Annotated in this window: 46 protein-coding genes and 3 pseudogenes (2 of these 49 running past the window's edge); 20 read left to right on the plus strand and 29 right to left on the minus strand. The window is 51.5% G+C overall.

Annotation, left to right across the window (positions count from 1 at the left end; translation table 11 throughout):
* The 7 genes from GSQ62_RS03530 to GSQ62_RS03560 form a co-directional block, all read right to left on the minus strand.
* Window positions 1-467: the 5' portion of a DUF819 family protein gene (locus GSQ62_RS03530; protein WP_161888227.1), read on the minus strand. The gene continues 793 nt to the left of window position 1, outside the view; 467 of the gene's 1260 nt are visible here — the first part of the coding sequence; it begins with the start codon at window positions 465-467; the stop codon falls past the left edge of the window.
* Between the two features lie 79 nt (window positions 468-546).
* Complete coding sequence (locus GSQ62_RS03535) at window positions 547-855, minus strand: PLP-dependent aminotransferase family protein (protein WP_161888228.1); 309 nt, start codon at window positions 853-855, stop codon at window positions 547-549.
* Window positions 856-881: 26 nt separating this feature from the next.
* Complete coding sequence (locus GSQ62_RS03540; protein ID WP_161888229.1) at window positions 882-1847, minus strand: N-acetylmuramoyl-L-alanine amidase; 966 nt, start codon at window positions 1845-1847, stop codon at window positions 882-884.
* 433 nt (window positions 1848-2280) lie between these two features.
* Window positions 2281-3798, minus strand: coding sequence for a calcineurin-like phosphoesterase C-terminal domain-containing protein (locus GSQ62_RS03545; RefSeq protein WP_161888230.1), 1518 nt, complete (start codon window positions 3796-3798; stop codon window positions 2281-2283).
* A 404-nt stretch (window positions 3799-4202) separates the two neighbouring features.
* Window positions 4203-4613 (minus strand): cation diffusion facilitator family transporter, encoded by a 411-nt coding sequence (locus GSQ62_RS03550; protein WP_161888231.1) that lies wholly within the window; start codon window positions 4611-4613, stop codon window positions 4203-4205.
* Window positions 4610-5107, minus strand: a complete 498-nt coding sequence (locus GSQ62_RS03555; RefSeq protein ID WP_161888232.1) for a hypothetical protein — start codon at window positions 5105-5107, stop codon at window positions 4610-4612. Before GSQ62_RS03555 ends, GSQ62_RS03550 begins: the two co-directional genes overlap by 4 nt.
* Window positions 5091-5288: a hypothetical protein gene (locus GSQ62_RS03560; RefSeq protein ID WP_161888233.1), complete on the minus strand. Its 198-nt coding sequence runs from the start codon at window positions 5286-5288 to the stop codon at window positions 5091-5093. Before GSQ62_RS03560 ends, GSQ62_RS03555 begins: the two co-directional genes overlap by 17 nt.
* 340 nt (window positions 5289-5628) lie before the next feature.
* Here GSQ62_RS03560 and GSQ62_RS03565 point away from each other — a divergent pair, with 340 nt between their 5' ends.
* Window positions 5629-5919 (plus strand): hypothetical protein, encoded by a 291-nt coding sequence (locus GSQ62_RS03565; RefSeq protein ID WP_161888234.1) that lies wholly within the window; start codon window positions 5629-5631, stop codon window positions 5917-5919.
* 80 nt (window positions 5920-5999) lie between these two features.
* Here GSQ62_RS03565 and GSQ62_RS03570 read toward each other — a convergent pair whose 3' ends face one another.
* A complete protein-coding gene (locus GSQ62_RS03570; RefSeq protein WP_161888235.1) occupies window positions 6000-6887 on the minus strand; it encodes a 3-keto-disaccharide hydrolase in 888 nt (295 codons plus the stop codon).
* Window positions 6888-7068: 181 nt separating this feature from the next.
* On the opposite strand from GSQ62_RS03570, the gene GSQ62_RS03575 reads away from it, so the two are divergent.
* Both GSQ62_RS03575 and GSQ62_RS03580 read left to right on the plus strand, forming a co-directional pair.
* The gene (locus tag GSQ62_RS03575; RefSeq protein ID WP_161888236.1) at window positions 7069-7932 is read left to right on the plus strand and encodes an AraC family transcriptional regulator; all 864 of its coding nucleotides are present in this window, start codon (window positions 7069-7071) and stop codon (window positions 7930-7932) included.
* Between the two features lie 272 nt (window positions 7933-8204).
* Window positions 8205-9098 carry a Rieske 2Fe-2S domain-containing protein gene (locus tag GSQ62_RS03580; protein ID WP_161888237.1) on the plus strand — a complete coding sequence of 298 codons (894 nt, stop codon included), beginning with the start codon at window positions 8205-8207 and terminating at the stop codon, window positions 9096-9098.
* Window positions 9099-9255: 157 nt separating this feature from the next.
* Here GSQ62_RS03580 and GSQ62_RS03585 read toward each other — a convergent pair whose 3' ends face one another.
* Window positions 9256-10278, minus strand: a complete 1023-nt coding sequence (locus GSQ62_RS03585; RefSeq protein WP_161888238.1) for a rod shape-determining protein — start codon at window positions 10276-10278, stop codon at window positions 9256-9258.
* 84 nt (window positions 10279-10362) lie between these two features.
* A complete protein-coding gene (gene rnk / locus GSQ62_RS03590) occupies window positions 10363-10767 on the minus strand; it encodes a nucleoside diphosphate kinase regulator (RefSeq protein WP_161888239.1) in 405 nt (134 codons plus the stop codon).
* 773 nt (window positions 10768-11540) lie between these two features.
* On the opposite strand from rnk, the gene gdhA reads away from it, so the two are divergent.
* A complete protein-coding gene (gene gdhA / locus GSQ62_RS03595; RefSeq protein ID WP_161888240.1) occupies window positions 11541-12881 on the plus strand; it encodes an NADP-specific glutamate dehydrogenase in 1341 nt (446 codons plus the stop codon).
* 227 nt (window positions 12882-13108) lie between these two features.
* Here gdhA and thrA read toward each other — a convergent pair whose 3' ends face one another.
* The 3 genes from thrA to GSQ62_RS03610 all read right to left on the minus strand — a co-directional run bounded on the left by thrA (window position 13109) and on the right by GSQ62_RS03610 (window position 17359).
* The gene (gene thrA, locus GSQ62_RS03600) at window positions 13109-15511 is read right to left on the minus strand and encodes a bifunctional aspartate kinase/homoserine dehydrogenase I (protein WP_161888241.1); all 2403 of its coding nucleotides are present in this window, start codon (window positions 15509-15511) and stop codon (window positions 13109-13111) included.
* Window positions 15512-15721: 210 nt separating this feature from the next.
* Window positions 15722-16636: a pirin family protein gene (locus GSQ62_RS03605; RefSeq protein WP_161888242.1), complete on the minus strand. Its 915-nt coding sequence runs from the start codon at window positions 16634-16636 to the stop codon at window positions 15722-15724.
* 282 nt (window positions 16637-16918) lie between these two features.
* The gene (locus GSQ62_RS03610; RefSeq protein WP_161888243.1) at window positions 16919-17359 is read right to left on the minus strand and encodes a nucleoside deaminase; all 441 of its coding nucleotides are present in this window, start codon (window positions 17357-17359) and stop codon (window positions 16919-16921) included.
* A 449-nt stretch (window positions 17360-17808) separates the two neighbouring features.
* Here GSQ62_RS03610 and GSQ62_RS03615 point away from each other — a divergent pair, with 449 nt between their 5' ends.
* A complete protein-coding gene (locus GSQ62_RS03615; RefSeq protein ID WP_161888244.1) occupies window positions 17809-18729 on the plus strand; it encodes a DUF808 domain-containing protein in 921 nt (306 codons plus the stop codon).
* 190 nt (window positions 18730-18919) lie between these two features.
* Here the strand turns inward: GSQ62_RS03615 and GSQ62_RS21025 are convergent.
* Window positions 18920-19819: pseudogene (locus tag GSQ62_RS21025) on the minus strand (alpha/beta hydrolase fold domain-containing protein).
* Between the two features lie 554 nt (window positions 19820-20373).
* Between GSQ62_RS21025 and GSQ62_RS03625 the strand changes: the two are divergent.
* The 9 genes and pseudogenes from GSQ62_RS03625 (at window position 20374) to GSQ62_RS03665 (ending at window position 30671) form a co-directional block, all read left to right on the plus strand.
* Window positions 20374-21255: a DUF3078 domain-containing protein gene (locus GSQ62_RS03625; RefSeq protein WP_161888245.1), complete on the plus strand. Its 882-nt coding sequence runs from the start codon at window positions 20374-20376 to the stop codon at window positions 21253-21255.
* Between the two features lie 924 nt (window positions 21256-22179).
* A complete protein-coding gene (locus GSQ62_RS03630) occupies window positions 22180-22536 on the plus strand; it encodes a CsgE family curli-type amyloid fiber assembly protein (RefSeq protein ID WP_161888246.1) in 357 nt (118 codons plus the stop codon).
* A gap of 70 nt (window positions 22537-22606) precedes the next feature.
* A pseudogene (locus tag GSQ62_RS03635) lies at window positions 22607-22993 on the plus strand (curli production assembly/transport component CsgF).
* Between the two features lie 129 nt (window positions 22994-23122).
* Window positions 23123-24427, plus strand: a complete 1305-nt coding sequence (locus tag GSQ62_RS03640) for a CsgG/HfaB family protein (protein ID WP_237586956.1) — start codon at window positions 23123-23125, stop codon at window positions 24425-24427.
* Window positions 24428-24638: 211 nt separating this feature from the next.
* Window positions 24639-25961 (plus strand): hypothetical protein, encoded by a 1323-nt coding sequence (locus GSQ62_RS03645; RefSeq protein ID WP_161888248.1) that lies wholly within the window; start codon window positions 24639-24641, stop codon window positions 25959-25961.
* A gap of 62 nt (window positions 25962-26023) precedes the next feature.
* Window positions 26024-26830: a hypothetical protein gene (locus GSQ62_RS03650; protein ID WP_161891304.1), complete on the plus strand. Its 807-nt coding sequence runs from the start codon at window positions 26024-26026 to the stop codon at window positions 26828-26830.
* Window positions 26831-26925: 95 nt separating this feature from the next.
* Window positions 26926-28371, plus strand: a complete 1446-nt coding sequence (locus tag GSQ62_RS03655; protein ID WP_161888249.1) for a hypothetical protein — start codon at window positions 26926-26928, stop codon at window positions 28369-28371.
* Window positions 28372-28470: 99 nt separating this feature from the next.
* Complete coding sequence (locus tag GSQ62_RS03660) at window positions 28471-29019, plus strand: hypothetical protein (protein ID WP_161888250.1); 549 nt, start codon at window positions 28471-28473, stop codon at window positions 29017-29019.
* Window positions 29020-29171: 152 nt separating this feature from the next.
* Entirely contained in the window at window positions 29172-30671 is a 1500-nt protein-coding gene (locus GSQ62_RS03665) for a carboxypeptidase regulatory-like domain-containing protein (RefSeq protein WP_161888251.1), read from the plus strand.
* A gap of 639 nt (window positions 30672-31310) precedes the next feature.
* On the opposite strand, the gene GSQ62_RS03670 is transcribed toward GSQ62_RS03665, so the two are convergent.
* From GSQ62_RS03670 to GSQ62_RS03725, 13 genes are all read right to left on the minus strand, one after another.
* Window positions 31311-33353 (minus strand): glycogen debranching protein, encoded by a 2043-nt coding sequence (locus GSQ62_RS03670; RefSeq protein WP_161888252.1) that lies wholly within the window; start codon window positions 33351-33353, stop codon window positions 31311-31313.
* 538 nt (window positions 33354-33891) lie between these two features.
* Window positions 33892-36432: a magnesium-translocating P-type ATPase gene (mgtA, locus tag GSQ62_RS03675; RefSeq protein WP_161888253.1), complete on the minus strand. Its 2541-nt coding sequence runs from the start codon at window positions 36430-36432 to the stop codon at window positions 33892-33894.
* Between the two features lie 2 nt (window positions 36433-36434).
* Window positions 36435-37094 carry an ABC transporter ATP-binding protein gene (locus tag GSQ62_RS20615; RefSeq protein ID WP_202621833.1) on the minus strand — a complete coding sequence of 220 codons (660 nt, stop codon included), beginning with the start codon at window positions 37092-37094 and terminating at the stop codon, window positions 36435-36437.
* Entirely contained in the window at window positions 37013-38293 is a 1281-nt protein-coding gene (locus GSQ62_RS03680) for an ABC transporter ATP-binding protein (RefSeq protein ID WP_202621834.1), read from the minus strand. The genes GSQ62_RS20615 and GSQ62_RS03680 overlap by 82 nt, the downstream gene beginning before the upstream one ends.
* Window positions 38294-39053: 760 nt before the next feature.
* Window positions 39054-39449: a L,D-transpeptidase family protein gene (locus GSQ62_RS21120; RefSeq protein WP_161891305.1), complete on the minus strand. Its 396-nt coding sequence runs from the start codon at window positions 39447-39449 to the stop codon at window positions 39054-39056.
* A 41-nt stretch (window positions 39450-39490) separates the two neighbouring features.
* Window positions 39491-40237, minus strand: coding sequence for a peptidoglycan-binding protein (locus GSQ62_RS03690; RefSeq protein WP_161888254.1), 747 nt, complete (start codon window positions 40235-40237; stop codon window positions 39491-39493).
* 131 nt (window positions 40238-40368) lie between these two features.
* A complete protein-coding gene (gene glgP, locus GSQ62_RS03695) occupies window positions 40369-41985 on the minus strand; it encodes an alpha-glucan family phosphorylase (protein ID WP_237586957.1) in 1617 nt (538 codons plus the stop codon).
* 337 nt (window positions 41986-42322) lie between these two features.
* The gene (locus tag GSQ62_RS03700; protein WP_161888256.1) at window positions 42323-42541 is read right to left on the minus strand and encodes a YgaP family membrane protein; all 219 of its coding nucleotides are present in this window, start codon (window positions 42539-42541) and stop codon (window positions 42323-42325) included.
* 452 nt (window positions 42542-42993) lie between these two features.
* Entirely contained in the window at window positions 42994-43878 is an 885-nt protein-coding gene (locus GSQ62_RS03705; RefSeq protein ID WP_161888257.1) for a universal stress protein, read from the minus strand.
* Between the two features lie 281 nt (window positions 43879-44159).
* On the minus strand, window positions 44160-46604 hold the full coding sequence (gene ppsA, locus GSQ62_RS03710) for a phosphoenolpyruvate synthase (protein ID WP_161888258.1): 2445 nt from the start codon (window positions 46602-46604) through the stop codon (window positions 44160-44162).
* 1268 nt (window positions 46605-47872) lie between these two features.
* Entirely contained in the window at window positions 47873-48838 is a 966-nt protein-coding gene (locus GSQ62_RS03715; protein ID WP_161888259.1) for a universal stress protein, read from the minus strand.
* A 172-nt stretch (window positions 48839-49010) separates the two neighbouring features.
* Window positions 49011-49328 (minus strand): hypothetical protein, encoded by a 318-nt coding sequence (locus tag GSQ62_RS03720; RefSeq protein ID WP_161888260.1) that lies wholly within the window; start codon window positions 49326-49328, stop codon window positions 49011-49013.
* Between the two features lie 179 nt (window positions 49329-49507).
* Window positions 49508-50515 (minus strand): universal stress protein, encoded by a 1008-nt coding sequence (locus GSQ62_RS03725; RefSeq protein WP_161888261.1) that lies wholly within the window; start codon window positions 50513-50515, stop codon window positions 49508-49510.
* Between the two features lie 186 nt (window positions 50516-50701).
* Here GSQ62_RS03725 and GSQ62_RS20765 point away from each other — a divergent pair.
* Window positions 50702-50809: pseudogene (locus tag GSQ62_RS20765) on the plus strand (IS3 family transposase); the annotation flags it as partial.
* Window positions 50810-51138: 329 nt separating this feature from the next.
* A complete protein-coding gene (locus GSQ62_RS03735; protein WP_161888263.1) occupies window positions 51139-51405 on the plus strand; it encodes a hypothetical protein in 267 nt (88 codons plus the stop codon).
* Window positions 51406-51549: 144 nt separating this feature from the next.
* Here GSQ62_RS03735 and GSQ62_RS03740 read toward each other — a convergent pair whose 3' ends face one another.
* Complete coding sequence (locus GSQ62_RS03740; RefSeq protein WP_161888264.1) at window positions 51550-52230, minus strand: BON domain-containing protein; 681 nt, start codon at window positions 52228-52230, stop codon at window positions 51550-51552.
* A 332-nt stretch (window positions 52231-52562) separates the two neighbouring features.
* A complete protein-coding gene (locus tag GSQ62_RS03745; protein WP_161888265.1) occupies window positions 52563-53636 on the minus strand; it encodes an AI-2E family transporter in 1074 nt (357 codons plus the stop codon).
* Window positions 53637-54027: 391 nt separating this feature from the next.
* Here GSQ62_RS03745 and GSQ62_RS03750 point away from each other — a divergent pair, with 391 nt between their 5' ends.
* The 4 genes from GSQ62_RS03750 to GSQ62_RS03765 all read left to right on the plus strand — a co-directional run.
* A complete protein-coding gene (locus tag GSQ62_RS03750; protein ID WP_161888266.1) occupies window positions 54028-54471 on the plus strand; it encodes a pyridoxamine 5'-phosphate oxidase family protein in 444 nt (147 codons plus the stop codon).
* Between the two features lie 123 nt (window positions 54472-54594).
* Window positions 54595-54981: a DUF302 domain-containing protein gene (locus tag GSQ62_RS03755; RefSeq protein WP_161888267.1), complete on the plus strand. Its 387-nt coding sequence runs from the start codon at window positions 54595-54597 to the stop codon at window positions 54979-54981.
* Window positions 54982-55197: 216 nt separating this feature from the next.
* A complete protein-coding gene (locus GSQ62_RS03760) occupies window positions 55198-56334 on the plus strand; it encodes a DUF6544 family protein (RefSeq protein ID WP_161888268.1) in 1137 nt (378 codons plus the stop codon).
* Between the two features lie 198 nt (window positions 56335-56532).
* Window positions 56533-57671 carry the 5' portion of an SRPBCC family protein gene (locus tag GSQ62_RS03765; protein WP_161888269.1) on the plus strand. Its footprint extends 13 nt past the window's final position, so 1139 of the gene's 1152 nt are visible here — the first part of the coding sequence; it begins with the start codon at window positions 56533-56535; its stop codon lies beyond the right edge, outside the window.

Consider the following 57671-nt stretch of genomic DNA (forward strand, 5'->3'; position numbering starts at 1 on the left):
CCGCCAATCCAGCTTCCGGCGATGGTGCTCAGGCCCCGCCACACGGCATCGCCCCCCTCGCCGCCTACAATCTCCGGCGCAAAAGAAGACACAATCAGGATGGCCAGCGGCCCGCCCAGCAAGATCCCGATGGTTCCGGTGATAAACATCAACCCCGCTTTGTGGCGCAGCTTCCATATCTCTTTCAGGTCGAGGCTGATGGTGAACAGCACCAAACTGGCGGGAAGCAGGTAGCGCGAGGCCATCTGGTACAGCCCGGACTGCTCGCCGGAGATGACGCCCAGGGAGTTGAGCAGGCTGGGCAGGAGGTAGCACAGGAGCAGCGAGGGCACCACGGCATAAAATTTCCGGAAGAAGGGGCGCTTGCTGGAGGCGGTCTTGAAAATCAGGGCCAGGATAAGGACCAGGATGCCCAGTACAACGGCATCGTTCGTGATGAGAGGGGTGTGTTCAGCGGCTTGCTGCATAGTGTAACGGTATATATAAAATCAAAACGAATGATAAGTGGCTATATATGGATTCGACCGGCGAGAGACGATCTCCAGGCTACACAGGTGCGCAGCTGTTTACCAGGTCCAGGAGGCGGTGCAGGTCTTCGGGGGAGTGCAGGCTGATCAGGACAATGCGCGTAACGGGCTCATTGGCGGGCGTCGGGTACCGGAAGCTGGAAATCAACACCCGCTGCTCCTGCAAGTACGCGCACAGCGCATGCTGAGACGTGCTGAACACCGGGAAATGCCAGCAACTGCGGAACAGCTCCGGCCTGACGAGCCCTTGCTTAAAGCAGGCGATGCTCCGGAACAGCCGTTGCCGGGCCTCTTCATATATAGCCTGGCTGTGGAGGAAGGCGTACATATTAGGACGAGTTTGGCAGCCTTCATCTACAGGTATTTTTTATAGAGGTTGAACAGCACAATTTTATCAGGCTCCGTCAGCACCGCGGTGGTGTCTGTCTGAATGAAGTGCAGCTTAAACGCCCGGATGGCGGCCCCCATGTCCTGCGTATCGTACCCGATGATGCGGAGCGCCTCCTTCGGGTCGAAATGCTCCGGGTAAAACCGCGGCTCCTCCGCCGTGGCGCTGTCAGCGATGGGTATATGGCCTGGTGCGGCGGTGCTGTCTGGGGCAAAAGCTGTCGTGGGCGAAATGGAAGCGGCAGTGCCTCGTGCAGAATCAGCGGTATAGGCTATATAGTCCTCCAGCACGCCCTCGTCGTACCACAGCCCGTAGCCCTCCTCCGCCAGCCGCTTCCAGGGGAAATACGCGCTCGGGTCCACTTTGCGGACGGGCGCGATGTCGGAGTGGCCGATGAAGTTGGCCGCCGGGATTTTGTAGGTTTCCTTCAGCGACGCCAGCACCTGCAGCAGGCTGTTGATCTGCGCCTCCGCGAAAGGCTCGGCGCCATTGTTGTCCAGTTCGATGCCGATGGAGGAGGAATTCAGGTCGGTATCATTCCCCCACTTGCCGGTGCCGGCGTGCCAGGCGCGCATATAGTCGTGCAGCATGTGGTACACCTTGCCGTCTTTCCCGATGACGTAGTGGGCGCTTACCTGGGTTTCTGGTCTGGTGAAGGTCTGTAGGGTCTGGCCGGTGGAGTCCTGCTCAGTGTGGTGGATGATGACGAGGTTGGGCCGCCGCATGCTGAAATTTGTAGTGCCCGCCCAGTAATTGCCCTGCGGTGTTGCCTGCTGCCCGGGGGTAGGTGTGGGATAGGTCTGTAGTTCTTGGGCATAGGCTTTCATCTGCTTCCGGTGCAGCCTGTTGGTGGCCGCATAGGGGTTGGGGCTGCACGAAGCCGCCACACCTGCCAGCAGCAGAAAAAACACTTTGCGGCCATTATATCTCATGGAGGGAAGTCTCATCAAACGAATGTAACAATATGTTCGCATTCCCGCAACCGGAGGGCAGCGCTGCTGACTGGCTTCCTGCTGCGGTCTGGGCAGTTCCCTCCGGAAGGATACCGGCAGAGGTGCCGCCCGCTCTCCCGATATCTGTAGGTATAGGCGCACCGTGTCATTCCGCGCGGCCCAGGCCATATATACCCGTACAGCAGCCCCGGCTATATATACCCGTACAGCAGCCCCGGCTATATATACCCGTACAGCAGCCCCGGCTATATATGGGGCGGCTGTAGGTAGCCTGACGCGCTGGCTATATGGCCGCGCCGGGGTAAGGGAGCATAAACATCGCTGGCTTTGAAACAGGAAGTTACCGGCTTTCCCGTATGGCAGGACAGCCCGAATGCCGCTTTCCCTTACATCACGGTGATTAATATATAACCTACAGGCGGCTGAGTTCTTTTCTGTCCACCTCCTCTTTGTATATGTTGTTGAACCGGTCAGTGACCTGCACCGTGACACGCTCGGCAGCGTCCGACAGCCTGGCGAAGAACATATGGTCGGTGAGTTGTGGCTCCACCCACTTGTGCTTGGCAGGCTTGGCCGCTCCCTGATGCAACTCCACCGAAAGGGGGTCGAGGGCCGCGCCGCGCTGCATCTCTCCCATGCGCCGTCCGTCCTCAAACCACTCCACCTTCCAGGCAGGGTCCCAGTTCCACACGTTCACGGCCATGTGCTCGGGCCTTTCTTTCACGGCGCCCACCGGGTAGAGGCGCATCTGGTGCGTTCTGTCGTGCCCCACCGACTTATGATACCACTGCAGGTCGCCGCCGTTCACCTCATATACCCCATAGCCGCCCGGCGTGCCGTCGAAGCAGATGGGGCCCGTCCACCAGGCGCCGCATACGGTGCCGTGTACGTGCTCTATCCTGTTGTCGCCCGCCACAAGTTTCTCGTTGAAGTGCGTGTGCCCCGACATGATATGGGCCTTGTATGGCTCCAGCAGGCGATAAAGCTCCTCTCTGTTAGACACCACGCCGCCCATCGGCTCCTCTGCCTGTTCACGCTCATGCTGCTTGGTGTAGGCCGGTATATGCAGCGACACAACCACGGTGCTGCCGGGCTTCACATGCGCCAGGTCCTGCTCCAGCCACGCCAGTTGCCGCTCCGTCAGGTAGCCAATGTACTTCTTGGACTGCCCGACGAAGAACACATCGTCCAGCACCACGTAATGCACCTCGCCCCTGTTAAAGGAATAATAGGTCGGCCCGAAAAGCTTTTTGAATGTCTGGCCCGACAAGTCGTCGGTGCGCACTTCCACGTCCATGTCGTGGTTGCCGAGCACCTGGAAGAACGGGATGCCCGTAGTGGCGACCGCCTGCTGGTAGTCTTCGAAGAGCTCAAACTTGTCCCATACCAGGTCCCCGCAGCCTATGCCATGAAACAGGGCCCCATCGCCGTAGCTGCCGACCAGCTGCTTTGTGTCCGGGGCGGAGACGGTTTTCAAAAGTTGGGCGTCCTCCTCCGAGATTATCTGCGGGTCGGCCCACACCACGAAATTATGCCTGGTGTCGTCCTGCGCCAGTTTGCTGAGCTCAAAATCAGCCCTGAATTTACCGCGTGCCGGGGCTATGCTTTGGTAGAACCGGGCAATGCCGTTTTCATTTTCGAAGGCATAGCCGCGCGGCACGGAGATATAGACAAACTCCGCCGTGGCATTGCTTTCCAGCGCATAACTGCCTTTGGCGTCTGTCAGCGTCACGTTCATGCCGTCGGTTACGGCAACGCCCGGAACGCCTCTGCCCTGCGACAGCACTTTCCCGCTGAGGCGTACGGCAGAAACGCCTCCGGCTTTTGCCGCCGCTTCAGGGGCCGCCTGCAGGTCATTTACACTGAAGGTGAAGCCGGCCAGGCCAGCCAGGCCCAGCGATTTCAGGAAAGTTCTTCTTTTCTGTGACATATGGATAACGGATGTATGATTGCTGCTTTCCGGTTATGGCATGCAAGGCGCATTAAGAAGCCTGCACGGCTATAATACAAATTTTATCGCAAAATGCAGCCTACTGCTCCCACCACACTTTGGTATTGATGTCGCCATCGCCCATATGTCACACGCAGCTTGCCTGGGCTCCATCGCCCGTAGTGAATTTATAAGTGTGCCTGTTGCTATAGAGACTAAAACAGGCAACTGCTACAGCAGCAGCTCAGCAGGAAAGAGACGCCGGTATGACATTTATATTCATGTATAATGCCCTTTGGAATATTCCTACGACGCTGCAAAGCACATTTCACCAGCTACAGCCGTGTGTTGCGGCCCGACCCGTACTTGTTTCTGCCCGGTCAGACTTTCTCCTTCTGAGGCAACTATTTAACGGGCATGATGATGAACTCCTGTATCCGCCAGTCCAGCTTTTGCACCTCGCGCGAGGCATCTTCTATGAGCTGCGTCAGGTTCTCCTCCTGCGCCGGGACAACGAAGCCCTCCCCCAGGTAGAGGTGCCCGTTCTCGCGCATGAGCAGGGCGAAGCCGCTGATCCAGGCATGGCTGCAGAGCATCTTCTTTATCTCCTCCAGCAGCGGGTCCGTCTCCTGGTTGTTCACGGCCTTGGGCACCTGGTCCATCACATCAAAGGCTGCCTGCCGCAGGTTGGTGTAGCCGTCGTGTACGATGTCCAGTGATATGACAAGCGCGGCTACGGCATCTGCCCACCACCAGCCGATGCCGAGCACGCCGAAAACGGCCGCGGCGGCAGTCATCCAGTCGGCCTTGTTCATCTTGGCATCCGTATAGAGGTTCTTCTCGTGGAGTTTGGTGGCGAGCTGGAGCTTTTTGCGCCCAAGGACAATCGCCGGGAAAGTGCCCACAGCAGCGCCGCGATCATCAGGTAGCCCAGCCATATCTGCTGCACGAAAACGACCACCGTCCCGATGGTGGCATGCTCTGCGCTGACAAGGGACATGGCGGAGTCGAACACCAGGAAAGCGCCGACGGAGAAAAGCGCCAGCGCGCTGCACAGGTAGGCAATGCTCACGACCCTGTGGTAGCCCTGTTCGGGGGCTTGTGGAAAACCCCGGAGGCAATCAGAGACGAAACGGACGGGGTAAGGCTGAGGATGTCTTCGAACCAGGCGGTCTTCATGGCCTGTGATCAGGTGCATGGCAAGGGCGGTCGAGATCAGGTAGGCGATGGGAAGCCACTCCAGGCTCCTGGCTTTCTCAAATTCCGGCTGGAGCTCCCTCGGGTACTCGAAGTCATTCAGTTCCTTCATGCGTTATCTGGTCTGCAAGCTGCTGCTCTCTTTTGTAGAGGAATTCTTCCAGGCGCACGATGAATGCGTTCCCGCCCCGCATGGCCGCCATCACGTATTTCTTCTTCCCCTGCTTCACGTAGGGCCTGGTCAGGGCCACCCGCTTTTTCCAGGGAGTGCCGTTGGTGATGCCTGCCACCACAAGGTGGATGGGCGTGCAAGCACCCGGCGTGCTCCCCTGGCCGACAGTGCTGCCTCACGCAGCATCACAGGGTTTTCGCGCCTGGGCTGCCGACGCATCCGTTTTTAAGGCTTATCGCGTACCTTTCCTGTCTTTGTTTCAAATGGCGGCACACCGGAGCTGCTCTCTTAATTGGGCCATATATCTGCTGTAGCCCCCTGCTACTCTGCCGGCAGCAGTTTCAGCCTTACCTCGCAGATTAATACTGATTTAAAATTCAGTGTTTTTCTATAAATGTTCCTGAAATCGAAATAATTATCTTCCCTGAAATTGCTTTTGGTAAGAAACACCGGACTTATATATGGCAGACAGGATTACGCAAACTCTGGAGGAGTTCGAGACCCTGGTGAGAGATGGCAAAACAGCGACTTTCTGGGTGGCCGTTCGCAAGGATGGGCTCTGGTTTGAGGTCCCCGAGAAAGAGCTGAATCAGAAGGTGCCCCTGGCGGCGGACATGTTCGACTCGCTTGCCACGTTTTTTTATGGGGTAAGTAGAATCGAGTACAACTCTCACGACTACGACAACCTGAAAAGCTTCATCAACGCGCGGGCAATGCTAGACAGATTGCTGAATAATAAGGAAGCGAGATAAGGCAGCACCGGGCAAGCTGCCCACTCTTGCTCGGTGCTGCCCCATTACTGCATCATCGCCCCCTATCCAATCACTTCCTATCAGTTGAAATAAGCAGTGTATTTGCCCGGCAGCGCCTCCAGGCTTTTGATTCTGATGTCTTTGTAATACACTTCGGCAGCCTCGCTCTGCAGCTGCAACCTTCCTTTCGTGAGGGGTTTGGACTCTCCGTTTTCTACGTAGCGGGAGTTCCGGAGCACCATCACGACTTGCCCGTTCACAATGTGGAGGCTCTTGTCTTCAAAACATATCAGCTCTATCTCTGTCCACTCCCCGTCCGGGCTTTCGTGGTCCGCGCTGCGCAGGCAGAAACCGCTGAGGTCTGTGCCCGCGCCAAGCGGCAGGAACGGCTGCCGGGTGCTGGCCACCGTGTTCATATCCCCTTCCGGTATATAGGCGCGCACATCCATGGCTGAGTTGGCAATTGTCCAGTAGTCGCCCATATGCCCCTCCATTATCTGGAACTCCTGCGAGAGCATCCATGCCCGCCAGTAGTCCACCCCGCTCTCCCCGATGGAGTGGTACAGCACGCCGGAGTCCTTTAGCTTGTCCATCCGCGGCACCCACTTCTTGTCGCCCCACCGCACCTTCAGCTTCAGGTGGTAATTCTCAAACTCCTGCTTCGTGAAGACGCAGCCATATACCTCGCCGCTGACTTTCAGCACCGGCTCGCCGTTCTCCTGTACCATAGAGAAAACTCCGGCCGTATCCCGGTTATACCCGATGGGTTTAATCAGACTTCCGTCCTCGTTTTTGGGCAAATCCCCGTTATAGCTATTCTGGTGGCGGTAGCTCAGGTACACCTCCCACTGCGACATCTCGCCGTCAAGCAGGGGCACCCACTCCTCTTTCGTCAAAAAGGAACTCAGGCTATACCAGGCAAAGGCGCAGGCCGCCAGGGCCGCCAAAACTTTAAATGCGTTTTTCATATATGAGTATGGTTGTGTTTAAGCACCGGGAGGGCCTGCCTCTGCAAGCCGCGACACCCGCTCTCTTTCTTCAGAATTCAGGCGGGGGAGTCATGCAAAAGTAGCGTGGCGGTTGGGCGGGCGCGTTGTAAATATCTATTGATCTGTGGTAGATGCACCCTGTACTTTGTACTTTCATGTGATGAAGCGCTATATACAGTACGAACCCTTCAATATATACCTGTTCGACACGGATGCCTGGCAGCACCCCGTACACAGGCACAGCTACTTCGAGATTATCTTTATCAGGAGCGGGTGCGGCCTGCACGTCATTAACGGCAGCGTCCTGCTGTACACGGCGGGCGACGTGTTCCTGCTAGGCCCCGAAGACTACCACTATTTCGAGATCCGGGAGCACACCACTTTCTGCTATATCCGCTTCACGGAGGTATATATAAAAGAGCCAGCCATGCCCCGGGTGCCGGAGTGGCAGCGCACCATCGAGTTTATCCTGAGCTCGCCCTACCAGCGCAACGGCACCATCGTGACGGAGGCCGGCGAGAAAGAGCAGCTCGACCGGCTGCTTACCGTGCTGCTGTATGAGTACGGCAACCGGCAGGGGAACTCAAATGAGATCATCATGAACGGCTTGATGAAGGCAATGCTCGGCATACTGGCCCGGAACATGGTGCGCCAGAACCTGGATGAAAAAGCGAAAACAAAGCGATCGAGGCTGGTGGAGGATATCATGCTCTATATAGGCCAGCACATTTTTGAACCCGACGCCCTGCGCAAAGAACGGCTGGTGGAGCGGTTTCACCTTTCACTTAACTACCTGGGCATTTACTTCAAGAAAGAGACCGGCGAAACGTTGCAGCACTATATACAGCGCTACAGGCTGAAGATGATAGAAAGCCGCCTGCTGACAAGTGAGATGAGCATCTCTCAGATCACCCACGAATTCGGCTTTACCGACGGAAGCCACCTGAACAAGCTGTTCAAGAAGCACTACGGCGTCTCGCCCGGCGAGTACAGAGCAAGGCAGGCTGCGGGCAAGGCTACCTAAGCCCGGCTGCAAGGTTCGCTTCTTCGATTCTCAAAGCCAGGCTTGGCTATATCCCTGCTTGAGGAAACAAGTGGAGCGTTTCCGGGAGACGGGGCTGGATTGTGTTAGGGCCGTTGGTGCTCCTCGCCTGCCCTGCGAAACCCGCCGCACGTTAACGCGTTGAGAACTGCAGGGGCAGTGGTGCCCTCCGGCAGCTTTTCAACAATGTCTTCTTGCTGAAACACATGCCTTATTTACCTGCTTAATCATCATGCCAACAATAAGGAAAGAAAATGGACCAGAACACAACAATTGACCGCATTGCGCAGCAAAGCTGGCTTGGGGAGGCTGCCGATGCCATACGCCCCGCCGTTTTAGAGGCATTTGAGGCGGGCGGCGAGGCAGGCCGTGAAATCAAGAACTTCCTGCACGGGACCTGGCTCGGCCACCCGCTGCACCCGGTTATCACGGATATCCCGATTGGAGCCTGGACAACTGCCGCCGTGCTGGACGGCCTGGAGTTGCTTGGGGAGGAAAAGTACGCCCCTGGTGCGGATGCCGCCGTCAGCGTTGGGCTCGCAGGGGCCATGGGTGCGGCGGTCACCGGCCTCACCGACTGGTCCGGAACGACCGGTGTACGAAGTAAAATAGGCTTGATGCACGCGTTGCTGAACGTGGGCGCCACTGCGCTTTACGCCACCTCGCTGGTTTTGCGCAGGCGCAAGGCTACCCGCGGAACGGCCATCGGCCTCTCGATGCTCGGCTACGGTGTGGTCAGCGCCTCCGCGTACCTTGGGGGGCACCTGGTATATGGCAAACAGGTTGGGGTGGACCATACCGCCACAGCCGACACGTACCCGAAAGAATTTGTGGCGGTGTTGCCGGAGAATGAGTTGGCCGAGAACACGATGCGCCGCGTAGAAGCGGGTGAAGTGCCGGTATTGCTGGCCCGTAAGAATGGGGAGATTTTTGCCATAGCGCATACCTGTTCCCATCTGGGCGGGCCACTCTCCGAAGGCAGGCTGCTGGACGACGGCAGCGTGCAATGCCCCTGGCACGGCTCCGTTTTCTCTTTAAAAGACGGCAGTGTTCAGAGCGGTCCGGCTACTGAGCCGCAACCCAGTTTTGACGTGCGGGTAAATGCCGGACAGATCGAGGTAAGGCTGCACAAACCGGAGGGCAGGTAAAAACCCTGGAAATACTGCCTTAGCTTCCTGTTGCGCGTCAGGGCGCTTTGGCTGGAAGTGCGCCCTGCATGTATGCTATATATAGGCCATGTATAGGTGTTAGCCGGAGAGAGCGCCCGAACGTGCAGCGGCTCCCCCCGCAAACCAGAGCCAGCGGTCAGCGCATCAGGAACCTGAAGTGCCCGATGTTCTTCAGTGCAATGCCGGTGCCCCGCACCACCGCCCGAAGCGGGTCCTCCACCACATGAGTCGGAAGCTTGGTTTTGGAGGCAATTCTTCTGTCAAGGCCCCGAAGCAGTGCGCCGCCGCCGGTGAGGTATATGCCTTCCTGGTGGATGTCTGCCGAGAGCTCCGGAGGCGTGATCTCGAGCGTCTTCAGGATGGCATCCTCTATCTTGGCGAGCGATCTGTCCAGGCAGTGCGCCACCTCGGTGTAAGACACCTTCACCTGCTTGGGAAGCCCGGTCATCAGGTCGCGGCCCCTGATGGAGAAATCAGCTGGCGGATCCCTCAGTTCCGGCAAAGCAGCGCCCACCTCCATTTTTATTCTCTCAGCGGTCTGCTGACCTATCAGGATGTTGTGCTTCCGGCGCATATAGTGTACAATCTCCGCGTCGAAGCTGTCGCCCGCCACCCGGATGGACTGGTCGCAGACAATGCCGCTCAGGGCTATCACGGCGATCTCGGTGGTGCCGCCGCCAATGTCGATGATCATATGCCCGGTGGGCTCCTGCACGTCCAGGCCAATGCCCACGGCAGCGGCCACGGGCTCGTGTATCAGGTACACCTCCTTGGCACCGGCTATCACCGCTGAGTCGCGGATGGCCCGCTTCTCCACTTCCGTGATGCCGGAAGGAACGCAGACCACCATCCTGTAAGAGGGCGCAATGCGTCTTTTGCCGTTGTCGAAGAGTTGGAGCATGCCTTTGATCATATGCTCGGCAGCGTAGAAGTCAGCAATCACCCCGTCTTTCAGGGGCCGCACGATCCGGATGTTCTCATGCGTCTTCCCTTCCATCTGCATGGCTTTCCGGCCAACAGCCAGCACTTTCCCTGATCTCCTGTCGAAGGCCACGATCGAGGGTTCGTCTACAACAATTCTGTCTTCGTGAATGACAAGGAAGTTCGCCGTACCCAAGTCTATCGCGATTCCCTGCGTAAAGAAATTAAAGATGCCCATTTATCGGTGTTAGAATATGATACTTTGTCCCTGCCTCTTACTTAAGCAGACAGCATTTTGGCACGACCAGAAGCGGGACCGGGTTTAGAGATACTGGTCGCCTGCCGCCTCCGGCTGGTAGATGATCTCCTCCACCTTGTACTTCACCGTGCCTTGCGGCGCAGGCCACTCTACTTCGTCGCCTACCCGGCAGCCCAGCACAGCCGTGGCGACAGGCGCCAGGATAGAAACCTTGCGGTTTGCCAAATCCGCGTCTTTGGGGTATACGATGGTAATCTCCATCACAGCAGAAGTTTTCAGATCCTTCAGCTTCACCAGCGAATTCATCGTGACCACATCCACAGGAATCTCCTCTGAAGGCACCACGCGCGCGCGCTTCAATTCCCTGCTGAGCCCTTCCACAGCCTGTGGACCGCTTATCTCACGCTGCGCCAGCACCAGACTGTGCAGCCGCTGGTAATCTCTCTGTGTTAAATAAATCGTGTTCATCTTCTTCAATGTATGTTTAATTAATCATTTTTCAAGGTGTTACCCTTCCAAAGTGTCATACGCACCCTGACCACTCTCTATACAGCATAGATTGGAAAGTACCGGCTGTTGTTTCGTTTCTGTAGATGGCGGATAACTCTGAGCGGTGCCCTGCCTGGCAGCTATATATAAAACGGGCAGCAGGAATAGCAAAAAGTCGGAGCGGTTGGGCACCATGTAGCGCGCGCCCTCAGCTTGATACCGGTGAAAGCCGGAGAAGCAAACCTTTGGCTCCAGTCTTACCGGATGTAGTCCTTTGGGGAAGTATAAAAATAAAGCCGGTAACCGTTCAGCACATCACTTAACGTGACGTGATGCGACGCTGCCACAAAGCCACTGAGCGGCTTTGGAAGAGAGCTTCGATATTTGAGTTTGGGCAGCACGGTTTTTTTAAAAGTATTCCAAAGTAAAGCATTGCCCGGCGCAAAAGCAACACAGCCAGTAAGGATTGTGACGGCTGACACAGATTCAATCACTGATTGTTATCCAAATTGGCGCCGCGCTGCCACAGCGGCAGGAAAGCAGCCCGGGCGGTAATCCGGACGGCAGGATCAAAGGGCAGCTTTCGGCACTCAACAACGCTTCAGCAAACATTTTTGCTACATAAGGAGCTAAAATTTAAGAATTACAGATTCTGCTTCGTAAATTTCAGCGTTTTTAGTAGGCGAAACGACGTTTCGTTTATAAATTCGTTTTTTTCAACCCGGATTTTAAATAATTCATAACTGCATTATATGAATAGACAAGTAAAAGAGTTTCTGGAAAAGGTAGAGTTGAGAAATTCCAATGAACCGGAGTTCCTGCAATCGGTGCAGGAGGTGGCGGAAACCATCATACCTTTTTTAGAGCAGGCACCGAGATACAAAAAGGCGAAAATACTGGAGCGCATGGTGGAACCGGAGCGTGTGATTATGTTCCGGGTACCCTGGCTGGACGATGCCGGTGAAGTACAGGTGAACAGAGGGTTCCGCGTTCAGATGAACAGCGCCATCGGCCCCTACAAGGGCGGTCTTCGCTTCCACCCCTCCGTCAACCTGAGCATCCTCAAGTTCCTGGCGTTTGAGCAGGTGCTCAAGAACAGCCTGACCGGCCTGCCGATGGGCGGCGGCAAGGGAGGCTCCGACTTCGACCCCAAGGGAAAATCAGACAACGAGATCATGAAGTTCTGCCAGAGTTTCATGACGGAGCTATACCGCCACGTGGGTGCCGATATAGACGTGCCTGCCGGCGACATCGGCGTTGGCGGAAGGGAAGTCGGCTACCTGTTCGGGCAATATAAGCGCATCAAGGGCGAGTTTACAGGGGTGCTGACCGGCAAAGGCCCGGGTTGGGGCGGAAGCGTGATACGCCCGGAGGCCACCGGCTACGGGGTGGTGTATTTTGCGGAAGACATGCTGGAAACCCGCGGGGAAACCATGAAAGGGAAGACGGTGCTCATTTCAGGCTCAGGCAACGTTGCCCAATACACCGTGGAGCGGTGCCTGCAGGCAGGCGCGAAGGTGGTGACGATGTCTGACTCCGAAGGATTCATATATGACCCGGAGGGCATTGATGAAGCGAAACTGGCGTACGTGATGGATTTGAAGAACGAGCAGCGCGGACGAATTAGGGAATATACCAAGAAATTCGGCGGCGAGTTTTTTGAGGGCGAGCGACCCTGGAAAATCAAGTGCGATGTCGCATTCCCCAACGCCACCCAAAACGAACTGAACGAGGAGGATGCCCGCCTTCTGGTGAAAAACGGATGCTTCTGTGTGGCGGAAGGCGCAAACATGCCTTGTACGCCGGAAGCCATCCACGTCTTCACAGAAGCCAAAATTCTATATGCGCCCGGCAAGGCCTCAAACGCTGGCGGTGTGGCAGTGTCCGGCCTCGAAATGTCTCAGAACTCCCTGCGCATTTCCTGGACCAGAGAAGAAGTGAACAGCAGGCTCTGGCAAATCATGAAGGACATCCACCGCATTTGCGTGAAATACGGAAAAGAGGAAGACGGCTATATCAACTACGAAAAAGGAGCGAACATTGGGGGCTTCGTGAAAGTAGCCGAGGCCATGATTGCCCAGGGAATCGTTTAAATAGACAGCGAATATACAGCAGCAAAAAGCGCCTGCGGATGAATATTCCGCAGGCGCTTTTTGCCTTAGCCCGAGTTTGCGGCTCTATATAAGTCAATTCGTTTCCTGCAGGTGTTCCCCTCTCCCCCTGCTCATCTTATTGGGACAGAAATGTAGCCTATATAGCAGGTTCAATGTCCTACTATATAGCCACGGTGGCAGAATACAAAACGGGGAAAGGCAACTCCTCAGTACTGCTCACCCATCCGCAGCAGGTCTGAGTAAACGCCCCTTGCCGTGACCTCGGCTCCTGCACCGGCCCCCTGGATGATGATGGGCTGAGCGCCGTAACTCTCGGTATATAGCTCGAAGATAGAGTCGGCGTTCCTGATGTTGCCCAGAGGAGAGTTTTTGCTTGCCTTCACCAGCGAGACCGTCAGTTTGTTTTTGCCCACTTCCAGGTCACCGACGTAGCGCAGCACCTCGTCCTCCCCGAGCCGGCTCTTGATCTGCCCAAAGTAATCGTCCAGCGCATCTTTCCTGGCATATAGCTCCGCATAGTCCTTTGCGTCGGAGACGCTTTCCGGCACCAGGTTCTCGACCGAGACATCGTCCAATTCAGACTGCAGGCCAACCTCTCTGGCGAGGATGATCAGCTTCCGGGCCACGTCCATGCCGCTCAAATCCTCTCGCGGGTCCGGCTCGGTCAGGCCCAGTTCCCTGGCCTCCGACAGTATGGCCGAGAAAGGCTTGTCCTGTATAGAGAAGTTGTTGAACATATAACTCAGCGAGCCGCTGAACACGCCCCGTATCCTTTCTATCCTGTCGGAGGAGTTGTGCAGGTGCTTGATGGTGTCGATGAGCGGCAACCCCGCGCCGACATTGGTTTCGTAGTAAAAAAGCTTGCCCCTGCGCTTCAGGAGGTTCCGCAGGTTCTGGTAAAACTCGTAGGAGATTGAATTGGCTTTCTTGTTGGACGCCACGATGTCGAACCCGCTGCTCACCAGCACCGGATACTGCTCCGCGAGCTCCTGGGAGGAGGTATTGTCCGCCACCACGATGTTCTCGAGCCCCGACTCCCGCAGGTGGTCGATGATGTCGCCCAGGTTGCGCTGTTCGCTGCTTTCCGCCAGTTCTTCCCGCCAGTTGCTGTTCAGGCCATCCTCCCTGAAAATCATCCGCATGGTGTCAGCCACCCCCACGATGTTGATTTTCAGGTTTCTGCGCCGCACAACCTCCTCTCCCGTTTCCATGATTTGGTCCAGCAGCCTGCCCCCGACGTTGCCCTTGCCGAAGGCAAACAGGTTGATGGTCTTGATGGCTCCGAACACCTGGTTGTGTACCACGTTCACGGCCTTCTTCAGCGACTTGTTCTCAATCACCAGCGATATATGCTCTCCGTTGATGCTGTTGCTGATCAGGTGCATCCACACCTTGTTTCTCCTCAGGCCCTGTATGGCCTTCTCCAGGGCATAGTTGTGGCGGCCCACGATGGCGATGATGGCCATATCGCTGTTTACCCGGATATGGGAGATGGCCCCGTCCTGCAATTCTGCGCTGAACTCTGCGCTCAGCGCCTGCTCTGCCGCCGCCGCATCCTCTTTGTTGACCACAAACCCTATCCCCCGTTCGGAGGATGCCTGCGAGATGAGCCGCACGCTGATATTCCTGCGACCCAGGGCGTTGAAGATGCGGGCGTCAATCCCCACCTTCCCCAGCAGGCCGCGGCCCTCTATGCTCACCAGCGACACATCCTCGACGGTAGACACAGCTTTGATTCCTTTTCCGGCTCCCTCCCCGTCAATCAGCGTGCCCTGGCGGCCGGGGGCGAAGCTGCTGTATATCTTCAGGGGTATGCCGCTTTCCACCAGCGGCAGAATCGTCTTGGCGTGCAGCACGTTCGCGCCGAAGTTTGCCAGTTCGTTGGCCTCCCGGTAGCTCAGGTGGGGGATCCGCTGCGCGCTCTTCACATATTTCGGGCTGGCCGTGTAGACACCTTCCACGTCTGTCCAGTTCTGCACTTCCGATGCCCTGATGAAACTGGCGATCAGGGTGGCTGTGTAGTTGCTCCCGTTGCGCCCAAGGGTCACGGTTCTGCCTTCCGGGTCGGAGGCTATAAAACCGGTGATGACGGGTATCTGGCGTGGGCCCAGTCTATTGAAAAATGCCTGGGTGCTGCGCTTTGAGCGGGGAAAATCGACGCTTGTTTCACCTGTGCCGGCGTGGGTGTATATTAAGGCCCGCGCATCCACGAACACGGCCTCCAGTCCCTCTCTTCTCAAAAGGGCGGCCACCGTGCGGGCGCTGATCACTTCTCCATAGGCGAGAATCCTGTCCCTGGCCCTGTCGCTCTGCAAACCGATTAACTGAAGCGCCTGCAGTACCTCCCCCACCTCCCGGAGGTGAGCATCCATATCCGACTCCAGCCCCTGCACGTGCTGCAAAGCCATAAAGTGCTCCAGCCCCTCTCTAAAATCCTTCCCTCCCACTGCCCTGTGGTAGAGGTCCAGCAGCAGGTCGGTGCTTTGGCCCCTGGCAGACACGACCACGGCGATGGCCTCTGTGCCAGCCTCTTCTTTGATGATGTCAATGGCTCTCTCAAGCGGCCCGCCATTGCTCAGGGACTTGCCCCCAAATTTCAGAACTTTCATTCGTTATCCAGTTTCTTGATGCTGTTGCCCGTCCTGCTGGCCCAAAAGCGCCTGCAGCCATAGCAACCAAGGCAAATTTCCATTGTTTTCCCGGTAAAGCAAGGAGAAAACTCGTTAAATAAGCCGACTGCTACCGGCAGGCAGACTTCACAGCGTGGCGCCTTTTAGAAACAGAGCATGGGCGGCGGCTGAGGCCCAGATCCGCACTGCTCAGGAGAGAGCCTGGGGAGCGGGGCCACCTGCGGGTTTGGAACGGTCTTCGGGAAGCGGCACATATTCCAGGTTGTCGGAGGGGGGCAACAGGATACGGCCTTCCTTCCAGTCTGCTTTGGCCTGTTCAATGCGCTCCTTTCTGGAGGAGACAAAATTCCACCAGATAAACCGCTCCCCCAGCGGCTCGCCGCCCAGCAGCATCAGGGTGGCGGCCTGTTTGGCAAGTATCACCGGATCCGCGCCCTTGCCAAAGACAAGCATCTGCCCCGCAGAATAGGATCTCCCGGAAACTTCGATGCTACCTTTGGCTATATAAATGCCCCGCTCAGAGTGCTCCATAGGAAGTCCGAAACGCGCTCCCGTATCCAGCTGGACATGCAGATAAAATAATGGGGAGTGGGTCCTGACGTTATTTTTCAACCCGAACGCGTCCCCTGCTATCAGCCGCATCCACACCCCGGTGTCGGTGAAGATAGGGAGTTGCTCGGGCTTGTAGTTGTCGAATGACGGCGTGGCTTCCTCATCTTTCTCCGGGAGGGCCACCCAGGTCTGTATCATCTCCAGGGCCCCGCCTGCCAGTGCGGCCGGGTCCTCGAAACGTTCCGAATGGGCAATCCCGCTGCCGGCCGTCATCCAGTTCACCTCACCCGGCCGAATCACCTGCTGCACGCCCAGGCTGTCGCGGTGCGTAACCTGCCCGCCGAACAGATAACTGACGGTGGACAGGCCTATGTGCGGGTGGGGCAGCACATCCATGGATGGCCCCAGGTCAGGGCGCAACTCTACGGGGCCTGCATGGTCCATGAAAATGAAGGGGCCCACCATCCTCCGAAGGCGGAAAGGAAGAATCCTTCGCACATCCATCCCCGGCCCCAGGGATGCTTTGCGGGCTTCTATGACAATATCCAGCATTTTGTTATTTTATATATGCTCTCTTTGAACGGAAAAGAAAGACCGATGGGCAAAAATTTCAGGAGACAGCAACAAAGGCCCCCCGCCGGATTTTCCTTTTTTAACTTCATGTTTATTAGGCGAAGTATAAAGACATAATTACCCTATTCTATATTTTCATCCTGAAAGGATCTTGTGGGCGAACAATAATAGCATTGATGGAGCGCAGTTCCCGCACGCAACCAAGATCCTCCCAGGATGACAACAAAAAAATAGGCCAAGCTAATTTAGTCTCCATACTTCTCAACCTTCCTCGTGTAGTATCCGGCACTCGCTTTCTAAAACCCCGGCTGTTAATTTGGGTGGGCTGCCCCATCTTCTAACGGAGGTCTCTGACAGGACCGGCAGCTTTGAGCTAATGCCTCCTATTTCGCCTGTTGCAAGCCCGAAAAAGACATGGCTGATTTTATGATGCCGGATAACATATGAGCACATGATGCAGGGTTCATGGGTGGTATACAGTTCACAATCAGAGAGGTCTGCTGCCTGGAGAAATTCAGTCGCTTGTCTTATTGCTTCAATCTCGGAATGATACGTTATATCCCTGAACGTCTTTCCACCTTCTATGCCCTCCGCAATTATTTTTCCTTTCCGCACAATCAGCGCTCCTCCAGGACTGTCTCCGCGTTTTTTTGCAATAAGTGCCAGCTCAATACACTTCCGCATATATAATTCCTCGTTCATCCCGTCATTTCTTTTGTTGTTACCTGTTGGACTACCCGCATATATGATTTCATAACATATATAAAATTTTTTCTCTATTCTGCCTATATATGATATATGGCAGGGGTGTCAAATAAAGAACCCCTGCAACTTTACGTCCTGGCCCCTCACCTGCCTATGCTGAACGGGGAAAGCGAGACCCGACCTTTTGCCTTACTTTCCTGCACTTTCTTATTTCTGATGCGAATTTGTGCCAACCTATTTCGGGGAGAGCCAGTATCATGCTATCTTATGGGAGCACATCCGCCGCTGAACTAAAAATTATTTCGTAATATCGCCTGTGCATCCTGGCAGGTATGCCCAATTTGCCTTTCAGGAACAAATCCGCCTCCTGGGGGCCCGGACTGCCAGCGGTCAGGTAGCCTCAGGAAAAAAACAAAAATGCGTCTTCTTAAAATTTTTAACATATAATGGCTACAGGACTTCTCGCTTTACTGGATGATGTGTCTGCCCTGGTAAAGGTTAGTGCAGCAAGTCTGGACGACGTGCCCACGCAGGTGGCAAAAACAACGGGTAAGGTTTCGGGCATCGTCATCGACGACACCGCCGTGACACCAAAGTATGTGGTGGGGCTCAATCCCTCACGCGAGTTGTCCATCATCTATCGGATCGCGAAGAAGTCACTGATCAACAAACTCATCTTCTTGAGTCCGGCTGCGCTGCTCCTGGGTTTCTTCGCGCCATGGGCCATCACGCCCATCCTGATGATGGGCGGAGCCTACCTCTGCTACGAGGGGTATGAAAAAGTCCACTCTATGTTTAGCAAGCATCACGACGAGGATGCCGGTCACGGCCCGTCAGGTGACGCAGAGGTCATCACGCCCGCAGAACTGGAGAAGACACGGGTGAGCAGCGCGGTCCGCACGGATCTGATTCTTTCCGCTGAGATCGTAGCCATTACGTACGCCACCGTGGCGGAAAAAGTGCTGTTGACTCAGATTGCCGTGATGCTGGCGGTGGCTGTTTTCATCACAATCGCAGTCTACGGCTTTGTGGGGCTGATTGTAAAAGCCGATGATATCGGGCTGCACATGGCCAAAGAAACCCAACACCCGCAGGTCCGGAAGTTTGGGCGCGGCATCGTGACCTTCATGCCACACTTCCTGAAAATTCTCGGCTATGTCGGCACGGCGGCTATGCTGTGGGTAGGGGCGGAAATCATTGCCCACGGCATCCCGTTCACGAGCCATGCGCTGGATGACTTGCAGCATTCGCTGGCCCACCTTCCCGCCCTTGCCTGGTTCGTTAAGGCGACAGCCTGCGGCCTGGCCGGTCTGGCGTTAGGTGCTGTCATCGATAAGCTAGTGAAGTTGATACGCAAGGCTTTCTAAGGCTCTGGTGAAAAGGGCTCTAATATGATGAATTGCGCTTGCGAATAACCTTTTGATATATAGGTAGATGATGGTGCGGCAAACCCATATCCCGAGCCAAAGGCCACCTTTAGAACCTGCGGACATTAAAACCGCCTCTCCTGGATATATGCCTTCATTTCAGAAGCCTAAGGCGCATCAGGTTTTAGAATCATCTCAAATGCTTTTCCAGAAACCCCATCACTTTTGTTTGTAGCGCGTCCACATCGAACATATTGCCATAGTGTGGGGCGTTGGGCACAATGATGAATTCATTCTCAACCCCTGCTACCGTCAACCAAGCGCTCAATAGCTTTGACTGCCTGTTCCAGACAATGGTATCTTTCTCACCATGTATGATTAAAAAAGGGGGATCGTTTTTGTCGATATAGGTGACGGGGCTTGCAATTTTGGCTAAATCCGGACGAGATATCGGCGTTGCTCCCAATAAAATAGCTTCGGGTGCTTTGGGGTCATCACTGCTTTTCAAAGACGTTAATTCAGAAGGTCCTTAAAAATATACAACGGCTTTAAAAGAGAACTTTTGGGAGGATTTAGGCATATAGAATGCCTTGGTATTGTTGTTGTTTGATAGCCCCTGCAGCGAAGCCAGATGCCCCCCTGCTGAGAAACCCATCAAAGCGAACCGTTTTTTATCGAGTCCATATTTCTCCACGTTGTCATATAGGTAAGAAACCGCCCTGTTGCAATCCTGAATTTGCGATGGAAAAATTGCTTGTGTGGCAAAGCGGTAATCTATCGAGGCTATGGCAAAACCACTGTTGATTATCGCAGCCAGCGTATTTTTCATATACCCGATGTCAGCATATTTGTCGTTGACCAACCACCCCCCACCGTGAATAAACACCACTAGCGGAACATTTCCATTGGCGTTAGGAGGCAGGTAAATATCTAACAGGTGCTTTTCTAAAGTGTCGGTGTTGTAAGGGATATTAGCATGCAAGACCGTTCCTTCCGGGAAGAGAGAGATAACCGGGTTAGACGATTGGCCAAAAGCAAACCTTGAGGCTTGCAAAGCCAATAAGAGGAAAAGCAGGCGGGTTGTCATCATGTTATGGATATATGGGACCTGAAAAATTGTGATGGTCCTACCGCCTTATCATATCAGTAGAATACATCGTTGAAGCAAGCCTTCCCCATTGCCGCAAATGGCGGGTAATTTAAAAATCTATACTACGGCAGCTAGTGTTCCAGATGCCTGTCCGATTGCTCAAAATTTCGGGTAATCAGATTCGCTCACCTTTTCCATCCAGAGCGGCAGCATTCTGATAAATAAATCGAGGTAAAGCTTTGTTGCTTCACCAACTCCGGGAAGAGGAGCGCGAAGACAAACCCTTTAGCTGCACCTGGCAACGAGCGCCAACGATGGCAGGGCAACGATTTTCAATGGACTGGCAGTAGGAGGCAAAATCTACAGATGGGTTTGTAAAATACAAGCAGCGTGATACAACAAGATCTATTCCTAATCAACAGGACAACCCCTAATTCTCTTCTCTTTTATAAAATTATAACAAATATTTGCAAATATTATCCATTTACGTATAATACAAAATACGCAAAAAATTGTATTTAGTCTTTTGATCCTATAACCATACCCCCAATCTGATGAAGAAAACTTTAATATTCTTGGCAATTCTATTATCAAATTCTGCCATGGTTATTGCCCAGTCAGAAGCCGATACAACCTGGCGGAGAACATTTGATGCGGGTTTGAACTTAAACCAGGCGGCTTTCAGCGATAACTGGAAAGCAGGCGGTATCAGCTCTATGGGCCTAAACACATACCTCAACGCCCGGGCCGACTATGTCAATGGCAAAATTTCCTGGGACAACGAGGCACAACTGCAATATGGGTTTATTAAAAACAAAGGTGAAGACCAGCGCAAAAGCATCGATCGCCTATACCTGGATACAAAGTATGGTTATGCTATCTCTTCTGACTGGAACGCATTTTTTTCTGTCAATTTCCTCTCGCAGTTCACGAAGGGGTATGAGTATGATATAGATGCCGACGGCAACGACCGACTGATTTCTAATTTCCTCTCACCTGGCTTTCTGACTTTTGCAATAGGCGCAGAGTACAAGCCTAATCCTTATTTCTCGCTGCGCCTGAGTCCTTTCGCACCGCGCTTCACTTTTTTGACTGATGATGCAGTAGCTGAAAACGAGCGGTATGGCGTACCGGAAGGAAAGACTGTCAGATCAGAGTGGTTGGCTGCGATGATACAAGCCAGCTATGCCCGTGACATAATGACCAATGTTAATCTTAAGCTCAATTACATGGCTTACATTAACTACCAGGAGCTGTCTGCCAAGCAAATTGACCACCTATTCAACGCTGCGCTAACCGCCAAAGTAAACGACTACATTAACGTGAGCCTGATGGCTAACGCCATATATGACAACGACCAGGATTCTGACATTCAGTACAACCAATCATTAGGACTGGGCATCCTCTATACCATGAAAGGGTTCACATTGCGGTAATGCTGGACACATTACCGGAGGCCTAGGCTGGCTCCAAAATTCGAATAGCTTTATACTTTTCAAAAACTCGCGGCTTTCACACAGTACATTAATTTTTCAGTTTGAATCCATGGGCATGATAAAACACCTCTGACCACTAAGCTGACATATCAGCCAGCTTTTCGCTCTAACTGCCATGACCCGTATAGCTTTCGGAAATAGCTCGGTCCAAAGGCAGAGGCCCAGCGGTGGCTCACGCAATATGCCCTTTCTCATCTAACCCCTACACTACAGTTCCGCTGGACCATTTCGGCAGTCCCGGCTGTTACTATAGCCCCCTTTCTCCCTGCGGTCTTCAGCCTATATCCACGGCTATGGTTACTTCTTCAGGGAAGGCATCATGACGTATGCCACCCATATGAGCAACAGGGGCTGTCGCCGAGGCATCCTCCGCTGCTGTCCCGTCAGAAGGTGTCGCTGGACAGATGTATCCACTCTGACGCCTCCCGGTAAGTTTTGATTTTAGTCTATTTCGATGGAAGTGTTGGGTTCCACCAGCGGGCATTCTTGATCCAGCAGGTGATTCCTTTGGTTTAGATCTTTTAAAGTTTATGACTGTTGTCGCGGAAAAGGCTGGACCTGTGCCGGGCTGCCAGTATCTCATGGTTTGTTAATTCAAATGGGATGGCATTACAAAAAACCAACCAATAAATTAAACTTATTTAATAAATTATAACATCTATTTAGCAGGCATAGAAGCATGATGGTTCATTTGCAGGAGTATTTGGGGAAGATTTGCTTTCTGCGGCTGTGCCTGCTACCAGTTATTTTTTGTGGGGTGGTGTGGCTGTGGCCCAAGATCTACCCTATAAAAAGGAGTCAAACCTAAAAGCAGAAACACCGCAAGACACTACACCTGTGGAAGCCAGGAAGCTTGAAATGCCCTTGGAACAGCATCCTGCAAGTTCTGCCGCTCTGGAGATCGACGGCCTGATTGTAGATGAAACCATCACGAAAATAGGCCGCGACTTCTATGAAACTTTCCACCGCCAGTGGGAGCCGCCTCCGATGGCAAAGGATTATATAATCCTAATAAAAGAAAGGCCCATGATGGGGAACGGCGCCTTTGTTAAAGTCATTGTGAATGAGGAAGAAGTCATAGAATACCAACTGCAGCCCCGGCATGACCTGATAGAGGAGGCGTCTGGTTATACCGTATCGGTTGTCTATGAATTCTTGGTTAATGACCAACTAAACAGGCAACTGGAGGCGGAGGGGAGAAAAGAGAAAGAAGTGTACTGATCACGATTCATACTCCGGTGAACGCATGAAAACAAACCTATACGCTTTAGTTGGTGCTTTTCTTACCTATATGGCTGTCTCGGGGAGTGCCCTGGCACAGGATATGGTATATGAGCCTAAGAATCCGGCCTTTGGCGGCAACACCTTTAATTATCTGTGGCTGCAGAGTTCGGCCACAGCCCAGGACAAGCTAAAAGACCCGGATGCGGAGTCACCTTCCTCAGGATTTGACAGAGACCCGTTGCAGGATTTCACAGACAATCTCAACAGGTAAATCCTAAGCCAGTTGTCCAGAGAACTCATTTCGTCACAGTTCGGGGAGGATGGCCTGGAGCCTGGAAATTATACCATCGGCAACTACCAGATAGATGTTACGGAGGGTTCTGACGGCGTAAACATCGTTATAGTTGACGCCAGTACCGGGAACCAGACAACTGTAACTATCCCTTTCTTCTGATCGGTTCACAGAGTCTTCGTCTTTCCCACCGCCCTGCATATGTATAAATTTATATATGGATATCTGATAGTTGTAGCAATCCTTTTGCTTTTATATGTACCTGGTTGCGCTCCCTATTTCCACCAGCCTATGCAAACATCGGGTGCAAGGTTGGGTGTGCCGACGACAGGCAACTTAAATTTGGTGAGCCTCCCACCGCCACAGCACAAGGTGGTGGCGGCTGTTTACAAGTTCCGGGACCAGACAGGGCAATACAAACCATCTGTTACCGGCGCAAACTGGTCTACAGCCGTAACACAGGGGGCAACCACTATTCTGATAAAGTCCCTGGAGGACTCTGGCTGGTTCACGCCCATTGAGCGCGAAAACCTGGGCAACCTGCTAAACGAGCGGAAAATCATCCGGTCTACGCGGGCCGAAGCCGAGGCTAACACAGGCCAAAAGGAACCCCCGCTGCCGCCCCTGCTATTTGCAGGAGTAGTTCTGGAAGGCGGTATCATTTCCTACGACGCCAACGTAGTAACAGGCGGTGCCGGCCTTCGGTATTTTGGCGCGGGTGGTTCAGGGCAGTACCGGGAAGACAAGATCACGGTCTATCTCAGGGCTATCTCAACCAGCACCGGCGAAATTCTCAAAACAGTTTACACCTCAAAAACGATCCCTTCCCAAAGCGTTGACTTCGGCGTGTTCAGGTATGTGAAGTTCAAGCGGCTACTAGAGGCAGAAACCGGTTTTACCTACAACGAGCCTTCTGAAATAGCGGTGAAAGAAGCCATTGACAAAGCTGTACAAAGCCTCATTATAGAGGGGATATTTGCCGGATACTGGGCGCTGAGGGATAAGCAGGATATACAGTCGCCTATCGTGCGGGAGTATATGCAGGAGCGGGAGGATATAAAGCGCACAGACATATATGGCCGTCTGTTAGCCAACAGGCGCGGTGTAATCGGCATCAGCCTCGCAGCGGGCGGCCTGAGGTATAACGGCGACCTGGCCCGGCAGCAGGTAAAGCCCATGGCGGAGGCAGGCTTGAGAATCAGTGGCCGGGGCAGCTTCGCCTTCGATACGCGCCTAGGTGCAGGAGAATTGGGAACTGCCCGGAACTTTGAGAGGAAAGTAATATTCGGAGAGCTCAACCTGAATTACAGTCTGTTCCCCAGAACCAGGTATACGCCATATCTGCAGGGCGGCGGTGGCGTGCTCTCAGTCGAGGATAGCTTTTCTGGCTCAATCGCACTGAAAAGGCTATTCCCATATGTGAAGGGCGGTATGGGTATAGAATACTTAGCTACCGATAGATTAGGTATAGAAGCCAGCGTATCCAGTAATTATCTGTTTGATGACAACCTGGATGATATAGACGGCGGCCGTTTTAACGATTACTACTGGGTAGGGAAGATTGGCGTCACCTATTACTTTGGCTTGTTTAAATAACACCGCACCTGAGTTCGTAGAACCATGATCATACTTTATCTCACTGCCCCACTTCTGCTCTTGGCTTAGCAGGCCCTGCATCCCTATTGTTTCAAGCAAACCATTAAGTTTTAAAAAAATAATTGAAACTGTCTAGTACAAACCAATTAACAAAAGCCCTAAGACGTAGCATATAATAAACAATGAATTGAACATCCTGTATTTTAATACTATGAAAACAACAGTATATATCATGGTAGTAGTACTAATGTCAGCTGCCGACGCCGTGGCACAAGGCAACTTAAATCAGGTAGAACAGTCTGGCACTGACGGCACCGTCTCCCTGACACAGCAGGGGCGGGAGAATTCGGACTTTATACAACAGGCGGGAATCAGCAACACGGCAGAGATCGTGCAGAAGGGCGGGTCGAACCAGGCTACGCAGACACAGGGTGAGTTTACGGAAGGCAATGCTGCCTCTATCATGCAGGCAGGAAAAAATAATAGCGCCGGACAGGTTCAGGCTGCCTATGATGATTATTATGCTTCAGAGGGAAATAAGGCCACTATTCAACAGAGTGGAAGAAGTAACCGAGCTGTTCAGTATCAGACGGATGCCTCATATGCAAACCAAGCTGTGATCAAACAAAGCGGGAATAGTAATGCGGCCGCTCAGGATCAGAGCTATCTTTTTTCCTCTTCAAATCGCGTGACCGTTGAACAGGCAGGGAATGTAAACCGCACTTTACAGTTTCAGGGGGATAATAGTGTTGCAGACAACATAGCTGCGATTGAGCAAAGAGGGCATGGGAACTCTGCCACACAGGTGCAGGAGTGGCATGTACAAAACAATGCGGTTACTATCAAGCAAAGAGGCGATGGGAATGTGGCTGAGCAGGATCTGTTCGACAACTCTTATTCAAACAAGCCCACCATTGAACAGAGCGGGAACGGCAACATGGCCGGACAATACCAGAGTCTTTCTTCGCAGGACAATCGTGCCACTGTGAGCCAAAGAGGTAATGGCAATGAAGCCTCGCAATCCCAGGTCTTTGATTCATGGGACAACGGCGCAGCAGTAAAACAAGACGGGAATGGCAATATTGCCCAGCAAGCACAGGTAATCGTTTCCTCTTCTGATAGGGCTGAGATCGAGCAGCAAGGGGATAACAACACTGGCTACCAAGGCCAGGGAGACTGGGCAGCAGAAGCCCCCTCAGTAGGCAATTCTGCTACCATAGGCCAGAAAGGAAATGGTAACGTTGCCAGTCAGTCCCAGATTTCACAGGATATAAATTCCTATTCAGCAGACAACATCGCTATTGCAAATCAGAGCGGCGATGGCAACATAGCCAATCAAAATCAAATTTCTTCAGAGGGCAACATTGCAAGAATAGTTCAGAAGGGTAATGGCAACTACGCCACCCAGCTCCAGGAAGGCGGCTCGAACAACACCATCACCACCATCCAAACGGGCAACGGCCACCAGAGCAACCTGAGCCAGGTTGGCGGCAGCGGCAATACTACCACTGTTATACAGAATGGTGGTCACTAACCAAAAAATAAGCCGACACCTATCATGTTTATTCAATAAATACATTACCAAATTTATCTACTATGAAAGCAACAGTATTCATTACAGCAGTAGCCTTGCTGACAGCAGGCACTGCCTTGGCGCAGGGCAACGTGAGCCAGGTAGACCAAACCGGCACCGACGGCACCGCCACCGTGACTCAGCAAGGGCGGGAGAACATAGCCATCATACAGCAGGCGGGCATCAGCAACACGGCTGAGATCGTGCAAATGGGTGTGGGAAACCAGGCCAGGCAGGTACAGATCGAGCAAGCAGACTTCACCACTCAAGATTACTGGGAAAATATTTCAATAAACAACACAGCCACCATTGAACAGAGAGGGAATGGGAACAGTGCCAGTCAAGATCAGAGTAATTGGTCAGTTAACAATATGGCAATTATTAAACAGAGGGGGAATGGCAACTACGCCGATCAGGCTCAGGTTGATGATTCACAAAACAACACAGCCACCATTGAACAGAGAGGGAATGGTAACTCTGCCAGCCAAGAGCAAATTGGTCGAGGAGAAAACAATACAGCTACAATCCGGCAGAGAGGGAATGGCAACGTTGCTACTCAGGAACAAAATATATATTATTCAAATAACAACATACCCACCATTGAACAGATAGGGAATAGTAACTCTGCCAGCCAAGAGCAAATTGATTCACAGGACAACATAGCCACCATTGAGCAGAGAGGGAATGGCAACTACGCCACTCAGTTCCAGGAAGGCGGCTCGAACAACACCATCACCACCACCCAAACGGGCAACGGCCACCAGAGCAACTTGAGCCAGGTTGGCGGCAGCGGCAATACCACAACTGTTATACAAACCGGCGGCCACTAAGCACAAGTGGAGCGAAAGCAGCTATTCTCTCTGCTCTCCAATTTTATATATCATCTAATTTTATATATCATCTAACCTTTAAGTAATTATCTACTATGAAAGCAATAGTATTCATTACAGCAGTAGCCTTGCTGACAGCAGGCACCGCCATGGCGCAGGGCAACGTGAGCCAGGTAGAGCAAACCGGCACCGACGGCACCGCCACCGTGACGCAGCAGGGGCGGAAGAATATGGCCATTATACAACAGGCGGGAATCAGCAATACGGCAGAAATTGTGCAGAAAGGCAGAGAAAACGAGGCAAAACAGATCCAGGATGGAACTGCTGAAAACAATATTACCTATATCAGGCAGGCAGGTATGAACAATACAGCTGAACAAATTCAGGGAAGTAGTCCTGAAGGAGGCCCACTTTCAGCAGGCAATGTTGCTAAAACAGAACAATCAGGAAATGAGAACCAGGCCAATCAGCAGCAACTGGATGCAGCAGAAGACAATACAGCTACAATCCGGCAGAGAGGGAATGGAAATGAAGCCGGTCAGCAGCAATGGTATGGGGCAGGTGGCAACGTGGCTAATGTTGAACAAAGTGGGCACGGTAACGCATCCTTGCAGGACCAGCTTTACGGTGCAGATGGCAACACCGCTACAGTTGAGCAGATTGGAAATCGAAACGCAGCCACTCAGTCCCAATTCGATTCGGACAATAACTCTGCCTTGATAGTGCAAAGAGGAGAAGGAAATATCGCCTCCCAAACTCAGAATGGCGACCCTGAGGGTGGGGAGGCTTCCCAAGATAACACAGCCATCATTATACAGAGAGGGATTGGCAACATTGCTGCTCAGTATCAGGGAAATGATTCACATGATAACACATCCACCATTGAGCAAAGGGGAAATGATAATAGCGCCGAGAAGTGGCAGGTTGAGGATTCACATGACAACATAGCCACCTTAGAGCAGAGAGGGAATGGCAACTCTGCTAAGCTGTTTCAGTACGAAGGCTCTTTTTTAAATAAAGCTACCATTGAACAGATAGGGGCTGATAATAATATCCAGCAGGCTCAGAACGGTACTTCATCAGGTAACATTGCTACCATTGAACAGGGCGGGAATGGGAATACCATTTTCCAGAGTCAGGTCTTAAATTCAGAAGACAACATAGCAACGATAGTACAAAAAGGAAATAGGAACACTGCCAAACAGTTTCAGTTCACTTCATCCGACAATACAGCTACTATCGAACAAAAAGGGGATCGTAACTCTATAATTCAATTTCATGATTATGGTTCTGAGGGCAGCATTGCCACTATTATCCAGAGAGGGAATGGTAATGAAGCCGAACAGCTCCAGTATGATTCACTTGACAACATAGCCACCATTGAGCAGAGAGGGAATGGCAACTACGCCACCCAGTTCCAGGATGGCGGCACGAACAACACCATCACCACCACCCAAACGGGCAACGGCCACCAGAGCAACCTGATCCAGATTGGTGGCAACGGCAACGCCATAACTGTTACTCAGACAGGCGGGTATTAAGTTTACCTCGTGTAGCCAAAATGCTTATATATAGCTTTGGCTACACTGATGGTGCTTTACAAGATGCGATAGAGCTTACTCCTATTCATATAAACTATTATGAAAACGACTATTCCCCTGAAATTATATATAACATTGATCATATTGCTCGGGATAAGCCAATCCCCCGCTGTTGCTCAATATACTACAGCTGAGGACCTGCTGCTGAAGCAGATCAATTATGGCGGCTCCTACAGTGGCAATAGTATATCAAAACAAGAGCATGCCAAGCTGCTGAAAAAGCAACAGCTTACGGGCAACAGCTCCAACGTGGTCCAAAGCGGCCTCTACAATGCAGCCTTTCTCCAGCAAATTGGCTCCGGGAATGTGGTAAACCTGATGCAGGAGGGAAACCAGAACAATTACGAAGGCAGCATCAAAGGCAACAACATCCTGAGCGACATAGGCCAGCGCGGGCATGGCAACAGCATCGTGCAGGATATAGCAGCAGACAATAAGCAGTATGTTATATATCAGCAGGGGAATCAGAATGAGGTGATTCAGTTAGAAAAAGGGAATGGTGCCCAATCATATAAAGTGGAGCAAATTGGCAACGGGATGAGCATAATCATACAGAACGGTGGTGTAACCCCACCAGGCAAAAAATAATATATGGCATAAAGTGTTAATCTATATATAAAGGGCGGCTTATATATTATATGCACTCGTATATATGGTTACTTTTCTTATCAGATAAAAGCTAACAAAAACTTAATGTTAGCATATTACTATCCGTGATAAATGCTTAAACCCATGTGCATATGCTGAGAACAGCCGCCGCCCTAAAGTTAGTACGCCTGTTTGTGTTTGTGCTCTTGCTCACCTCATGTAACGAAGACACTATTGAACCACGCGGAGAAGGCTCTATGGCCGGTACTGTCATAAGCGCCGAGACAGGCAACCCCATCGCTGCTGTAAGCCTAACCACAAGCCCGGCAAGCTCGGCTATAATCACAGACACAGACGGGAGCTTTGTGTTCTCTGCCATGCCTGCCGGTGATTATAACATTGCAGCTAAAAAAGCTGGCTATAAAACAGAGACGGTGCTTGTAGCGGTGAAAGACGGACAAGAGACTTCTGTTACGATCGTACTGGAGAAAGCAAAAGGCAGTACTGCCCCAAAGCAACCAGACGACCCCTCTCCTGCCACAGACACACTGAACCAACCCGTTAATATTACCCTGAGATGGAGCAGATCAGACTCTGAAAACACAGACACCCTCACCTATGATGTATACCTCTATGAGTCCGGGGCAACAGAAAGAAAAACCCTGGCAGAGGGTATTCGGGACACGAGTGTGGTTGCGTCAGGTCTGAAATACAACACCACCTACTTCTGGCAGGTAAAGGTACAAGACCCGGAAGGAAATGCTACTATCGGGGAGATATGGAGTTTTACTACTTTAACTATCCCAGAGACCCGATTCCTTTTCGCCAGAGCTGTAGATGGCAATTTCGACATTTTCAGCTCTGACGGAACCGAAGAGAACAGTTACAGGCTAACATCCACCTTTTATCAGGAACTGTGGCCGGTGCTTAATCCGAAGCGGGACGTGATTGCCTATGCCTCAAATGCCAGTGTGCAACCTCATATATACGTCATGAACCGGGATGGCTCCGGAAAGCGGCAGGTAACCACACTTCCCATTGCCGGCTACCATAACCCGGGTATTGGCTTTGCCTGGTCTCCGGATGGCGGCCAGCTATTATATGCGTATTATGAGCATCTGTACCGGATAGAACGCGATGGCTCAGGCCTTGCGCTGGTAGCCAAAGCGCCTGCAAACCGGCACTTCCGGATGGTTGACTGGACTGACCGCGGCAATAAGATCGTAGCACAAACTATCGGCTCTGACATTAACGACTCAGAAATATACATCATGAATGCCGATGGAACGAATAGGAAGCTGTTGGTGGAGAACCTGGCCGGGAGAACCGAGAGCCCGTCTTTCTCCATCGACGGAAAAGAAGTCTTATTTAGCCATGATGTATCTGGGTTTGAGAATGCAGAGGGTAGACAGCTTGATGCACATATCTTTGTCAAAAAGATCGATGGAACTGGCTTGGTGGATATATCTGCCAACAAACCTGCAGGCACAAACGATCTCTACCCAAGATTTTCTCCTGATGGATCAAAATTAATTTTTGTGAATAGCGCGAATGATGGCTTAGGGAGTCAGGATATATGGATGGTGGATGTTGCAGATGGCAGAAACAGAACGAAGCTGTTCTCAAATGCCACAATGCCTGAATGGGAATGACAGGTTCTTTAGCGCAGCTTTGTAAGTACACATTGGAATTACAGTAGTTTACTGAATACTTTTTCTCAGGCAGCCATGATTTGTTGGGATAACCATCACTGGCAGGAAGTCGGGTAGCCCAGGGATGCATGTCTTCTTGCCCGATGGTAGAAACCCTGAATATGCTCTCCTTCCCCGGCCCTGATGCAGGTTAAACCTGGCGCCCGTTTCTCTGCCAGCCTTGCCGCATGGGAATCCCTTGACAGCTGATGCTCAGCCACGGCATGGGTGCGGCTAGAGTCGGTGGTCTGTATCCAGTGCTTCTGCATTGTTCTGGATGCACATGGCGGGGACACTGCTCCCCAGTTTCATCGGCAATCCCGGGGAGCCATAGTGGCACTTGCGCTGCTCATGGACCTGTCTAATCTGCCCCGCCAGCCCCCGCTCTCTGGGTTACCCGAGGCTTACAGGATGTCGAAATAGCCACTTGTGCCAGCTCGGGGCACCCTACGCATCCTCTTCAGGGGAAACAGGTTCCGGTGCCTCTTCACACATCCGCATGCCACCCCTCTCCCCTGGAGAGGATGCTGGTGACCTTTTTAAAATAACGCGCTGGATGAGTAGGCTGCTTCTTTTACACGGTGGAGGCCAGGGTGCTTTCTACCGAAGGAAAACAGCCACGGAGCGGGAACAGACATCATAATGCGGATGTTGAATCTCCTCTATATGGTCTTCTGGCAGGAAATCCTGGGGCGACTCCAGGCTGGTGTCCACTATCCGGAACCAAGGGCCGGGCTCCATAAAATGAAAATCGATGCTTTCCCAGTAGGAGTTGATCATCACATATATATCGCGGTCCCCCTGGCTTTCTCCTTTCAGGCAGAAAGCCAGGCTGTGTGAAGCCGGGCCCCAATCCACAAATCCCTTGGAGCCGTACCACGTGACATCGTCACGCCAGAAGCGGCTGCGCCCCAGGCTGGGGTGGCGCTTCCGGAAAGCAATGGCTTTGCGAACGAATTCGAAGTGCGCAGCCATTAGCTCCAGGCGGCTCCAGTCCAGCCAGGTAGTCGGGTTATCCTGGTTATAGGGGTTGTTGTTGCCTCCCTGGGTCTGCAGGAACTCATCGCCAGCCACGAACATGGGCGTGCCGTTGGCCAGCAGGAGGAGCATGAAAAAGTTTTTCGCCTGCTGCTTCCGCCGGGCAAGCACCTCTGCCGGCACCTGCGCATCTCCTTCCCAGCCACTGTTCCAGCTGTAATTCACTGTGTTCCCGTCTCCATTGTTGTGCCCATTCGCCATGTTGTGTTTATCATTGTAAGAAACCAGGTCATAAAGGGTAAAACCATCGTGCGAGGTTATATAGTTGACACTTTGGTAGGGATGGCAGGCGTTGAGCAGGTCATCCGGGAAGAGATTGTCGCTCCCATAGAGCCGTTGCATCAGAGCACCAACCATTGCTTCGTCGCCCTTGACAAACCGGCGCACGTCATCCCGAAAGCCGCCGTTCCACTGCAGCCAGGTTCTCCCCGGGAAGTCGCGGCCCAGTTGGTAGAGGCCTTGCGCGTCCCATGGTTCGGCGATCAGCCTGACGTGGGCCAGGTCAGGGTCTGTGGCAATGTCTGAGAATATGGGTGCCTCGCCCACAGACCCATCCGACCGGCGGGTGAAGATGGAGGCCAGGTCGAAGCGAAAACCATCCACATGCATCTCCTTTACCCAATACCGCAGGCTATCCATAATCATACGCTGCACGGCCGGGTGGTCGGTGCGGAGGGTGTTCCCCGTGCCGCTATAGTTCAGAAAAGGGACCTGCGGGTCTTCCTGCACCAGGTAATAGGTAGAGGCGTCTATGCCTTTCAGATGATATGTAGGGCCACTCAGGCCTTCCTCGGTGGTGTGGCTGAAAGCTACATCCAGAATGACTTCAATACTTGCTTTATGCAGCTCCCGCACCATGGTTTTGAACTCCAATATCGCGCCAGCCGGGCATTGATCCGCCGCAAAACTTTTATGTGGGGAGAAGAAGTTAAGGGGCATATATCCCCAGTAATCACCTGCCTGAGGGTCAAACTGATGCACTGGCATCAACTCTACAGCCGTTATTCCCAACTCCTTCAGGTAAGGGATCTTATCGACCACCCCTGCAAAGGTACCTCGGATTTCTTTGTCTACACTGGAATTGGGGTTACGGGTAAAACCCCGCACGTGCATTTCATACACAACCAGATCATGTTCATGCGCAACCATGCGGTCCCCCTGCCAGTCAAACTCCCCGTGGTTGGGCAGAATGTAGCCGAGCGGCGCTTTGCCCATATTAGAACCAGGACGGCTCGCTGCACTCCGGCTAAACTCTGGCGGAAAGAAAATTTCTTTCGCATAAGGGTCGAGCAGGAGTTTCTCGGAGTCGATATGGCATAAGTCGCTCAATACATCCGATGAATGCTGTACCTGAAAGGCATAATACTGGGCTCCGGCCATTTGGCATCGCTTTAGCCGGCAGTGCCACACCCGTTGCGATTTATGCACCAGAGGGTCCAGGTCAAACGAGATTACCGGTTTCTCATATACCTCCTCCACAAACAACAGGAGCTTGACAAGGGAGGCACTTTTAGAGTATAGCGTGAAGTTATACGCGTCTTCTCCGGGTAGATACGTCACCCCCAGCGGGAAAGGGGAACCTTCTATAGTAAACCATGATCCCATATGCTGCAGTCGGTAGTAAATAGCTCAAGTTGCGATATATAAAACTGATCAATTTTTAATGATTGTAAACCGCAACCTGGGTTAAGTAATATAAACAAAGTTTACGGAAAATTATATATACTGTATGCCTGAGGCTGCCTGCAAGTACAAAGTAGAAATATTTACAGGCTGTGCCAGGGATGCGTTTCGCAAAAGCTTTTCGCAAAGGTTTCGCAGCACGTTAGGTGCCGACCCAGAAGAAGCTCTCTTTTTGCCGCATATAAAAAGCTGATTTCATATAATGGCCTAAAGCAAAAGCGAAACAGATGCCGCTTCCAACAAGATTTAATCATGCCTTGTCTTCAGTGTGAACTTTGCGCGTCAGCAGGATATAGTGGAGGGAATTGGGGCGTTTGTAAAGGAGCATATGGCTGATCTGCTGGTTCTAATCCGCCAGAAACACTTTTTATTTACTGACAGTATAAGTGAAGCTTACGCCTCGCCTAAGGGCACTTCTGCTAAGCTTGCCTTCCCTTTCTCTATATCACAGTCAGTGAAACTAAACAGTAGAAAGGTGTTTGCCATTTCTTTTATCCAGATTGGCGTTGAAGAACCAGCGCTTGAGCAACTCACCTGTCACCACATACAGCAACAGAATAGCACCTATTGTTAATACTTCCACCTGATGGGCAAAAGCCAGGCCTAGTAAGGGAGCAAGTGGGGAAAAAGGCAACCAGATCGTGATTGCGAGTGCGAGTGCAGCTAACCAGAGTAGAAGCGGATGAGGCCTGCTTTTGAGGAGTGGTTTCCTGGTTCTTATGATAAACACGATGAGCAGTTCCGTTGCAATCGACTCCAGAAACCAACCAGTCCGAAAAGGAGCATCCCGGAGCCCAAAATAGAAATACAGCGTGTAGAAGGTGACGAAGTCGAACAGGGAACTGTGCAAGCCGAAGACGAGCATGAAGCGGCGCGTCAGGCCGATGTTCCATTGTAACGGACGAAGAAGCTGTTCTTCATCCACATGGTCCGAGGACACCGCCAGGTAAGGGAGGTCTGTGATCAGATTGGTGAGCAGGATTTGCTTGGGGAGCATGGGCAGAAAGGGCAACAGCAGCGAAGCGCCGGCCACGCTGAACATGTTGCCGAAGGTCGCGCCGGTTGTTGCAAAGATGTACTTCATAGAGTTGGCAAAGGATTTTCGGCCCTCCTGTACGCCATCTGCTAGCACGCCCAGATCTTTTTCCAGCAGCACAAAGTCTGCCGCTTCCTTTGCTACGTCTACCGCATTGTTGGTGGAAATGCCGGTATCGGCAGCATGAATAGCCGCCACGTCATTGATACCATCCCCAAGGTACGCTACCCTGAGCCTGGACATCTGCAGCGCCCGAACAATCCGCTCTTTCTGATAGGGCTCGATCTCCGCAAAAACAGCTGTGCGGGCCGCATTCACCGTCAGGGCCTCCGGTGACATCTGGTTCAAGGCCTGACCGCTGATGAGGTTGGACGTGTCCATGCCCAAGGCGCTGGCTGCGTGCATGGCGGCATATCGGTTGTCGCCGGTGATGATCTTGACACCAATCCCCATTTTCTCCAACCGATCCAGCGCAGCAGCGGTGCTATCTTTGAGTCTGTCTTCCAGCAAGATGAAGCCTTGAAATACCATCTGCTGCTCATCCTCGTGCCCGAAAGAGTCTTTAGTACTTTGCCTGTAGGCGATACCTAACACACGGAGCCCTTGCTGGCTGTAGGCTTCTGCTTTACGCAGCAAACGCTTGCGCTCGGGCCCATTCAGTTCCTTCTCGGTGCCGTCTTCCGCCAAGACTCCACTGCATACGTCCAGGACGTTTTGTATAGCTCCTTTCGTAATCAGGAGATTTCCTTTCTTGCTCCGCACCGCAATAGAAAGCCGCTTGCGGATGAAGTCGTACGGAATCTCATCGATTTTTTCGAACCCGGTGGCTGTGACCGGCAGGGAACGAATGACTTCATCAATGGGGTTGGTGAAACCACTTTGAAAAGTAGCATTTAGAAAAGCATATAGTGTAGCCTTTGGGTCCGACTTCCCGGCGGTATCTACAATTGCATACACTTTGACAGATCCTTCGGTAATGGTGCCGGTTTTATCAGTACACAACACATTCACTTCCCCAAGGTTGAAAATGGAGGAGAGGCGCTTTACGATGACTTTTCTTTTCATCATGCGCCTTGCGCCCGCCGACATGGCGAATGTCATGACGGCGGGGAGCAGCTCCGGGGCCATCCCGATGGCCAGCGCCAGGGAGAACAGCAGCGAGTTGAAAAAGGGCTTGTCGAAGTACAGGTTGGTGGCAAGAATGAAGGTAGCCAGCAACACCGTGACGCGAAGGAGAAAATAGCCGAAGCCTTTGAGACCTGCTTCAAACGCGGTGGGCAAGTGCTGCGTCAGGCTGTGAGCCATCTGACCGAACACTGTGTCCTGTCCTGTATGCACCGCCAGCACTTTGGCAGTGCCGCTCACGACATTGGTGCCCTGCCAGAGACAGTTGCTTTTTTTGCTTAATGGTGTTTCCTCCGGCAATATTCCGGGCGCTTTGGCCACGGGAAAAGTCTCCCCGGTTAGGGTGCTCTCGTTCACATGCAGCTCCTTGCTATCGATAATGCGGCAGTCCGCCGGGATCATATCTCCTGCATTTAAAAGAATGACATCTCCAGGTACCACCTCCTGTGTGTGCATGCTTACTTCTTTGCCATCCCGCACTACCAGGTGTTGCACCTCAATCATCTTCAGGAGCTTTTCAACGGCATTGCCTGCTTGCAACTCTTGCAGAAAGCCCAGCAGGCCGGAGAGCAGCAGGATAAAAAGTATGATGAGTGTGTCGGAGGTCTCTCCCAGAAAAGCAGAAAGGATGACGATGATGATGAGCAACAGCATCAGCGGATTACTAAACTGGCGGAGGAGTAGTTTTACCTGATCATGCAGCTTGGTATGGGTTCTGGTGCTCTTTCTCTGTGCTGAAATTCTTCTCTTAGCAGTGGTGGCATTAAGCCCGCTGGCGCTTGTCTGTAGCTGCCGGAACAGCTGTTCTATCGTATCGGAGGCAAGGAATACCTGACGCATGCTTATTTTCGAACAGGAGGGATTTCGGAAGATACGGGCGGGTGTGCCCCCTTTAGGCGGTGAAGCTCCGCATATACGGCGTCTTGCTTCAACAACTCCTCGTGGCTGCCTTCTTCCACCACATAGCCGCCTTTCACCACAAAAATTTTATCAGCATGCCGAATAGTGTGGAGGCGGTGTGTAATCGTAAGTACCGTGCGCCCTTTCATCAATTCCTCAAGCGCTTTCATCACACTCTGTTCAGACACTAGGTCCAGCGAAGCGGTCGGTTCATCCAGAATGAGAATGGGGGAATTGCGCACAATGGCCCGGGCAATGCCGATGCGCTGACGCTCCCCCCCGGAGAGGGTCAGACCTCTTTCTCCCACCAAAGTACTATAGCCCTGCGGCAACTGACTGATAAACTCATGCGCAAAGGCTTTTTTTGCGGATTCTATGATTTCTTCAGATGTAGCCTCTGGCCTCCCATAGGCGATATTCTCCTGTACAGAGCCATAGAACAGCACAGTGTCCTGCAACACGAAGCTAATTTGCATACGCAGCTCACTTAGTTTATACTCCCGGATGTCTTTCCCGTCAATTAGTATTTTACCGGCAGTCGGATCGTAAAAGCGGGGGATGAGGCTGGCAATGGTTGACTTGCCCCCCCAGTGGGCCCGCATATGCCAACATGCTGGCCTGCCCGGATTACCAGGTTAATGTCATGTAGAACAGGGGCTTCCGGATTATAGGCAAAAGCCACCCTCTCGAATACAATATCCCCTTTCAGGTGACCAGGGGCTTGGGCACCCGGTCTTTCGGCTATTACCGTCACAGTGCCCAGTATCTGCTGGATGCGCTCGAGTGCGACCAAGGCTTGGGCAATGTTTGTTGTCATTTTCGCCAAGTTCTTTACCGGGTTGAAGAATTTATTCAGGTAAGACAGAAAAACGGTTAAAGCACCCACTGTCATCACACCAGCTACTACCAGATGAGCCCCACGCCAAAGCACAAAAGCTGTGCAAAGCGATACAGTAATGGTGACGACGGGAGAGACGAGAGATTTTACCTGCCTGGCCTTCAAAGCGGCCTCTATGGTTTCAAAACTTACTCTTTTCAGCCGGTCCTCTTCCAACTCCTGCCGCCCGAAAGCATTGATGGCCCGAACAGATTCTAAGCCCTGCTGTAGTACAGTCACCATTTCTGCCTGATCTTTCCGAACTTCGCGAGTGGCCTTTTTTACCGCGTTTTTAAAGCGGATCATAAATATCAGGAGAAAAGGAGACACCCCAACCAGCATCAGGGTAAAGTCCCAACTGAGGTAAAACATCACGCAAAGCATGCCCGTGATGGTCAGTGCGTCGATGAGGATATTCAGCAGGGTTTCCGAAGCAAAGTCCTGAATTGTGGACACATCGGAAGTGATAGTGCTGAGCAGTTTTCCTACCTGGTGGTTGTCGAAGTAAGACAGGGAAAGCTGCAGCAGGTGGTGGTACACCCAGCGACGTAAATCGTTGGCCACATACTGGGCCACGCTCTCTGTATAATAACTGTTGATATAACTGGCCCCTCCCCCTAATGCCGTTAATATAACAATGGAGACGGCGGCTACAGCAGCTAACTCCACTTTATTTTTCAGCAATGACATGTCCCCTACCCATGCCAGCCAATCCGGTAGCAGATGATGGCTGATGACATTGTCAATAATGATCTTCAGTGGCCAGGGGGCGGCAAGGCCCATGGCCGTTTCAGCAAGCATGGCGGCTAATATGATCAGGAGCCACTTTTTGTAAGGTTTTAGCAGCCCTAACACCAACGCCGCCTTGTTTCGGGAAGAAGGCGGGTTCGCCGAAATATTCCTGCTTACCATGCTTCGTTCCATGCTGCCTATCGTTTTTAAAGGAAAAGAAACCTCTGGGCAACTTTACTCGCCCACAGACGAGGGTGCTTGCTGTGTTAGGTTGCACCCGTGCCACAACGGCCCGCAGGTGCTGAGCCAGCTGATTACAATAGGAAAACGTATTCTCCGGACATATTGAAAAAATCCTGTATAAAATATTTTTTATGGACAGGAGATAAAAAAGCTTTACAAACTATTATAAAGTTAACATTTAAATCCTTTCTAATATAAGATTAGTGTCAGGAACAGAAGTGATTTAGATCATTGTGCCAGCGCTTAGGGAATCCTCCGTTTTTAGAGTTAGTGTAAAGCGGTTAGCTGGATGCACAGCTACATATATCAGTGTATTCGCCTCTATTTGTTTACTTGTCAATGGCCAAGAGTGCTGTTTCCTTTCCTTTAACTGCTCTGTTTCACAAGTAAACATGCATGAACACGGGAATTAACTTTGAAATCCCTAGTTCAGTGCCTTGAGTATAAATATTTACAGCTTTGTTCATCTGTTTCGTGCGGATTAGCTTTGAAACACCAACAAATAACAAATTATATAAATGTAGCTTTGTAATTTACATATTATATATAGCTCAAAACCAACAGGTTATCTGTTATTTAATTCCCGTGTTCACATTAAGTAAGTCGGCTGAGCCGCTTTATAGGACTTTCTCACCCCAGGGCTGGTTCTTGTTCTAACAATTTTTTGAAGCAGGTTTTACAAAACCGATAGTTCCTCTGATGTGACTTTTCATTTCCTATACAAAGCAATTGCTGTATGAGCAAGTAGCATGTCCCGTTTGTAGATGTCCCTCCGGAACTGCAGCACTCCCCTATCATCTACCCAGCAGGTAAAGTAGCCAAGCTTCACCTGAACTGGCTTTGGAAGATATACTCGCTTGTCAGGTGTAGACGTTGCCCACAACGCCTGCACATCTTTTTTCCTCATCCAGTTTTCACTAAGTAGAAAAGCTGCAAGGGTATCAGGGTGCTGCACCCGCACACAGCCGTGGCTGAGGGCGCGGTATGGCTGCATGAAGAGGGCTTTGGCAGGTGTGTCGTGCAGATACTGGGCATAAGAAGTTGAAAACAGGAATTTAACCTTCCCTAAGGCATTCCAGGGGCCTGGGACCTGAACAACCCGCAGCCCGTCCCGGTCGGGGTTTGGCTTATGCCAGTTTACAGCATTTAGGGGATGCTTGTTTTCTTATTTCCCTGCTGCCGGTATAAAACCATATGGTTGCGCGTCAGGCAGCCTCTATCCTTTTGAAGTAACGGAATGATTTCTTTTCGGAAGATACTTTGGGGTACATTCCAGCTGGGGTTTAGGACAAGGTGCTTTATGCTGCTGTCTATGGGCTTGGTCTGGAACGCTTTAGCAGGCTTGCCAACTACTACCCGGGTAGTCCAGATGGTTTGCCCAGTCTTGTCAAGCAGTTGCAGGGTGTAATCAGGAATATTCACAAATACGAGAGGGAGCGCGGTTTCTTTGTTGAACGCTTTCCAGCGCATTAAATTTACCTCTATTTGCCTGAGCCGTTGGGACGGCGATATGTTTAGTTCCTGCAGTGTTTCTTGGCCAACCACACCGTCTGCTACCAACCCGTGTCTTTGCTGGAATCCTTTTACAGCTTTCGTGAGCGCTTCGTCAAACAAAGGGTGGGACAGGGAATCAGATGCTTTCAGGTCTCCAGCGAGGGACAAGACTCTCCGAAGACTTGAAACATACTCATTGCTGTCGCCGGGGTGCAAACGGATTTTTCCCGGAAAATAAATCCATTCGTGGTTAGCAGCTAACGCCCGGTACTGTTGCAAGGCCTGCTCAAGGCGAAGACACTGTGGGTGCGGCGCCTGCTGAACAGGTTTTCTAATATTGGTGCTGCTGCTGTTCATTAAAGCGAGCAGGAATAAAATGTACCAATAATAAATTTTCATATTGTCTTCCGTTCCAGGCAATGTGAGTCGATTTGTTAAGCGTATTGATTTGTCGAAGCTGAGTCTTTTTTACACCTGCAGCAGATGGTGTTGCAACCGGTATCGAAGGCACAGGCAGCTTTGGAGAAAGATTACCTGCTATACAGCTTCTCATAATATTCCTGTGCCATACGGGTGGAATCAAAGTAAGGCAGTATATCCCGCATGCTGTTTTTTGTCACAGAGAGCCATTTCCCTTTTTTTGTGTAGTACATCGGGAGAATCTCGTTTTGTAGCATATCCAGAATATGCGTCGCATCATGATTATTCTGCTCATGGAGGGAGAGCGTTGGATTTACAGGTGGTACCACAAAGCCATTCTCCCCATGCTGCACAAATTCCGGGAACCAACCATCCGCTGTGGAAAAGACAACAGCCCCGTTCATGGCGGCGGACATGCCGCTGGTTCCGGAGGCTTCATGGGTTATCAGGGGTGTGTTGAGCCAAAGGTCAGCTCCCTGCTTCAGCAGTTTGGAAAGCTTCAGTTCATAGCCGACCAGCACTGAAAAGTTGGTATACTGTTCGCTTAGGTGTACCAGTTTGTTAAACACAGAGATGGCCTCGTAATCTATGGGATAAGGCTTTCGAGCCCAGATTACCTGAACAGGCTGAGTCATATCTGTGAGGAAACTAAGAAAGCGGTCCAAATTCTCCAGCAGTAAGTCCGCCCGCTTATAAGCAGCAAATCTTCTGGCCCAGACAATGGTAAACACATCCTGTTGCAGCATGTCACCTGTCTGGTCGGCCACCTCCTTAAAAAGCTCTCTCTTCAGCTCCCGCTTCCGGGCAAGCAGCATCTCATCCTCTTCAGAAAACAAATGGTCATACATTTCCTTGTCAGCCCAGTAGAAATAACTTTGCGCATTCGTTATATAGGTGATGGGGCAAATGCCCTGATAGCCGCTCCAGTTTTTAACCACCGTTTCCCCGTGCATCCGTGACACCCCGTTTGACATCCGGGACAAGCGCAGCGCAGCAAGAGAGTGATTAAAGGTGTCTCCCTCCATTTGTGTAATCTGCCTGACCTGCTCCAGGCTAAGCTGTGAAAAGAAATTCATGTCGCTTAACAACCGGATGTCTGTTTTTTCATTGCCAGCTTCTTCGGGTGTGTGTGTCGTGAAAACGACTCTATTCCTGACTTCCTCCACATTGCCATACTTTTCGAACAAGGAGAAGGCAAGAGGCAGGGCATGTGCTTCATTCAAGTGGTAAACATCGGGTGCAAAATTCAATATTTCGAGCAGCTTCATACCACCGGCACCTAGCAGGATGCTGGCTGCTATTTTAGCGCTCTTGTCAACGTCGTACAATTTGTGCGATATTGTCTGCGCCAGGTAATTGTTCTCCGGTAAGTCAGTGGAGAGTAGGAAGAGGGGAACCGTGCCGAAAACACGGGGCGGAAGGTAATGAACCCCTACCTGCACCGGGGCGTGATTCACGGTAATGGTGAAGCGGATTTCTGTCTCCTCCAGAAAACTGTAGATCTTCTTCTGAAACAACACTCCCATGGTCTGGTCAGGCTGACGCACCTGATCATAGTAGCCGTATTTCCACAAAATGCCAATTCCTATCATGTTCTGCTTCAGATTATAGGCGCTCCGCATGTGGGAGCCAGCCAAAAAGCCCAGACCTCCTGCGTAAATCTTCAGCGATTGATCAATGGCATACTCCATACAGAAATAAGCGACGCGCTGCTTATATGCGGGCATATAAGTGTAAGGGTGAAGGTATTTGTCAAAATCTCCCATGTTCTTATCTGAGGTAATGGTGGAATGTTGGTGTAAATCCAGCGCTTCTTTTGCAGGGATAAAGCCATGCCTGGGTAGCACCTCCCGGTCCTACTTGTAGACCACTTCTTTTTTCTGGAGCAACTCAGCCAGCGCCACGAAGGTAATTCCTCCGCTGCCCTACCAGCCAGCAGCATGTTCAGGTGCTCTGAGGGAGTAGTAGCAGATATTGGCTGGTGAGGTACCAAGTGGCACCAAGGGATTTTCCTCGCGGGAGCAACAGCATAAGGGGCTGACCTGCCATGAAACCAGCCTGCAGCTACCTGGAATGTCTCGTCGTTCTGGAGCGGGTGTTCCAACCAAAGAGAGCGTACACTGGACAATACCCCACCATACTGGTCAGGACAAAGATGCCTGCCAGCACAAGCAGCACAATGGCCACCGTGCCGGTCAGAGTGCCTGTGAAATATAGCACTGCAATTACGACCGCAATGATCAACCTGATCATCCTGTCGGCATTACTCATGTTCTTCTTCATCTTATTCATGTTTAACATTTAAATCAAATTTTATCGCTCTGCTGTCAGTACCTGTTCAAAAGGAAAGCAGGAAGGGTCTGCTGTGTGTTTGCTGTTTCTGCTATAAGACAAATTCGCATCGGTACAGCGGTGAATATCGTTTTACAAGCTTGCTTTAATAAAGTCGTTAGAAGTGGCTCATATGGTGTTATATGGCTTTATGATTCAAGGGGAGCGGATTCCAGAGCTGATATAAAAGCCAGCGAGGAAGCAGTAGTAGTGGATCCTTTGCTTTGCTTGTAGGCTGGGTTTCGTCGCTCTGGGAGCATATACTACCTCCTGTTTTTACTGTCGCCTCGGTCAGTACTTGGGCAATATGGTCGCTTATAGCGACACATACGCGGTGTAGCTTACCATTAAGACAATCCTCTCTTTCAAAGCGCCAGTAATACCATCTGCAACAGGCGCATGACTTACCACTCCATCGTTTCCTCCGCTCTGTCAGCCAGGTAGCGCTGCAGGTTATAAGGTTTCTCCGGTAAGCTTAGCAAGGGTACTATTGTTCTGAGGGCAAGCCGTTTTGACACACTCCTGTGAAACAAACCCTGCAGAAAACCCCGCTCATGGACAGCGACAGCTAACATGACTATTTGATTGTCGTTTAAAAAAATCTCAATTCCTCCTATCACTGTACGGGCTCTTACCTGTGCTACGCTGAACTTTTTGTCCGGGAACTTCGCAGAAACTTCCATCAGCAACTGGTCTTCCTCCATGGCAACAGGGGCTGCGTCTTTTGTTTTCACATGTACGATGTACACTTCAGCCCCAAGGGGTTCAGAAAACAGGAAGAGTTGCTTCAGGAATGCTGCTTCATCGCCTGTGAAATCAGAGGCATAGGCTATCCTGTGCAAATCAGAATAAAGTGCCTCAGAGGGAACAGCCACAACAGGGCATATGGCTTCTTTCATGAAAGAGGAGGCAGTGGTGCCGAGTGCCTTCTCCACGAGACTACCGGCCCCTCTGGCACCCATCACCACCAGGTCTGCCTGCTTGCTCCTAACCAGTCTATTCAGCACATCCTGAAAAAGGCCATACTCACAATAGCATTCTATCTCTAAGGAAAAAGCATTTTCTAATTGTAGCTGATGCGCTAAGGCCTTTAGCTTGCCGATGTAGCACTTCTGGAGACGCGGATCAAAGGACGTGTAGGCTGTGCTTTCGGCGGTAACCATTACCGGTATAGGGAGAACATGAACTAAAAGGAGGCTGGCCTTCATCCGTTTTGCCAAAGCAGCTGCATAACGCAGGGCATTAGTCGCATTTTCAGAGAAATCGGTAGGAACTAGAAGCGTTTTCATAAGTTTAGTCATTTACATTCCCTTTGTTATGTGCCAAAGCGGCTTTACCAATTCCAGTTCATATCCCTTCTGGTTAAACTGCTGCAGAAAGGTAACCTCAAATGACTTGTTGCTGCATATGGTAACCTTCGTAAGCGTTGTGTTTTAACGATGTGGAGTGGTTTCTTCTAGGCAGCATACACGTTGATCTAAAGATCAGCTTAGGCATGGCATCTGAGATATGTCTTCTCCATACTTCAGATGCCATGCCTGTGGAGTAAAGGTTGGAGAAGCTTCTGGCACTAGTTCATCTCTGCAAGTTTTGTGTTGTCCAGAGGTACTGCCTGAGCGGGCACTCTTCTTTCTTTCAGCTCGCTTTCAGCGGCCAGTATGTTCTCTACACCCTGCAGCAGGGCATCCGGATTGAAAGAAATGCTGTCGATGCCCTGCGCTACCAGAATCCTGGCGAACTCAGGAAAATCGCTCGGTGCCTGGCCACACAGGCCAACTTTTGCGCCAGCCTCATGCGCCACACGGATCAAGGTGCTGATCATGTACTTTACTGCCTCGTCCTGTTCATCAAAAAGGGCACTGACCGTAGAAGAGTCCCGGTCGATGCCAAGGGTGAGTTGCGTGAGGTCGTTGGAGCCGATGGAGAAGCCGTCAAAGATCTGAGCAAACGCTTTGGCAAGCAGCACATTGCTCGGGATCTCTGCCATGACGTAAACTTCCAGCCCGTTCTTGCCTCGAACCAGCCCGTGCTCCTCCATCTGCTGGAGTACTTTCTGGCCTTCCTTAACGGTTCGGCAGAACGGAATCATGAGTTTTACGTTTGTCAGGCCCATCTCGTCCCGCACCAGCTTCATGGCATGGCACTCCAGGGCGAAGCCTTCCTGGTAGCGGGGGTTATAGTAACGGGAGGCGCCCCGGAAACCCAGCATGGGGTTTTCCTCCTCCGGCTCAAACTCTTTTCCTCCGATCAGGTTGGCATACTCGTTTGTTTTGAAGTCGCTCATGCGCACGATAACGTCTTTGGGGTAAAAGGCCGCAGCAATGGTAGCGACAGATTGCGCCAGCTTCTCCACAAAGTAATCTTCTTTGTTTTGGTGGTGGTGCGTCAACGCCTCAATCCGTGCCTTCACGCCTTCATCCTTTAACTCCCGAAACTTAACCAAGGCCATGGGGTGTATCTGAATGCTGTTGTTGATGATAAACTCCAGCCGCATCAGCCCTACACCATCATTAGGATATTGGGAGAGCTCAAACGCTTGATCAGGGTCGCCTATGATCAGCATCGCCTTAGTTTCCGGCTTGCTTAGGTTCCCGAAATCAAGCTCTTCCTCTTTCCAACTGAGCCTGCCCCCATAGACAGCCCCGTTTTGGCCGTCAGCGCAGGAAACCGTGATCTCCTGTCCACTCTTGATGACTGCTGTGGCGTTTCCGGTCCCAACCACCGCCAATGCGCCCATTTCCCGTGCCACGATGGCGGCGTGGCTGGTGCGCCCGCCTTTGTTGGTGATGACAGCGGACACTTTTTTCAGGATAGGGTCCCAATCGGGATTCGTGATGTCTGTCACCAGGATTTCCCCCGGCTGCAGCAGATGTGCCTCGGCAGGGGACCTCAGAACTCTGGCGACACCACTCATGATCCGGTGTCCAATGGCCTTGCCGCTCGTAAGGGGCGCGCCTACGTCCTGAAGCGTATAGGTCTTACGGGTAAGCTGTCTTGTTTTGTGACTGTGAACCGTCTCAGGTCGGGCCTGCACAATGAAGAGTTCTTCCGTTTCACCGTCCTTGGCCCATTCAATGTCCATGGGGCGCTTGTAATGCTCTTCTATCTGTACCGCCCACTCAGCTAGCTGCGTTATCTCCCTGTCTGAGAGAACATATTCCTCCTGTCTTTCTGCAGGAGTGTCGATATTGATGGTGGGTTGGTCAGGGTTGTTCTCGGCATACACCATCGTGAGCGCCTTTGACCCCACCTTCTTGCTCAAGATGGCCTTCTTACCTTGACTGAGTGTTGGCTTGAATATATAGAACTCGTCCGGATTCACGGTCCCCTGCACAACGTTCTCGCCTAAGCCCCAGCTTCCTGTTATGTACACCACATTGTCAAAACCAGACTCCGGATCAAGTGTGAAGCATACGCCCGCACTGGCCAGATCGGAGCGCACCATTTTTTGCACCCCAACCGATAGGTACACTTTCATGTGATCGAACCCGTGGTCGTGCCTGTACTTAATGGCACGGCCTGTGAAAAGCGAGGCATAGCACCGCAGGCAGGCCCTTAACACTTGTTCTTCTCCTGATATGTTCAGGTAAGACTCGTGCTGACCGGCAAAGCTGGCATCCGGCAGGTCCTCTGCAGTGGCACTGCTCCTGACCGCCACCTGAACATCGTCTCCATACTGCCGGCACATTTCCTGGTAAGCTGTGCGTATAGCTGTAGTGACATTTTCGGGCAGTCTTGCCTGCAGTATCAGTTGCCGGATACGGGCGCCTGTTTCCTGCAGATTCGTAAAATGGACGGTGTCCAGCCGGGACAAGTGCTTTTTAATTTCTTGAGGCAAGTTGTTGCTTTCCAGAAACTCCTGGTAAGCTTCGGCCGTGGTGGCGAAGCCGCCGGGAACCCTGATGTTTTTAACGGCCAGGTTACGCAGCATTTCACCGAGCGAGGCATTTTTGCCTCCCACCTGCGCAATGTGTTGTAGTGTTAAATCTTCAAAGGGGATAGTAAAGGCAGACATGGTGTGAAATTTTCAGGTTCTGGTATTCTCTATAGGGTTGATTAAAACCCCTAATAGCCGATGGCGTGGCCGCAAGGAGGGCAACAAACGCTGACACGCTGCGAAGCAGCATGAGGCGGGCCTGCAGCAATTGGGCGAGTTGGTTTGCATAGAGGAGCGAGGTATGTGCATCTAGTGAAGAATTGTACATCCATAAGACTGTTTTCATAGTAACATTCTCCTGTCGGCGTTCATTGATGTAAATTTGAAATATAATCCTTTGATTTTGTATGATTAAGATCAGTTCTGCAATTGATCTTAATCAGTTTATCTGGCATGAACCAGTTTAATATAGTATGAGATAAAGCAATGAATCATCAGTGACTTGTTGAAGCTTAGCCATAGTGGTTAATATGCGAGGCTGGTCCTAACAGATTGAAGTAAACGCGGCCTGCTCCCAGCATATAGTGCGATGAAGTTTGTTTACATGCGTAAGGAAAGGGCAGAAAAGTGTTCAGGGCAGAATAACGCGATATTTCTTAACGGACGTTACGCAAAAAGCAAAGCAGTTAAAGAGTATATGGCGCAAACGTCTCCGCTCGTTACCTGCTATCCAACAGCCTCCGGCCGCCTGTATAATGCAGGCGGCCATTCCGGAAACTCATCACATATGCATGTTAGCCACTCCATAGGCTATATATGAATACACACTATATATAAGGTTATATATAATAAATGCGGGACGGAGGCTCTGTTAAAGTAGGCGCGAGCGGGGACGCTCGCGCCATACATGCGTCCTATAGCAACATCGCGCTGAATGATATGGGCCAGTCTTCAGAAAAAGTCAAAATGGAGCTTGCGTAACGTCCGTTAATAAACGACAGTAGTGTCATGTATGATTGTTTTATATTGATGATACCTCCTTCACTTTGTAAGTGGGGGGGCAGGCTATAGCTTTTATCTTCTGACAGCACCACCAGGTGGAAGGTACAGCTGAATTTAGCCAGCTACTATGCCTCAGGCTGCTAAACCCAAATTGTGTCATCGGCGCAGAAAGTCAAGGAGCATGCAGCGTAGGTGTCACAGAACTGCTTTATCCGGTACAGTCCCCTCCGGTTGAAGCAGTTCTGTTCCGGGTGATTCAGATGCCCCACCTGCTGCTGCGGGCACGGAGAAAATGCTCTTTATTCCTCTTTCGCCTTGCTGCTCCGCCGGCGCAATGGGGATCGATGCGCGTCATCGGAAAACAGTCGCTAAATTTGTGAGATCTGGTGCCACTTTGTCTGGGGCTAACCCACCTTTTCTTTGATTCCACCAGGAAGTGCCAAAATAGGAACGTCGGAGGTAGACCACACCGTTTGGGTTAGGCTTTTGCCTAATAGCCTTTCCAGGAAAGGGTGCTTCTGTGGAACCAGAACCAGTAAGTCAGCCTGCTGCTCCTGCACATACCGCTGTATTCCTGCCGCTATATCTTCCACTTGCTTAAAATCAACCTCAAAGTGGAGATCGTGCAACTGAAAGTCAAGCAGGCTCAGTGCCGCGAGGGCTTTCTCCTTTTCCCTCTCCAGGCTGTTCTCATGATACAGATGGAGCACCTGCAGGTGGCTGTTGAACAGCTTCACGAACTGCCGTAAGGCTTGAAGAACAGCGCTTGTCGGAAGCCGGAATAAATCGACAGCGAAAACAACGGATTTGAAGCCTACAAAGGGAGCATGCAGGGGAACCGCCAGTACAGGTACAACAGCCTCCCGCATGACATGGAGCGTCGTGCGACCCAGTAAAGCCCTTCTCAGCGCACCATCTCCCCTCATCCCCATCACCACCAGATCCACCTGGTGAACGTCTGCCGCTTTCAGGATCTCATCGGGCGCAAATCCGAACTTGCACACACACCGGATCTTTACTTCCGCCTTCCTGGCTGTCATCCTGTCCAGCGCCACTGTATGAAAGCCGCTCTTTGATAATGTCCCCTTCTCTCGCGCCCCTGTCTCCGCCACACTTGTGAAGTCCAGGGAAAAATCACATAGGAACGATCTCCTGACTTTATGAGCATAGGCCTCTAACTGCATCGTCTTTTCTCTTTCCAGTTCGTTGACAACTGCTGAATAGTCCTGACCTAAGGGGTAAGAGACAGGTTGGTAAAAGGCATGGAGCAGCACGATTTCTGACCCCGTCAGGCAGGCCACTTCAAGAGCATATAACAGGGTGTCATGTGCATCCTGTGAGTAATCGGTAGGTACTAAAATCCTTTTCATAATTGCCGGCTTTATGTCGATGCTTAAAAATCTTGTAAAGGTGATATGTCATCCAACCTTGTATGAACTTCGCGGCCTATGAAGCACGCCTGTGCGAGCTCGTGGTAGTCTGCTGACGGTCTGATAGCAGCATCCAGAGGTTGGTGTCACATGCAGTCCGCCCGGGAAGGCTTTAGGCCACCGCTAAGGTTTGTGGTTCCCGTGGGGAGTAAAAAGGGGGCATGCAAAGTTCACCATAGAGCCTTCTGGCCTTCACCCGAAGGGAGAACTGCTCAAATCTGAATTTAAACGCCGTATATGCCGCTCCCTCCAGCACACCGGCTACACTTTCCTGCAGCAGGGCAGCAGCAAGAATCTGGCACTTTACAGGAACAACATGGCATACAAGGCCTTCCCGAAGAAACAGGCATTCCAGGAGGTGCCCCTGCCTCCTCAGCAGCAGCGTGCTGCTGTTCAATAACCCGACCGAGAGGTTGTATAGTTCTTCCATTGGTTTTGGAATTCAGAGAGTTGATCTTTCGGAAACAAGATTTCTAACAAAGCAGGTAAAGCAGCGGCAGAAGAAGAAAAGCACCTTTTCCTGCAAAAGGGCTACACCACGGCACAACAGCCATCCGGTCCTTGACCTTGTGAAACAAAGGGCCGCGCCTCAGATACCACACTGCAGAATTAATAACCCTGGGTGTTCTCCATTTCGTCTTCTGCCCCAGGGTGACCCGCCGTATGGGTTTCAGGCAATGTCAGCAGCGGGAACAGGCTATCCCCTACCATCGTAGCGGTAACACTTGCATGCAGCAACTTGTCCAGGAAGGAGTGGTGCCGCGGGCCGAGAATAAGTAAGTTGACCTTGTGCGCTTGCAGGTACTCCTGTATGCCTGCGGCCACTTTCTTCCGGTGTTGCAGGATCACTTTGTACTCCACATCATATAGTGCCCGGTCAAGAACGCTGAGGGCGCCCTGTACTTCTATATAGACGGCTGGCAGATCCTGCTCCCGGTCGATGTGGAGCACCTGCAGCATAGAGCGGAAGGTGCTGACAAAACCGCGCAGGACAGACAACTGCTGCCTGTCAGGCTGCTTCCGGAGGTCGGTTGCAAAGACCACTTGCTTCAGTTCGCTATATATAGCTTTTGGCGGTACTCCCAGCACGGGCACCGGGCACGAACGCATCAGAGACAGGGTGGTGCTACCAATGAGCGCATTCCCCAGGGTGGCGCCGACCCCTTGCAGGCCCATCACGATCAGGTCGGCACCATAGGCTTCGGCCGCCGCCTTGGTCTGCTCGTAAACAGACCCCATTTTTGCCAGGCAGGTGACATGCGCCGCATAGCTTTTATGGGTCACTTCTTCTACTGCCACGGTATGATACGGGGGCGCACGGAAGGGCACGGGTTCTTCTCCCTCCTCTGCGAACTTCGCGCAGCTATACCGGAAAATGAGCTCATCTGTTGGCGCATTCAGGCTCTCTTTTACATACTTTTCCAACTCCCGGGTCTTCTCCGCTTCTAGCTCCGAAATAAAAAAGGGGACATCGTAGGCGGCTGGAGGGGATATAACGGAATAAAAAGCATGGAGCACCACTACCTCTAGGTGAGCATTACGGGCCATCTTTAGCCCATAAAGCAATGCGCTGGTGGAGCCTGGGGAATAATCCACCGGGATCAGGATGGTTTTCATTGTGGCAGTTTTATCGTGATACAACCGGAGCCAGTCTGGACATGTCCGCTGACTTATATGATAAAGATAGGCGGGGCAGCCTCTCAAAACGATGACCTGTATCAGCCTAAAAGAAGATCTTCGTCAGTTTCAATCCCATTAAGCGGAGTGAGTTGATAGAGGACGGTGCCTTTGAAAACAAGCAGGGATGCGCAGACAGAGATATTTGAGTATATTGAGATGTACTACAACACCAAAAGGAGACATTCTGCTTTTGGGTACCTGAGCCCGATGAACTATGAGAAAAACAATTTATATATACATATAACCAATAAGCGAATTCACTGTCCGTCATTTTTGACACACCTCACTGTTCCGTCTAGCGTAGTGTGCAAAATTTTTTCATTTCGGCACAGGAACCGGGACAGGCTCTTTTGCTGTGTCCAGGCGCAAACGACAGCAAGGGACATCCTGCTCCTTTTTGAAGATGTGGGCGTACCAGTTCGCGTGGGCGGCGGTGGCACAATGTTAAGATGCTCCTCTTTTAGGTTTGTTCAGCGGGGTACGACCTTTTTCTATGGGGAATCTAACCGAAACGTGGTGCTGGCTTTCAGATAAGGGTTGTCCGGGTATAAAACGAACACATGCTGAGAGGCATCGTACTTTATGACATACCGGATAAGCTGACCGTTGGGAAACTTGGTCTCACAACTGTAAACGGCAAGGCTGTCTTCTTCCAGTATGCCCCTGATGATTTTGTACGTCTCATCCCGATTCCGGCCGTGAATGTCTATCCTCTTGGCTTCTTGATTAATGTATATTTTCCCAACCACCTGAGAAACAACCGGTGGATACCCATTCCATATCTCCTGCGAATAATGCAGGCTGGTGGGCTGGGCCAGAGAGGATAGGCAGCACAGGCAGCAGCCTAGCAGCAGGGTAACGCTAGTCATGTCCGTTTCTTTAAAAGAATAATAGCTGTCGGCAACAGGTTTAAAATCTCCCTACAAGAAGTAAGCAACGGCAGCGCCCTATTGTACCCAGACCAACTTCACTTAGAGGCTTTCCTGATCATGTTCCGGCACCTGCTCTACCTCGAGCATGTTCTCGACAAACACAATCCCTGGGGCCGCCCAGGCGGATTTCTCTGCTTCCTCTTTTTCTGCTAACGAACGCACCTGCCCCCGCAAGGTCACTTTGCTTCCCAGCACTTCCACTTGAACCCTCCTGGCGTCAATCGTGGCATCGCGCAGGAAAGCAGCCTGGATTTTCTGCTTTAAATCACTGGGGGTGATCTTGGGCTTCAATGCGATGCGGTTGAGCACCTCCCGCACGCTGGCAAGTTTTGCAACTGCTTTTCCTGCCGCTGCACGCTGAAAATCCCACTCCACGCTCCCGTCGAGGGTAACGACTCCTCCTTCCACTTTCACCTTGATGTTTTCCTCTGGGATGGAGGTATCCCATTTCAGCGCATGCAGTACGGCCTCGGCGATCTCCGTATCCGTTCTTTTGTGATTGGGGGAGATCCCAACATGTATGTTTTCAGCAATTGCCCGCACACCGGTTACTTTCCTGGCTTCCTTTTCTGCCTCCGACTTTTTGAAATAGGTGTCTACTTGGCCTGATAGCGTCACCACCCCTCTCTGAACGGAAACTCCTATATCGGCGGCCATCAGGAGCGGGTTCCACTTTAGCTGCCGTATAACGTCTTCCTGGATTTGTGCATCTGTTTTCATGTAGCTGATTTAAATGGTGCGTAACATTTCCTTGTCGGTTACCAAAGAAAGCTATTCCACAAGAGTATGACAATGAGCATGATCATCTGCTTCCATGACTATTATCATTGCCTAAAGAGAGGCTAAGACTTTATAGTGCGTGACAACAGAATAGATTATGAGCTGTGCGATGGCGAAAGGCGGGAATAACGCCACGAACACGCTGCCCATCTTGCTAAACGGCTCTCTCAGACACAGCGACTTGCACTTCCTAAGACAGGCCATCCGGAGGGTGGCGTAAAATTCAATCCTGTTCACAGCTCTTTGTCGTGATCAGTTATAGTTTTCGTAGGCTACCGGTCCTTCACGGGATCGGCATGGGTGCCGATGCCTAACAGTAGACCAATGGGCTGCCAATCAGCCACCTGGTCGGCCACGAGTTTTACTATAGCCAGAAATGGCACAAACAAAATCATGCCGGCAGCCCCCCATATGATTCCGCCAGCAATGATGGCCAGAATCATGAAAAGTGTGTTTACCTGAAGCCGATAACTCACGGCCAGCGGAAAAATCAGGTTTGCTTCCAGGTACTGCACCACGGTAAAAACGGCCACCACGCCCAATGGGTACCACACGGAATCATATGTAAGCCAGGCCATTGAGATTGGAAGAAGCGAACCCAGCGTAATACCTACATAAGGAATAAAGGTAAGCAAAGAAGCCACAACGCCGAAGAGCACCGCATGCGGAACCCCTAAAAGCAACAGGCCTGCCACATTCAGTATCCCCACCACAAGATAAACGAGGGCCATGCCCCTGATGAAGTTGTAGAACGTGGAGATGGTTTGCCGCAAGATGAACTGTATCTTAGCGGCATCAGCTTGAGGGAAAAGCGGTGGCAGCGCAGCCGCGAACTGTTCCCGGTAATATAGTATAAGAAAACAGTAGAAAGGGATAAGAATAAGCAAAACAAGGCTGATTGCGGAACTATAAAGCACTTGGTGGGCCAGCGGCAACACCTGCTGCGCGGCACTCAGCAGCATACTTTCCAGCCACATCTCCTGTGTATAGAGCGACAGGTCATAGTGTAAAAGCAAATATTCTCTTAACTGCGCTGCCAAAACCGCTACCTTTTCCCGTAGCGAAGGCCACTCCTGCGAAAACTGCATTACCTGCTGCGCCAGCAACAGAAGCAATCCGCCCACTGCGGTCAGCACCAACAGCAGGGCCAATGTAATGGCCAGGGGCCGCGGTAATTTTCTTTTCTCAAGCCACCGGCAAATAGGGTACAGTACGAAGCTTAGCAAAAGCGCAAAGCTCAGCGGTACCAGCAGGGTTTGTCCCAGATGTAAAAGCACACTGAGTACTAAAACATAGAGGAGGAGCCGCAGGTAATCAGGTCGACGGGCGGATAAATCATGTGACATCGCAACAAGGGGTTTGCTTTATGAACTCGAAGTGTTGAGTATAAACAATTGCGGACATTATCAGGTCGTGCTGCGCCAGGGGAGCCAAAGTCATTCAACCCCCACTCTTAAGAAAAAAGGTCACAACAGCACCCGCTGAAAACCTGCAGGGCCTTTGCCTGCGGGTTTCTAGGGTAAACCTTCTGCCAAGTGTTAAATTATTAAGCTTCCGGCAGTGGAACCATGACGAGGAGCATCTGGAACACTGATGTAAATCATTTTATTGTTCATGATTTGTACCTTACTTGATACATGACTTCAATCACAGGGTAGGCAGCAGGGCTTTCCCTTTAACAGCTGCGTCGGAGCAGTATATGGCATTTAAAAGGCTACCTCTAAAGTTTCACTCGTCATGCTCGGAAAATTGAATCAGAAACAAATAGAGTTTGTGCTTAGCTCTCAGACAGTAGGGCGTTTGGGCTGCTACGCGGACGGGCAGGTATATATAGTTCCCGTTACCTATGTTTATGAAGAACCATATATTTTCGGATATACGAAAGAAGGCCTTAAAATAAGCATGATGCGAAAAAATAAGCATGTTTGCTTCGAAGTGGATGTCATTCAGAACATGATGAACTGGCAATGCGTGGTTGTACAGGGAGAGTATGAAGAGTTGAGCGGCGAGGACAGCCAACATGCCTTGTTCTTACTAAAGAACCGTATGACGCCGCTGCTTATAAGTGAGACAAGCTTGCCAGGACTGTATACACACAACTCCCTTACTTCTTTTCAGCAGGTGCCGGTTGCCTACCGAATTCGGATAACTGATAAAACCGGCAGATATGAGAAAAGGTAGGGCGCACGCCACAAAGTGAAACCGGATAACCCCTTTGTAGCTAACCTGTTTAGGAAAAGATTATATATAGGAAAGCACCTGTGCACATCATACTACAAGGATAAAATTTTAACTGCGCTGACCATGACCTACCATATCACAAAAAAAGTAAACTACAGCTTTAAGAATGCGCTGGAGAAGACAAAAGCTGCTCTCGGAGACGAGGGCTTTGGGGTTATTTCAGAGATTGACCTCAAAGACAAGTTCAATGAGAAGCTCGGAAAAGATTTCCGGGAGTATAGGATTCTAGGAGCCTGCAACCCAAAGCTGGCCTACCAGGCCATCGGACTGGAAGACAAAATAGGCGTGATGCTGCCCTGTAACGTACTGGTGCAGGACCATGAGGATGGGGAAGTGGAGGTAACGGCCATCAACCCGATGGAATCTATGTCGGCCATAGAAAACCATGACCTGAGAGCCATCGCCGAGGAAGTGAGCAGAAAGCTTCGTAACGTCATCGGCAGCCTATAGCCAATCTCAACTTTCTGCCACTGAAAGGAGGTGTTTGTGCTATAGCACCCCTTCCATCACATAGCAAGCCGGCCAGGATGAAGCATACAGTATTCTTTTCACTTTTCCCTTTGGCATATGCTGGAGGTCGAGGCTGATAATCCTGTTGGAAGCACGTGATGAGGTGTCTGGTTAATATTAGAACCTTTATTGCTGAGCCGGTATATCCCTTTGCCCATGTTACGCTTCCTGTTTGCTTTCCTTCAGTTGGTGCATGGCCTCCTCCACCTCCTGGGCCTGGCCAAAGCCTTTGGATATGGCCAGCTTACTCAGCTTAACCTGTCCATCCCGAAGCCAGTCGGGCTTCTCTGGGGATTGGCGACCCTGCTGTTTTTGGTTTCTGCTGTTTTATACCTTCTCAAAAGAGAATGGTGGTACGTAGGTTTAGTGGCAGTTCTTCTTTCACAAGCTTTAATTTCATTGGTCTGGCAGGATGCCCGATATGGCACCCTTGCCAACTGCATCATTATAATAGTGGGGATTGTAAGCTATGCAGACTGGAGATTTGACAGGAAAGTAGAAAAAGAGGTCGCTTCCTTATTCGCTGAAACGGCAGGCAACTCCCTCATCGTAAAACCTGAAATGCTCTTGGCTTTGCCCCCCGTGGTGCATAGGTGGGTGCTGCGGTCTGGAGTGGTGGGTAAAGAATGGATGCACACCGGGCGGCTGAAACAAAAAGGAGCCATGCGCACCAAGCCGAATGGCCGTTGGATGATGTTTGAAGCAGTGCAGTATGTTGCACTAGATGAGCCAGGGTTCAACTGGCAGACTAAAGTGCAGCTCGCTCCCGGATTTTACCTGACGGGTAGAGATAAATACGAAAACGGTCAGGGAGAAATGCTGATCAAACTCCTGTCGCTGAAAGAAGTGGTCCATGACGGAGGGACAGAACAAATGAATCAAGGCACCCTCCTTCGCTATCTCGGCGAGATGTGCTGGTTTCCTGCAGCGGTGCTGCAACCTTATATCATATGGGAATCAATTGACTCTTTTTCGGCAAGAGCTACGATGAAATACGGAGGAAGCAAGGCGACGGGAGTTTTCTTTTATAACGAAGCAGGCGACATCACAGCTTTTGAAGCCATGCGGTACGGGAACTTTAACGGCAAGATGTCATTGGAAAAGTGGCGTATCGAAACCAAGGCATACCGCGACTTCCGGGGTATTCGGGTGCCTTCCAAACTTGAAGTAACATGGAAACTGAAAACAGGTGACTTCACCTGGTTGAAATTGGAGCTGACAGACTTGCAGTTCAACAATACAGAAAGATATTTGCTCTTCACAAACATTCAGGAACAGCACCCGCATCCTTAGAGAATAAAAGAAAGGCACCTGCCCGAGATAAAAGACGTTGCCAGGGCCTTCGCTCCCCGCTCTGATGAAAGAGCTGCTGTTCTGGACTTAATCCCCTGCCCTTACCTACTGTCTGTACAGCACACTGCCAGCTTGTATAGTTTCTATTATGGACACAGTAACCAGAATAGAGAAGAGTAAACTAAATCTGCAATGCATATGAGAGCCATTCAGGAACAACTGCCTCAGCCGCGCCATACGGAAGTACAACGCGTTTTTGTAAAATCCCCGCCGGATGTTGCCTGGGCAGCAGCACGGCACTTTGATATGGCCACTATTCCATGGGTGCGGCTCTTGTTTGATATCCGGTTGCTGCCCGCCCGCCTATGGGGGCACCAACCTGCTGAGTCCGACAGACGATTAGGCGTGGATCAGGTGACAGAAAGTGGCAAAGGGTTTATGGTGGTACACGAGAATCCGGGCAAAGAAGTGGTGGTGGCATCCGTCGGTCAATTCTGGCATGCCAACATTCCCTTTGCCAAAATTGAACCAGCGGATTTCAAATCCTTCCAGACGCCAGGTTATGGCAAGTTAGCCTGGGCCATTGCCGTGGAGCCTTATCTAACCGGAAGCACTCTTAGCCTGGAGCTGCGCATTACAGCCACGGATGAGGTTAGCTGGAAAAAACTGAGTGCCTATTATAACCTTATTGGTATCGGCTCCAGACTTATCCGCGATGCCTCTATGCACCATCTCGTTGCCACCCTTGGCAAACTGCACTTGCCGGATGACGACGAGCGGGCATTGCCGGGTGATGAGCTGTTGCCAAATGCCCCTTATGCGCTGACGCACCACATCAATGTTGAAGCGCCTCCTGAAATTGTGTGGTCTTATCTGATGCAGCTGGGTTGCGACCGGGCCGGCTGGTACAGCATTGACTGGCTCGACCATGGTGGGGAGCCCAGCGTGGATCACCTGGTGCCTGGTTGGGAAAAAAGAAGCGTTGGCGATAAGGTCGCAGCCACTCCTGCCCAGGACGGATTTTTTGAGGTGCTGGCCGTAGAAGAAAACAAACTTTTCGCGTTGGGCGGTGAAGCAGAACATTTTGGAGCTCCCTATAAGATGCGCTGGGCCTTTGTTCTGGAACCGATTGGTGCCGATGCAACTCATATGGTAAGCAGAGTCAAAGCTGAATCGACTCCTAAGTGGGCTGAGTGGCTGATGGGTAATGTGCTTTATCCCTCGGTTCATGGTTTTATGTCCGGAGCGCAGTTGAGGCATATCAGGCAACTGGCTGAGCGGGATGCTCAAATGCGCAAAACGCCTGTCGCTGCTGTTGCAGGAGCCCGAGGGGTTTC

This window comes from Pontibacter russatus, from assembly GCF_009931655.1.
Taxonomy (GTDB): domain Bacteria; phylum Bacteroidota; class Bacteroidia; order Cytophagales; family Hymenobacteraceae; genus Pontibacter; species Pontibacter russatus.

Coding starts and splice junctions, on each gene's coding strand:
- GSQ62_RS03535 (WP_161888228.1), bottom strand. CDS start 855: ATGTACGCCTTCCTCCACAGCCAGGCTATATATGAAGAGGCCCGGCAA.
- GSQ62_RS03540 (WP_161888229.1), bottom strand. CDS start 1,847: ATGAGATATAATGGCCGCAAAGTGTTTTTTCTGCTGCTGGCAGGTGTG.
- GSQ62_RS03545 (WP_161888230.1), bottom strand. CDS start 3,798: ATGTCACAGAAAAGAAGAACTTTCCTGAAATCGCTGGGCCTGGCTGGC.
- GSQ62_RS03550 (WP_161888231.1), bottom strand. CDS start 4,613: ATGAACAAGGCCGACTGGATGACTGCCGCCGCGGCCGTTTTCGGCGTG.
- GSQ62_RS03555 (WP_161888232.1), bottom strand. CDS start 5,107: ATGAAGGAACTGAATGACTTCGAGTACCCGAGGGAGCTCCAGCCGGAA.
- GSQ62_RS03565 (WP_161888234.1), top strand. CDS start 5,629: ATGGCAGACAGGATTACGCAAACTCTGGAGGAGTTCGAGACCCTGGTG.
- GSQ62_RS03570 (WP_161888235.1), bottom strand. CDS start 6,887: ATGAAAAACGCATTTAAAGTTTTGGCGGCCCTGGCGGCCTGCGCCTTT.
- GSQ62_RS03575 (WP_161888236.1), top strand. CDS start 7,069: ATGAAGCGCTATATACAGTACGAACCCTTCAATATATACCTGTTCGAC.
- GSQ62_RS03580 (WP_161888237.1), top strand. CDS start 8,205: ATGGACCAGAACACAACAATTGACCGCATTGCGCAGCAAAGCTGGCTT.
- GSQ62_RS03585 (WP_161888238.1), bottom strand. CDS start 10,278: ATGGGCATCTTTAATTTCTTTACGCAGGGAATCGCGATAGACTTGGGT.
- rnk (WP_161888239.1), bottom strand. CDS start 10,767: ATGAACACGATTTATTTAACACAGAGAGATTACCAGCGGCTGCACAGT.
- gdhA (WP_161888240.1), top strand. CDS start 11,541: ATGAATAGACAAGTAAAAGAGTTTCTGGAAAAGGTAGAGTTGAGAAAT.
- thrA (WP_161888241.1), bottom strand. CDS start 15,511: ATGAAAGTTCTGAAATTTGGGGGCAAGTCCCTGAGCAATGGCGGGCCG.
- GSQ62_RS03605 (WP_161888242.1), bottom strand. CDS start 16,636: ATGCTGGATATTGTCATAGAAGCCCGCAAAGCATCCCTGGGGCCGGGG.
- GSQ62_RS03610 (WP_161888243.1), bottom strand. CDS start 17,359: ATGAACGAGGAATTATATATGCGGAAGTGTATTGAGCTGGCACTTATT.
- GSQ62_RS03615 (WP_161888244.1), top strand. CDS start 17,809: ATGGCTACAGGACTTCTCGCTTTACTGGATGATGTGTCTGCCCTGGTA.
- GSQ62_RS03625 (WP_161888245.1), top strand. CDS start 20,374: ATGAAGAAAACTTTAATATTCTTGGCAATTCTATTATCAAATTCTGCC.
- GSQ62_RS03640 (WP_237586956.1), top strand. CDS start 23,123: ATGCAAACATCGGGTGCAAGGTTGGGTGTGCCGACGACAGGCAACTTA.
- GSQ62_RS03645 (WP_161888248.1), top strand. CDS start 24,639: ATGAAAACAACAGTATATATCATGGTAGTAGTACTAATGTCAGCTGCC.
- GSQ62_RS03650 (WP_161891304.1), top strand. CDS start 26,024: ATGAAAGCAACAGTATTCATTACAGCAGTAGCCTTGCTGACAGCAGGC.
- GSQ62_RS03655 (WP_161888249.1), top strand. CDS start 26,926: ATGAAAGCAATAGTATTCATTACAGCAGTAGCCTTGCTGACAGCAGGC.
- GSQ62_RS03660 (WP_161888250.1), top strand. CDS start 28,471: ATGAAAACGACTATTCCCCTGAAATTATATATAACATTGATCATATTG.
- GSQ62_RS03665 (WP_161888251.1), top strand. CDS start 29,172: ATGCTGAGAACAGCCGCCGCCCTAAAGTTAGTACGCCTGTTTGTGTTT.
- GSQ62_RS03670 (WP_161888252.1), bottom strand. CDS start 33,353: ATGGGATCATGGTTTACTATAGAAGGTTCCCCTTTCCCGCTGGGGGTG.
- mgtA (WP_161888253.1), bottom strand. CDS start 36,432: ATGCGTCAGGTATTCCTTGCCTCCGATACGATAGAACAGCTGTTCCGG.
- GSQ62_RS20615 (WP_202621833.1), bottom strand. CDS start 37,094: ATGCGGGCCCACTGGGGGGGCAAGTCAACCATTGCCAGCCTCATCCCC.
- GSQ62_RS03680 (WP_202621834.1), bottom strand. CDS start 38,293: ATGGAACGAAGCATGGTAAGCAGGAATATTTCGGCGAACCCGCCTTCT.
- GSQ62_RS03690 (WP_161888254.1), bottom strand. CDS start 40,237: ATGAAAATTTATTATTGGTACATTTTATTCCTGCTCGCTTTAATGAAC.
- glgP (WP_237586957.1), bottom strand. CDS start 41,985: ATGCCCGCATATAAGCAGCGCGTCGCTTATTTCTGTATGGAGTATGCC.
- GSQ62_RS03700 (WP_161888256.1), bottom strand. CDS start 42,541: ATGAAGAAGAACATGAGTAATGCCGACAGGATGATCAGGTTGATCATT.
- GSQ62_RS03705 (WP_161888257.1), bottom strand. CDS start 43,878: ATGAAAACGCTTCTAGTTCCTACCGATTTCTCTGAAAATGCGACTAAT.
- ppsA (WP_161888258.1), bottom strand. CDS start 46,604: ATGTCTGCCTTTACTATCCCCTTTGAAGATTTAACACTACAACACATT.
- GSQ62_RS03715 (WP_161888259.1), bottom strand. CDS start 48,838: ATGAAAAGGATTTTAGTACCTACCGATTACTCACAGGATGCACATGAC.
- GSQ62_RS03720 (WP_161888260.1), bottom strand. CDS start 49,328: ATGGAAGAACTATACAACCTCTCGGTCGGGTTATTGAACAGCAGCACG.
- GSQ62_RS03725 (WP_161888261.1), bottom strand. CDS start 50,515: ATGAAAACCATCCTGATCCCGGTGGATTATTCCCCAGGCTCCACCAGC.
- GSQ62_RS03735 (WP_161888263.1), top strand. CDS start 51,139: ATGCTGAGAGGCATCGTACTTTATGACATACCGGATAAGCTGACCGTT.
- GSQ62_RS03740 (WP_161888264.1), bottom strand. CDS start 52,230: ATGAAAACAGATGCACAAATCCAGGAAGACGTTATACGGCAGCTAAAG.
- GSQ62_RS03745 (WP_161888265.1), bottom strand. CDS start 53,636: ATGTCACATGATTTATCCGCCCGTCGACCTGATTACCTGCGGCTCCTC.
- GSQ62_RS03750 (WP_161888266.1), top strand. CDS start 54,028: ATGCTCGGAAAATTGAATCAGAAACAAATAGAGTTTGTGCTTAGCTCT.
- GSQ62_RS03755 (WP_161888267.1), top strand. CDS start 54,595: ATGACCTACCATATCACAAAAAAAGTAAACTACAGCTTTAAGAATGCG.
- GSQ62_RS03760 (WP_161888268.1), top strand. CDS start 55,198: ATGTTACGCTTCCTGTTTGCTTTCCTTCAGTTGGTGCATGGCCTCCTC.